The organism is Streptomyces sp. NPDC024687, from assembly GCF_055559055.1.
In genome coordinates this window covers 1-57,108 of the sequence record NZ_JBVHLJ010000007.1, presented here as the reverse complement: position 1 = coordinate 57,108, position 57,108 = coordinate 1, and the positions used below count along the sequence as shown (strand labels likewise).

The 57,108-nt window shown below is 71.5% G+C and carries 49 protein-coding genes, 1 rRNA gene and 3 pseudogenes (1 of these 53 only partly in view); 16 read left to right on the top strand and 37 right to left on the bottom strand.

The genetic code is table 11. The features are described 5' to 3' along the window. Both ACZ39I_RS26715 and ACZ39I_RS26710 read right to left on the bottom strand, forming a co-directional pair. Nucleotides 1-847 carry the 5' portion of an acyl-CoA dehydrogenase family protein gene (locus ACZ39I_RS26715; protein WP_467247039.1) on the bottom strand. 326 nt of this gene lie to the left of the window's left edge, so the window shows 847 of its 1,173 coding nt (coding positions 1-847); the start codon lies at nt 845-847; the stop codon falls past the left edge of the window. A 153-nt stretch (nt 848-1,000) separates the two neighbouring features. Continuing rightward, nucleotides 1,001-2,602, bottom strand: a complete 1,602-nt coding sequence (locus ACZ39I_RS26710) for an MFS transporter (protein WP_467247037.1) — start codon at nt 2,600-2,602, stop codon at nt 1,001-1,003. Between the two features lie 257 nt (nt 2,603-2,859). Between ACZ39I_RS26710 and ACZ39I_RS26705 the strand changes: the two genes are divergently transcribed. Beyond that, nucleotides 2,860-4,590 carry a mannosyltransferase family protein gene (locus tag ACZ39I_RS26705; protein ID WP_467247035.1) on the top strand — a complete coding sequence of 577 codons (1,731 nt, stop codon included), beginning with the start codon at nt 2,860-2,862 and terminating at the stop codon, nt 4,588-4,590. Between the two features lie 237 nt (nt 4,591-4,827). Next, complete coding sequence (locus ACZ39I_RS26700; protein WP_467247034.1) at nt 4,828-5,859, top strand: phosphatase PAP2 family protein; 1,032 nt, start codon at nt 4,828-4,830, stop codon at nt 5,857-5,859. Between the two features lie 99 nt (nt 5,860-5,958). Here the strand turns inward: ACZ39I_RS26700 and ACZ39I_RS26695 are convergent, their stop codons facing one another. Further along, nucleotides 5,959-6,174 (bottom strand): I78 family peptidase inhibitor, encoded by a 216-nt coding sequence (locus ACZ39I_RS26695; protein WP_467247032.1) that lies wholly within the window; start codon nt 6,172-6,174, stop codon nt 5,959-5,961. 317 nt (nt 6,175-6,491) lie between these two features. Here ACZ39I_RS26695 and ctaD point away from each other — a divergent pair. Beyond that, nucleotides 6,492-8,114 (top strand): annotated as a pseudogene (gene ctaD / locus ACZ39I_RS26690) (aa3-type cytochrome oxidase subunit I); the annotation flags it as partial. Here ctaD and ACZ39I_RS26685 read toward each other — a convergent pair. Beyond that, nucleotides 8,113-9,165, bottom strand: a complete 1,053-nt coding sequence (locus tag ACZ39I_RS26685) for a helix-turn-helix transcriptional regulator (RefSeq protein WP_467247030.1) — start codon at nt 9,163-9,165, stop codon at nt 8,113-8,115. The pseudogene ctaD and the gene ACZ39I_RS26685 overlap by 2 nt on opposite strands. 94 nt (nt 9,166-9,259) lie before the next feature. On the opposite strand from ACZ39I_RS26685, the pseudogene ACZ39I_RS26680 reads away from it, so the two are divergent. Then, a pseudogene (locus tag ACZ39I_RS26680) lies at nt 9,260-10,377 on the top strand (epoxide hydrolase family protein). Here the strand turns inward: ACZ39I_RS26680 and ACZ39I_RS26675 are convergent. From ACZ39I_RS26675 to ACZ39I_RS26665, 3 genes are all read right to left on the bottom strand, one after another. Then, the gene (locus tag ACZ39I_RS26675) at nt 10,366-11,169 is read right to left on the bottom strand and encodes a hypothetical protein (protein WP_467247028.1); all 804 of its coding nucleotides are present in this window, start codon (nt 11,167-11,169) and stop codon (nt 10,366-10,368) included. The pseudogene ACZ39I_RS26680 and the gene ACZ39I_RS26675 sit on opposite strands and share 12 nt — an antisense overlap. Nucleotides 11,170-11,239: 70 nt before the next feature. Continuing rightward, nucleotides 11,240-12,532, bottom strand: a complete 1,293-nt coding sequence (locus ACZ39I_RS26670) for an ABC transporter substrate-binding protein (protein WP_467247026.1) — start codon at nt 12,530-12,532, stop codon at nt 11,240-11,242. After that, nucleotides 12,501-13,049 carry an MTB12 C-terminal domain-containing protein gene (locus tag ACZ39I_RS26665; RefSeq protein ID WP_467247024.1) on the bottom strand — a complete coding sequence of 183 codons (549 nt, stop codon included), beginning with the start codon at nt 13,047-13,049 and terminating at the stop codon, nt 12,501-12,503. The genes ACZ39I_RS26670 and ACZ39I_RS26665 overlap by 32 nt, the downstream gene beginning before the upstream one ends. Nucleotides 13,050-13,172: 123 nt before the next feature. On the opposite strand from ACZ39I_RS26665, the gene ACZ39I_RS26660 reads away from it, so the two are divergent. The 5 genes from ACZ39I_RS26660 to ACZ39I_RS26640 all read left to right on the top strand — a co-directional run bounded on the left by ACZ39I_RS26660 (nt 13,173) and on the right by ACZ39I_RS26640 (nt 18,415). Then, a complete protein-coding gene (locus ACZ39I_RS26660) occupies nt 13,173-13,649 on the top strand; it encodes a hypothetical protein (protein ID WP_467247022.1) in 477 nt (158 codons plus the stop codon). Then, nucleotides 13,649-16,282, top strand: coding sequence for an ABC transporter permease subunit (locus ACZ39I_RS26655; protein ID WP_467247020.1), 2,634 nt, complete (start codon nt 13,649-13,651; stop codon nt 16,280-16,282). Before ACZ39I_RS26660 ends, ACZ39I_RS26655 begins: the two co-directional genes overlap by 1 nt. Continuing rightward, on the top strand, nt 16,279-16,938 hold the full coding sequence (locus tag ACZ39I_RS26650; protein ID WP_467247018.1) for an ABC transporter ATP-binding protein: 660 nt from the start codon (nt 16,279-16,281) through the stop codon (nt 16,936-16,938). Before ACZ39I_RS26655 ends, ACZ39I_RS26650 begins: the two co-directional genes overlap by 4 nt. Before the next feature lie 294 nt (nt 16,939-17,232). Then, nucleotides 17,233-18,015 (top strand): hypothetical protein, encoded by a 783-nt coding sequence (locus ACZ39I_RS26645; RefSeq protein ID WP_467247016.1) that lies wholly within the window; start codon nt 17,233-17,235, stop codon nt 18,013-18,015. A 46-nt stretch (nt 18,016-18,061) separates the two neighbouring features. Beyond that, the gene (locus ACZ39I_RS26640) at nt 18,062-18,415 is read left to right on the top strand and encodes a hypothetical protein (RefSeq protein WP_467247015.1); all 354 of its coding nucleotides are present in this window, start codon (nt 18,062-18,064) and stop codon (nt 18,413-18,415) included. 64 nt (nt 18,416-18,479) lie between these two features. Here the strand turns inward: ACZ39I_RS26640 and der are convergent, their stop codons facing one another. The 5 genes from der to aroH all read right to left on the bottom strand — a co-directional run bounded on the left by der (nt 18,480) and on the right by aroH (nt 22,946). Next, the gene (gene der, locus ACZ39I_RS26635) at nt 18,480-19,958 is read right to left on the bottom strand and encodes a ribosome biogenesis GTPase Der (protein WP_352390834.1); all 1,479 of its coding nucleotides are present in this window, start codon (nt 19,956-19,958) and stop codon (nt 18,480-18,482) included. Between the two features lie 78 nt (nt 19,959-20,036). Continuing rightward, the gene (locus tag ACZ39I_RS26630; protein ID WP_467247014.1) at nt 20,037-20,720 is read right to left on the bottom strand and encodes a lysophospholipid acyltransferase family protein; all 684 of its coding nucleotides are present in this window, start codon (nt 20,718-20,720) and stop codon (nt 20,037-20,039) included. Beyond that, complete coding sequence (gene cmk, locus ACZ39I_RS26625) at nt 20,678-21,364, bottom strand: (d)CMP kinase (RefSeq protein WP_451476442.1); 687 nt, start codon at nt 21,362-21,364, stop codon at nt 20,678-20,680. Before cmk ends, ACZ39I_RS26630 begins: the two co-directional genes overlap by 43 nt. Nucleotides 21,365-21,501: 137 nt before the next feature. Then, the gene (locus ACZ39I_RS26620) at nt 21,502-22,587 is read right to left on the bottom strand and encodes a prephenate dehydrogenase (protein WP_467247013.1); all 1,086 of its coding nucleotides are present in this window, start codon (nt 22,585-22,587) and stop codon (nt 21,502-21,504) included. Further along, the gene (gene aroH, locus ACZ39I_RS26615) at nt 22,584-22,946 is read right to left on the bottom strand and encodes a chorismate mutase (protein WP_007381029.1); all 363 of its coding nucleotides are present in this window, start codon (nt 22,944-22,946) and stop codon (nt 22,584-22,586) included. Before aroH ends, ACZ39I_RS26620 begins: the two co-directional genes overlap by 4 nt. Nucleotides 22,947-23,197: 251 nt before the next feature. Here aroH and ACZ39I_RS26610 point away from each other — a divergent pair, with 251 nt between their 5' ends. The 3 genes from ACZ39I_RS26610 to ACZ39I_RS26600 are packed head-to-tail and all read left to right on the top strand — an operon-like array spanning nt 23,198 to nt 24,887. Beyond that, nucleotides 23,198-23,878: a hypothetical protein gene (locus ACZ39I_RS26610; protein ID WP_467247012.1), complete on the top strand. Its 681-nt coding sequence runs from the start codon at nt 23,198-23,200 to the stop codon at nt 23,876-23,878. Nucleotides 23,879-23,901: 23 nt separating this feature from the next. Further along, on the top strand, nt 23,902-24,483 hold the full coding sequence (locus ACZ39I_RS26605) for a DUF6529 family protein (RefSeq protein ID WP_467247010.1): 582 nt from the start codon (nt 23,902-23,904) through the stop codon (nt 24,481-24,483). Continuing rightward, nucleotides 24,480-24,887, top strand: coding sequence for a Rieske (2Fe-2S) protein (locus ACZ39I_RS26600; protein ID WP_467247008.1), 408 nt, complete (start codon nt 24,480-24,482; stop codon nt 24,885-24,887). Before ACZ39I_RS26605 ends, ACZ39I_RS26600 begins: the two co-directional genes overlap by 4 nt. 14 nt (nt 24,888-24,901) lie before the next feature. Here ACZ39I_RS26600 and ACZ39I_RS26595 read toward each other — a convergent pair whose 3' ends face one another. The 12 genes from ACZ39I_RS26595 to ACZ39I_RS26540 all read right to left on the bottom strand — a co-directional run bounded on the left by ACZ39I_RS26595 (nt 24,902) and on the right by ACZ39I_RS26540 (nt 38,696). Next, nucleotides 24,902-25,921 carry an ADP-ribosylglycohydrolase family protein gene (locus ACZ39I_RS26595; RefSeq protein ID WP_467247006.1) on the bottom strand — a complete coding sequence of 340 codons (1,020 nt, stop codon included), beginning with the start codon at nt 25,919-25,921 and terminating at the stop codon, nt 24,902-24,904. Continuing rightward, nucleotides 25,918-26,634: an NUDIX hydrolase gene (locus tag ACZ39I_RS26590; RefSeq protein WP_467247004.1), complete on the bottom strand. Its 717-nt coding sequence runs from the start codon at nt 26,632-26,634 to the stop codon at nt 25,918-25,920. Before ACZ39I_RS26590 ends, ACZ39I_RS26595 begins: the two co-directional genes overlap by 4 nt. A 46-nt stretch (nt 26,635-26,680) precedes the next feature. Beyond that, nucleotides 26,681-27,247, bottom strand: a complete 567-nt coding sequence (locus tag ACZ39I_RS26585) for a TIGR03086 family metal-binding protein (RefSeq protein ID WP_467247002.1) — start codon at nt 27,245-27,247, stop codon at nt 26,681-26,683. A 290-nt stretch (nt 27,248-27,537) separates the two neighbouring features. Further along, nucleotides 27,538-28,680, bottom strand: a complete 1,143-nt coding sequence (locus ACZ39I_RS26580; protein ID WP_403659494.1) for a pseudouridine synthase — start codon at nt 28,678-28,680, stop codon at nt 27,538-27,540. Next, nucleotides 28,680-29,333: an SMC-Scp complex subunit ScpB gene (gene scpB, locus ACZ39I_RS26575; protein ID WP_451476433.1), complete on the bottom strand. Its 654-nt coding sequence runs from the start codon at nt 29,331-29,333 to the stop codon at nt 28,680-28,682. The genes ACZ39I_RS26580 and scpB overlap by 1 nt, the downstream gene beginning before the upstream one ends. Further along, nucleotides 29,330-30,382: a segregation and condensation protein A gene (locus ACZ39I_RS26570; RefSeq protein ID WP_467247001.1), complete on the bottom strand. Its 1,053-nt coding sequence runs from the start codon at nt 30,380-30,382 to the stop codon at nt 29,330-29,332. The genes scpB and ACZ39I_RS26570 overlap by 4 nt, the downstream gene beginning before the upstream one ends. Before the next feature lie 303 nt (nt 30,383-30,685). Next, the gene (locus ACZ39I_RS26565; protein ID WP_352390822.1) at nt 30,686-31,264 is read right to left on the bottom strand and encodes a hypothetical protein; all 579 of its coding nucleotides are present in this window, start codon (nt 31,262-31,264) and stop codon (nt 30,686-30,688) included. Then, the gene (locus ACZ39I_RS26560) at nt 31,249-32,376 is read right to left on the bottom strand and encodes a ParA family protein (protein ID WP_352390821.1); all 1,128 of its coding nucleotides are present in this window, start codon (nt 32,374-32,376) and stop codon (nt 31,249-31,251) included. Before ACZ39I_RS26560 ends, ACZ39I_RS26565 begins: the two co-directional genes overlap by 16 nt. 413 nt (nt 32,377-32,789) lie before the next feature. After that, on the bottom strand, nt 32,790-33,905 hold the full coding sequence (gene ald / locus ACZ39I_RS26555) for an alanine dehydrogenase (RefSeq protein WP_393604878.1): 1,116 nt from the start codon (nt 33,903-33,905) through the stop codon (nt 32,790-32,792). Nucleotides 33,906-34,049: 144 nt separating this feature from the next. Beyond that, a complete protein-coding gene (locus tag ACZ39I_RS26550; protein ID WP_467247000.1) occupies nt 34,050-36,113 on the bottom strand; it encodes a tetratricopeptide repeat protein in 2,064 nt (687 codons plus the stop codon). A 207-nt stretch (nt 36,114-36,320) separates the two neighbouring features. Continuing rightward, the gene (locus ACZ39I_RS26545; protein WP_352390819.1) at nt 36,321-36,947 is read right to left on the bottom strand and encodes an NUDIX hydrolase; all 627 of its coding nucleotides are present in this window, start codon (nt 36,945-36,947) and stop codon (nt 36,321-36,323) included. Between the two features lie 84 nt (nt 36,948-37,031). Further along, nucleotides 37,032-38,696, bottom strand: coding sequence for a CTP synthase (locus ACZ39I_RS26540; RefSeq protein WP_352390818.1), 1,665 nt, complete (start codon nt 38,694-38,696; stop codon nt 37,032-37,034). 468 nt (nt 38,697-39,164) lie between these two features. On the opposite strand from ACZ39I_RS26540, the gene ACZ39I_RS26535 reads away from it, so the two are divergent. Further along, nucleotides 39,165-40,967: a glycoside hydrolase family 15 protein gene (locus ACZ39I_RS26535; protein WP_467247592.1), complete on the top strand. Its 1,803-nt coding sequence runs from the start codon at nt 39,165-39,167 to the stop codon at nt 40,965-40,967. A 60-nt stretch (nt 40,968-41,027) separates the two neighbouring features. On the opposite strand, the gene ACZ39I_RS26530 is transcribed toward ACZ39I_RS26535, so the two are convergent. Continuing rightward, on the bottom strand, nt 41,028-41,984 hold the full coding sequence (locus ACZ39I_RS26530) for an LLM class F420-dependent oxidoreductase (RefSeq protein ID WP_467246999.1): 957 nt from the start codon (nt 41,982-41,984) through the stop codon (nt 41,028-41,030). Nucleotides 41,985-42,039: 55 nt separating this feature from the next. Here ACZ39I_RS26530 and ACZ39I_RS26525 point away from each other — a divergent pair, with 55 nt between their 5' ends. Then, nucleotides 42,040-43,680 carry a PucR family transcriptional regulator gene (locus ACZ39I_RS26525; RefSeq protein WP_467246997.1) on the top strand — a complete coding sequence of 547 codons (1,641 nt, stop codon included), beginning with the start codon at nt 42,040-42,042 and terminating at the stop codon, nt 43,678-43,680. Here ACZ39I_RS26525 and ACZ39I_RS26520 read toward each other — a convergent pair. The 5 genes from ACZ39I_RS26520 to ACZ39I_RS26500 form a co-directional block, all read right to left on the bottom strand. Then, entirely contained in the window at nt 43,677-44,813 is a 1,137-nt protein-coding gene (locus ACZ39I_RS26520; protein ID WP_467246996.1) for a glycosyltransferase family 4 protein, read from the bottom strand. The genes ACZ39I_RS26525 and ACZ39I_RS26520 overlap by 4 nt on opposite strands. A gap of 365 nt (nt 44,814-45,178) precedes the next feature. Further along, nucleotides 45,179-46,897 carry a DNA repair protein RecN gene (recN, locus tag ACZ39I_RS26515; RefSeq protein WP_467247590.1) on the bottom strand — a complete coding sequence of 573 codons (1,719 nt, stop codon included), beginning with the start codon at nt 46,895-46,897 and terminating at the stop codon, nt 45,179-45,181. Between the two features lie 90 nt (nt 46,898-46,987). After that, the gene (locus ACZ39I_RS26510; protein ID WP_352390814.1) at nt 46,988-47,893 is read right to left on the bottom strand and encodes an NAD kinase; all 906 of its coding nucleotides are present in this window, start codon (nt 47,891-47,893) and stop codon (nt 46,988-46,990) included. Then, nucleotides 47,890-48,705, bottom strand: a complete 816-nt coding sequence (locus ACZ39I_RS26505; RefSeq protein WP_467246995.1) for a TlyA family RNA methyltransferase — start codon at nt 48,703-48,705, stop codon at nt 47,890-47,892. Before ACZ39I_RS26505 ends, ACZ39I_RS26510 begins: the two co-directional genes overlap by 4 nt. Before the next feature lie 7 nt (nt 48,706-48,712). Further along, on the bottom strand, nt 48,713-49,018 hold the full coding sequence (locus tag ACZ39I_RS26500) for a hypothetical protein (protein ID WP_467246994.1): 306 nt from the start codon (nt 49,016-49,018) through the stop codon (nt 48,713-48,715). A gap of 42 nt (nt 49,019-49,060) precedes the next feature. Here ACZ39I_RS26500 and ACZ39I_RS26495 point away from each other — a divergent pair, with 42 nt between their 5' ends. Then, nucleotides 49,061-49,408 carry an SCP2 sterol-binding domain-containing protein gene (locus tag ACZ39I_RS26495; RefSeq protein WP_467246993.1) on the top strand — a complete coding sequence of 116 codons (348 nt, stop codon included), beginning with the start codon at nt 49,061-49,063 and terminating at the stop codon, nt 49,406-49,408. A gap of 8 nt (nt 49,409-49,416) precedes the next feature. Here ACZ39I_RS26495 and ACZ39I_RS26490 read toward each other — a convergent pair whose 3' ends face one another. The 4 genes from ACZ39I_RS26490 to ACZ39I_RS26475 form a co-directional block, all read right to left on the bottom strand. Further along, nucleotides 49,417-50,286, bottom strand: a complete 870-nt coding sequence (locus tag ACZ39I_RS26490) for an ABC transporter ATP-binding protein (RefSeq protein ID WP_467246991.1) — start codon at nt 50,284-50,286, stop codon at nt 49,417-49,419. Continuing rightward, nucleotides 50,283-51,320: a FecCD family ABC transporter permease gene (locus ACZ39I_RS26485; RefSeq protein ID WP_467246989.1), complete on the bottom strand. Its 1,038-nt coding sequence runs from the start codon at nt 51,318-51,320 to the stop codon at nt 50,283-50,285. The genes ACZ39I_RS26490 and ACZ39I_RS26485 overlap by 4 nt, the downstream gene beginning before the upstream one ends. Continuing rightward, on the bottom strand, nt 51,317-52,360 hold the full coding sequence (locus ACZ39I_RS26480; protein WP_467246987.1) for a FecCD family ABC transporter permease: 1,044 nt from the start codon (nt 52,358-52,360) through the stop codon (nt 51,317-51,319). The genes ACZ39I_RS26485 and ACZ39I_RS26480 overlap by 4 nt, the downstream gene beginning before the upstream one ends. A 90-nt stretch (nt 52,361-52,450) precedes the next feature. Then, nucleotides 52,451-53,479, bottom strand: coding sequence for an HAD-IIA family hydrolase (locus ACZ39I_RS26475; protein WP_467246985.1), 1,029 nt, complete (start codon nt 53,477-53,479; stop codon nt 52,451-52,453). A 72-nt stretch (nt 53,480-53,551) separates the two neighbouring features. Here ACZ39I_RS26475 and ACZ39I_RS26470 point away from each other — a divergent pair, with 72 nt between their 5' ends. Continuing rightward, complete coding sequence (locus ACZ39I_RS26470) at nt 53,552-54,844, top strand: DUF1015 family protein (protein ID WP_467246983.1); 1,293 nt, start codon at nt 53,552-53,554, stop codon at nt 54,842-54,844. 55 nt (nt 54,845-54,899) lie between these two features. Here the strand turns inward: ACZ39I_RS26470 and ACZ39I_RS26465 are convergent, their stop codons facing one another. The 3 genes and pseudogenes from ACZ39I_RS26465 to rrf form a co-directional block, all read right to left on the bottom strand. Next, nucleotides 54,900-55,682, bottom strand: a complete 783-nt coding sequence (locus ACZ39I_RS26465; RefSeq protein ID WP_467247589.1) for a tetratricopeptide repeat protein — start codon at nt 55,680-55,682, stop codon at nt 54,900-54,902. Between the two features lie 315 nt (nt 55,683-55,997). Continuing rightward, nucleotides 55,998-56,507 (bottom strand): annotated as a pseudogene (locus ACZ39I_RS26460) (tetratricopeptide repeat protein); the annotation flags it as partial. 509 nt (nt 56,508-57,016) lie between these two features. Next, nucleotides 57,017-57,108, bottom strand: a 5S ribosomal RNA gene (rrf, locus tag ACZ39I_RS26455); the annotation flags it as partial.

Below are 57,108 nucleotides of genomic sequence, written 5' to 3'. Positions count from 1 at the left end.
CCCCGATCGGCCGCCCGAACTGCTCCCGCGTCTTCGCGTAGTCCACGGCGGTCTCGAAACACGACCGCGCCGCCCCCATCGCCCCCCACACGATCCCGTACCGGGCGTGCGAGAGACAGCTCAGCGGCCCCTTCAGTCCCACGACCTCCGGCAGCACCGCGTCGGCGGGCAGACGTACGTCGTCGAGGACGAGTTCGCTGGTGACGCTGGCCCGCAGCGACCACTTGTGCTTGATCTCCGGCGCCGAGAAACCCGGCGTGTCCGTCGGCACCACGAAACCGCGGATCCCGTCGTCGGTCTGCGCCCACACCACGGCGACCCCGGCGACCGACCCGTTGGTGATCCACATCTTGCGCCCGTTCAGGACCCAGTCCGTGCCGTCCTTCTTGGCGTACGTCCGCATGCCGGCGGGGTCGGAGCCGTGGTCGGGTTCGGTGAGCCCGAAGCAGCCGATCACCTCGCCGGCGGCCATGCGGGGCAGCCAGGTCTGCTTCTGCTCCTCGCTGCCGAAGCGGTGGATCGCGTACATGGCGAGCGAGCCCTGCACCGAGACGAGGGACCGGATCCCGGAGTCGGCGGCCTCCAGCTCCAGACAGGCGAGCCCGTACTGCACGGCGGAGGCGCCGGCACACCCGTATCCGCTGAGCGACATCCCGAGGGCGCCGATCTGTCCGAGTTCCCGGGCGAGTTCCCTGATCCCCGGCAGCTCGCCCTTCTCGTACCAGTCGGCGACATGGGGCAGGACGCGGTCGGCGGCCCAGGTCCGCACGGTCTCGCGGATCGCGAGGTCCTCCGGTTCCAGGAGGTCGTCGATGCCGAGGGGGTCGGCGGGGTCGAACGGGGGCATGGCACATCCTCCGGCAGAAGGGGTCCAGCGGGTGGGCGACGGGAAACAGTGGGTGGCGACTGGGCGGTGACTGTGCAGTGACAGAAACTAGCACCGCTAATTTAGCTCCGTCGCCGACGTTACAGCGCGCCGTGCCGCACATCCAGACGCCGGTCAGGCGGAGACGCGCGACTCCGCGATGTCCCTGGGCGCCGGAAGCCCGACCGCCGCCGGGGCCTCACCGCACTGCATCGTGCGCGGCAGCCGCAGCGCCATCACCGCGCCCAGCAGCAACAACCCCGCACTCACCAGCAAGGTCACGTGCAGTCCGTGCACGAAGGAGTCCTGGGCGGCCCGGCGCAAGGCGACCCCGGCGGGACCGCCGAGGCGTCCGGCGACCTCGTAGGCCTCGCCCAGGGAGTGCCCGGCCGACCTGGACGCCGAGTCCGGGACACCGGGCACGCCCGACAGGCCGGGCGTGTACGCCGCGTTCATCACGCTGCCGAGCAGCGCGATCCCGATGCCCGCCCCGAGCTGGTACGAGGTCTCGCCGATCGCCGCGGCCCCGCCCGCCTGCTCCGGCGGGGCCTCGCTGAGCATCGACTCGTACGCCCCGAAGAGCGTCGTCTCCAGACCGAACCCGAGCAGTACGAACCCGAACACCAGCAGGCCCGTGTTGTCCGCGTCGCCCATCGCGGTGAGCAACAGCACGGCCACCGCCGTGAGGCAGAACCCGGCACACACCATCAGGCGCGGCCCGAACCGCCGCAGCAGACGCGCCCCGGCCAGCCCCGCCGTCATCGCGGCGATCGTCAGCGGCAGCAACCGCAGACCGGTCTCCAGCGGGGACAGGCCGAGAACCAGCTGCAGGTACTGTGCCGCGATCAGTTCGAGTCCGACCAGAGCGAGCATCGCCAGGACGATGCAGCCGACCGAGGTGCTGAACGCCGGACGCGCGAACATCCGCAGGTCGACCAGAGGATGCGCGAGCCGCCGCTGCCGCCGTACGAAGAGGAAGAGCAGTGCCGCGCCCACGACCAGCGGGATCGCGGTGAACACGTCGAGCTCTCCCCCGCCGAGCCGCTTCACGCCGAGCACGAGAGCGAACAGGCCGCCCGCGGCCATCAGGGCGCCCACGACGTCCCAGGGACCATCCGCGCTGCCCTTCGACTCGGGCAGCAGAAGACGGCCCACCGGCAGACTGACCAGCATCAACGGGATGTTGATGAGGAAGACCGAGCCCCACCAGAAGTGCTCCAGGAGGAAGCCGCCGAGCAGTGGTCCGACCGCGGCACCGACCGCGGCGACGGCGCTCCAGATGCCGATCGCGAGCGCCCGCTCACGCCGGTCGGGGAAGACCTGGCGGAGGATCGACAGCGTCGCGGGCATGATCATCGCGCCGCCGACGCCGAGCAGCGCCCGCGCGAGGATCAGCACCTGGGCGGTGTCCGCGACGGCGGCGACACCGGAGGCGACGCCGAAGAGGGCGTAGCCGAGGAGGAGGACTCTTCTGCGGCCCACGCGGTCGCCGAGCGTGCCGAAGAGGATCAGCAGCGAGGCGCAGACGAGCGGATAGACGTCGACGATCCAGAGCAGCTGTATCGCGCCGGGCTTGAGGTCCTCGGTGACGGCGGGTACCGCCACGTGCAGCACGGTCGCGTCGAGGGCGACCAGGAGCAGGCTCGTGCAGAGGACCACGAGGACGACCCAGCGGTTTGCACCGGCCCCGGCCGCCCGACGGCGCAGCAACGCGGCGGCCGTGGTCGTCCCGGACATGTACGTACCTCCCAGAAGTTCCCTGGCGTTCGGCGGGCACACGGGGTGGGGATCCCCATGATCTCGGCCGGAGAGGAGCGGTGGTCTCCGGCCCGCGCAGCGAACGGCGGGTGACACGTCAGCGTACGCGAGTTCGCGCGTCGGCCCAGTGGCGGACCTCTCAGACTTCCGGCAGAACACGTGTGGCGTACGCCACTTTCGCCGCCGGTCGTCACGCCCCGGCGGGCGGCCTCGGCGACCGGTCGATAATCGGACCCGTGACCGATCTTGGAACGCGCACCGAACCGACCCTGCGCCGAGCCGCCCCGGCGCTGCTCGGCTATGCGGCCGTACGCGCCCTGGGCCTCCTCACGCTGGCCCTGTGGAGCGGGGCGCGCGACAAGAGCGCGTACACCCTCCTGACCGCCCGCTGGGACGCCCTCTGGTACACGAGGGTCGCCGAACTCGGTTACGGCTACGAGGTGCGGCTGCCGAACGGCGACGTGCACTCGAACCTGGCGTTCTTCCCGCTCCTGCCCTGGCTGGAACGGCTGCTGTCCGCGGTGACCCCGCTGTCGTCCGCCGACGCGGGCTTCGCGGTGGCCCTGCTCGCGTCCCTGGCCGCGGCCTGGGGCGTCTTCGCGGTGACGGATCTTGTGTACGGCCGCCGGGCGGGCGTCTGCGCGGTCCTGCTGTGGGCCGTCCTGCCCGTCGGCATCGTCCAGTCGATGGCGTACAGCGAGTCGCTGTTCACGGCTCTGGCGGCCTGGTCGCTGTACACGGTACTGACCGGCCGCTGGGTGACGGCGGGCCTCCTGGCCTCGCTGGCGGGCCTGACCCGCCCGGTGGGCCTGGCGGTGGTCGCGGCGGTATGGGTGGCGGGAATCGCGGCGCACCTGGGCGATCGCCGAGACCGGACCCGAGCACAGGGTGCCTCCGGTATCGCCGCGCCCGCCCTGCGGGGGCCCGCAACGACTCCGCGCCGGGGCGCCGCCGAGCACACCCGGCACTTCGCGGGTCACCTGGAGCTCGACGAGGGGTCCGCCCCGAATGTGGTGGAGACGGACCCGGCCGCACCAGGAACCGGTCCACGCGGGAACAGCCCGTCCGCACCGGGAGCGGACACGCCCAGAACCGAGCCGGCGGCACCCGGTGCGTCCTCGCCCCTCGACACCCCCGGCACATCCGAAATCACCCCCGCCCTTCAGGCCCCCGGCAACCCCGCCGACAGCTCTTTCGAGCGGAGCCGAAGCGCGGCCGGGGCGAGCGGCGCCCCCGACACCGAATACGCCCCCATCGGCCGGACCCCGTCGTCCACGACCGAGCGCATCGCGGACGCGGACAGCGCACCCGACCCGACACGCGCCTCCGGGGTCGGGCCGTCACGCGCTCCCGACCCCGGCCCGTCACCATCCGCCTCCGGCAGCGACCCCGCCGTCCCGTCCGGAGCGGGCTCCTCACCCGCCCACACCCCCCGCACCGGCCCCGCAACGGCCCCCGCCGACCACCCCACCCCCCGCCGCGCCCTCGGCATGGCTCTCGCACCCCTCGGTGCCGCCGCCTACGTCCTGTGGGTCGGTCACCGCACCGGGAAGGGCCCGCTCGGGTATCTCGACGTACAGGCGGGCTGGCGGAACGGATTCGACGGCGGGTACGCCTTCGCCCGTTTCACCGCCGACAAGTTCACGTCGTTCCCGTCGGCCCTGGCCGGGGCCGGGCTGATCGTCGGCGTCGGGCTGGTGGTGTGGCTGTACGTCGTCTGCGCACGGCAGGGCCAGCCGCTGCCCCTCCTGGTGTACTCCGGCGTCGTCACCGCGCTCGCCCTGTGCGCGTCGAGCTACTTCGGCTCGAAACCCCGTCTGCTGATGCCCGCCTTCCCCCTGTTGCTCCCCCTCGCCCTGGCCCTGGCCCGCTCGAGGACCCGCAGGTCAGCCGTGATCATCACCCTGATCGCCACCGCGTCCGCCCTGTACGGCGCCTTCTGGCTGAACGGTTCCGGTCCACCATGATCGACTCGGGAGCGCCGATGAGCGCCCGGAGAATTCCACCCCATGATTCGGTGAACGAATTCATAAGGGCCATAAAACCGTGAGCCGGAATGATCAAAACAATTGCGGAGCGCAGCCGCCGCCTTTGCGGAATCCCTGGAAATAAGCACCCGGCTGAGAGGAATCCCACATCACATCGTCATCACAAAGCCGCTGATTCGCCAGGGATCAGAGCTCACTCGCTGTAACGTCGATTGGGTGCGTACCGAACGAAACCCCACCCGTCTGGACCGGGTGTTCGCCAGGCTGGACCGTGAGCCGGAACGGCCGGCCCACCTCAGCGTGCCGCGGACGAGCCGCCACCGGACCGTCCTCGTGGTCGCCGCCCTGGCCATCTACCTGGCGATCGTGTGGCTCGTGGTGACCACGTCGTGGCTGGTCCGCCTCGACTGGCAGGTCATGTTCTTCCGGCCGTACCAGCAGTGGGCGTCCATCCACTGGTTCGTCGACTACTACGTGGTGCTGGGCCAGCGCGGCCCCACCGCGGTGATGGTGGCGGCCTGGCTGGGCTGGCGTTCCTGGCGCCAGCACACCCTGCGCCCGCTGCTGACCCTGGGTGCCTCACTGCTGCTGCTGAACATCACGGTCGGCGCCGCCAAGTACGGCATGGGAAGGCTCGGACCGCACTACGCGACCGTGATCGGCTCGAACGAGATGGGCCTGGGCGGCGATATATTTCCCAGCGGCCACACGGCCAACGCCGTGGTGACCTGGGGAATCCTGGCGTATCTGGCCTCCACCCCGAGAGCCCGCCGCTGGCTGTCCGCGATCTCCGCGGTGACGTCGCTGGGCGTCGGCATGGCCACCGTCTACCTCGGTACGCACTGGCTGAGCGACGTCGTGCTGGGCTGGGTCGCGGGTCTGCTGATCCTGCTGGCGCTGCCCTGGTTCGAACCGCTGATCGCCCGCACCGAGGCCTACGCCTTCGACCTGCGCGACCGCTGGCGGGCCCGCGGCGGCGCGAAGGCCCCGGCCCCGGTCACCCCCGTCGCGGCCCCCGCGCCCGCCCGACTCAAGCCGCTCACCGCCCCGCAGAACGAGACGGCGGCCCGCGAGGCCGCCGTTCCGGCGCGTGGTCCCAGGTCGCCCCTCCATGTGGCGCCGGGCCCGCACACCAGCCGTTCGGAGCGCACTCCGGTCACCCCGCTCGGCAGCCGCCGACCGCCGCACCCGGACCGAATCGTGCGCGGCACGCCGTCCGCGGCCACCCGGCCGGTGGCCGGCGGCTGATCCGGCGCCTCGCGGCCGACGGGGCCGGTACGCACCACCACCCCGGGCATGACGTGGGCCCCGGTTCCCTTCACGGAACCGGGGCCCACGTCATGCGGTTCAGCCCTTCCAGGCCCGCGCCACGCGGCCGTCCTTCACCTCGAAGTTCAGCCGGCCCGCGCGGTACTCCATCGTGATGATCGCCCCCGGCGGCAGCGACCGGACCGTCGACCAACCCCGCTCACGCGCGGTCCGCTCGGCGGAGTCGGAGTCGAGGCCGACGTAGGTGTCCGGGCTGTCCTGGGGTTCGGTGGGCGGTGTCGGAATGGGTGCCATACCGCCACGCTAGGCCCTGCCCGGCGGTCGCGGAAGTCCGGATCCCGCACGCCTCCTGTCACGCTTCTGTCACAGGATGCCGCCACCCGTTCCCCTCGCGCTCCGTCACACGGACGGGCGTTTCCCCGGCCTTACCGCGGGTATTCGAACGTAATTTCCGTGTGTCGTACGACTTCCCCGAATGGCCTGCGAGAAGGCCTGTCCGAAAACCGGTCCGGTGCCTCTTTGCCGACCGATTCCGGACACGGCCTCACCAGCTGACGCCGCATAGGAAATACACGGTTCCAGCACAGAACTCCCTTACGCCCCCTGTCGCCATGTACGACGGCGCGAGCATCATGGCGTCAGCCGAGCGGAAGGGGCGAGCGATGGGGACGCAGACCGTGCAGGCGACGGCACGACCCGTGCGGACCAAGCGGCACGGGCGGCTGGTCGTGGACTGGCTGACCACCACCGACCACAAGAAGATCGGTCACCTCTATCTGATCACGTCATTCGTGTTCTTCCTGGTCGGCGGGGTCATGGCGCTGCTGATGCGCGCGGAACTCGCCCGGCCGGGACTGCAGATCGTGGACAACCAGCAGTTCAACCAGTTGTTCACGATGCACGGCACGATCATGCTGCTGCTGTTCGCGACCCCGAGCTTCGCGGGCTTCGCCAACGAGCTGATGCCGCTGCAGATCGGCGCCCCGGACGTGGCGTTCCCGCGGCTGAACATGCTGTCGTACTGGTTCTTCCTGTTCGGCGGCCTGATCGTGCTGGGGTCGCTGCTGGTGCCGTCCGGCCCGGCCGCCTTCGGCTGGTTCGCCTACGCGCCGCTGAACAACTCCGCGCACTCCCCCGGCGTCGGCCCCGACCTGTGGATCATGGGTCTCGCGCTGGCCGGCTTCGGCACGATCCTCGGCGCGGTCAACTTCATCACCACGATCATCGGGATGCGCGCGCCCGGCATGACCATGTTCCGGATGCCGATCTTCACCTGGAACACGCTGTTCACGTCGATCCTGATCCTGCTGGCGTTCCCGGTGCTGGCGGCCGCGCTGCTGGTCCTGGAGGCCGACCGGCGCTTCGGCTCACAGGTCTTCGAGGCGGACAACGGCGGGGCGCTGCTGTGGCAGCACCTGTTCTGGTTCTTCGGCCATCCCGAGGTGTACATCATCGCGCTGCCGTTCTTCGGCATCATCACGGAGATCATCCCGGTCTTCAGCCGCAAGCCGATCTTCGGCTATCTGACGCTGATCGCGGCGACGATGTCGATCACCGGTCTGTCGATCGTGGTGTGGGCGCACCACATGTTCGTCACCGGCGCGGTGCTGCTGCCGTTCTTCTCCTTCATGAGCTTCCTGATCGCCGTGCCGACGGGCGTGAAGTTCTTCAACTGGACCGGGACCATGATCAAGGGCTCGCTGTCCTTCGAGACGCCGATGCTGTGGGCGACCGGCTTCCTGGTGACGTTCCTGTTCGGCGGTCTGACCGGGGTGCTGTTGGCCTCGCCACCGCTGGACTTCCACGTCTCGGACACCTATTTCGTGGTGGCGCACTTCCACTACGTCGTGTTCGGCACGGTCGTCTTCGCGGTCTTCGGCGGGCTGTACTTCTGGTGGCCGAAGTTCACCGGGAAGATGCTCGACGAGCGGCTCGGCAAGATCCAGTTCTGGACGCTGTTCGTCGGCTTCCACACCACGTTCCTGGTCCAGCACTGGCTGGGTGCCGAGGGCATGCCCCGCCGGTACGCCGACTACCTCGCGGCGGACGGCTTCACGGCCCTGAACACCATCTCGACGATCGGCGCGTTCCTGCTCGGCGCCTCGACGCTGCCGTTCCTCTACAACGTCTGGAAGACCGCCAGGTACGGCGTGAAGGTGGACACGGACGACCCCTGGGGCTTCGGCCGCTCCCTGGAGTGGGCGACCTCCTGCCCGCCGCCGCGGCACAACTTCACGACCCTGCCCCGGATCCGCTCCGAGTCCCCGGCGTTCGACCTGCACCATCCGGAGTACGCGGCCCTGGCTCCGCAGCCCGAGCCGAAGAGCGAGCAAGCGAGCGGGCAAGCCGGCCGTGAGCCGTCCTGATCGCCTCGGTCAGCTCCGCAGGCTCCAGCACCTCGAACTCGAAGCCCGTCATCATCACGTGGATCACCATCACGTCGAGACTCGAGGCCCCGGTGTGCAGGAGGCAGCTGTCGGGTCCCTCCGCCTCCAGCACCCCGGCGCTCGGTGAGAGCCGCTCGGCGGCCTGTTCCTTGGGCACGAGCAGCCGTACGACCGCCTGCGAGGCGTACACGCGCGTGGAGACGCCTCGCGAGACGTAGGCGGCGAGATCCTCGGCGGGCGGAGTGCGGGGAGGGAACCGCGGGCCGTGCGGCGGCTTCGGGGTGATCCGGTCGGCGCGGAAGGTCCGCCAGTCGTCGCGGTCCAGGTCCCAGGCGACCAGGTACCAGCGCCGCTCGCTGCACACCAGGCGGTGCGGTTCGACGGTACGGCGGCTGGCGGCGCCACCGTGGTCGCTGTACTCGAAGCGCAGGCGCTCGGCGTCCCGGCAGAGGTTGGCGAGCTCGGTGAGGACACCCGGGTCCACGGCGGAGGGCTGGGGGCCGCGCAGCATCGGCACGGTGAAGGCGTTCAGGGCGCCCACCCGGCGGCGCAGCCGGCCCGGCAGGACCTGCTCCAGCTTGGCGAGGGCCCGTACCGAGGTCTCGCCGATCCCCTCGATCCCCTGCCCCGCGGCGGTGCGCAGGCCGACGGCGACCGCCACGGCCTCGTCGTCGTCCAGGAGCAGCGGCGGCAGCTCGGCGCCCGCGCCCAACTGGTAGCCGCCGCCGGTGCCGGGGCTGGCGTTGACGGGGTAGCCCAGCTCGCGCAGCCGGTCCACGTCCCGGCGCACGGTGCGCGAGGTGACGCCGAGGCGGTCGGCCAGGTCGGCGCCGGACCATTCGCGGTGGGCCTGCAGGAGTGAGAGCAGGCGCAGGAGTCGTGCCGAGGTCTCCAACATGGTGCCGAGTCTGCCAGCGCTTGCGGACAGAAGCTGTCCGCAAGCCCTCCTAGCTTGGAGTCATGGCAGACAACAGACCGCAGAGAACCGTGACATCCGACCGTTCCGGATCGACATCCTCCAGGCGCAGCTCGACGATCTGCACACCCGACTGGACCTCACCCGCTGGCCGGACGAGCTCCCGGACGCCGGCTGGGAGTACGGCGCCTCGCTGCCGTATGTCCGGGAGCTCGCCGCGTACTGGCGCGGTGCCTACGACTGGCGCAAGCACGAGGCCGCCCTCAATCAGCTCCCGCAGTTCGTCACCGAGATCGACGGTGCCCAGGTGCACTTCCTGCACATCCGCTCGTCCCGGCCGGACGCGCTCCCGCTGATCCTGACGCACGGCTGGCCGGGATCGGTCGTCGAGTTCCTCGGCGTGATCGGCTCGCTGAGCGAGGACTTCCATCTGGTGATCCCGTCCATCCCGGGCTTCGGGTTCTCCGGGCCGACACGCGCCAAGGGCTGGAACGTCAACCGGGTCGCCCGCGCGTGGGCGAAGCTGATGCACAGGCTCGGCTACGAGCGCTACGGCGCCCAGGGCGGCGACCTCGGCGCGCTGATCTCCCCCGCGCTGGCCCGGGTCGCGCCCCAGTCCGTCGTCGGTGTCCATGTGAACGCGGCTTCGGTCGGGTTCATCCCGCTCGGCCCGGTCGACGAGGAGGCGCGCAAGGGGCTGACCGACCGCGAGCGGCGCAGCCTCACGAGCATCGCCGAGTTCACCACGGACGGCTTCGGCTACAACGCCCTCCAGTCGACCCGCCCGCAGACCCTGTCCTACGCGCTCACCGACTCGCCGGTCGGCCAGCTGGCCTGGATCATGGAGAAGTTCCAGGCGTGGACGCACTCCTCGGCAGCGCTGCCGGAGGACGCGATCGACCGGGACACCCTGCTGACGAACGTGATGCTGTACTGGCTGACCGGCACCGCCGGTTCCGCGGCCCGCATGTACTACGAGAACAGCCATGTGCCGACTGGTTCCCGACGGCGAGCTCCCAAGTGCCGACCGCGGTGGCCAACTTCGGCGAGGACGTGGCGATCCGCCGCTGGGCCGAGCAGGTCAACACCGTCGTCCGCTGGACGGAGTTCGACCGCGGCGGCCACTTCGCGGCCCTGGAGGTGCCCGAGCTGCTGGCCGGTGACGTCAGGGAGTTCTTCGGCTCACTGCGGTGACGGGCACGCGGTGACCGACACCGACAGATCGTTGTCCCGCGTGTAGTACGGCCCGGCCTCCACCGGGCCGTACGCCGTCTCCACGCGTGCGCGTGGGTAGGTGAACACGGGCTTCTTGTCGGCGACGTCGTCGAGCAGCCGCGCGATCCGTACCCGCGGCCCGCTCTCGCCGTGCGGCCGCAGCCACAGGTCCCAGACCCCGGGTCCGAGTGCCGCGTACCCGACAGAGCAGCCGAACCGGGCCTCGTCCACGGCGACGTCGATGCGGCGGGCGGGACCCGGGGAGTGCCGGGGGCGCACCTCGGCGTGGGCGCCGGGGGCGAAGGCGGTGCCGTACAGCCGCCCGCGCACGGTCAGTCCGGCGCTGTCGACGCGCAGTTCGCCCGCCTCGGCGTGCGGGGCGCGCAGCCAGCTGCGGACGGTGAGGTTGCCCTGCCGGGTCGCGTAGGGGATGCGGACGGCGACGTGGCCGCGGGAGCCGCTCGGGGTGCGGGCGCCGAGCGCGCGCAGGTCGGTGGCGCCGGGCGCGAGGCGCAGCGGCTCGTCGTCGGCCACGCATACGTACGCGTCCCAGCGGCCCTCGGGCAGGGCAACGGTGCTGGGCAGGGCGGCGCGCAGCCGCCCGGCCGCGGCCGGGGCCAGGGGCAGTCCCACTTCCTCGTGGCCGTCGCGCCGGCGCAGCACCAGATGGGCCGTACGGCTCGCTCCGCCGGCGGTGACGTCGAAGGTCAGTCCGCCCGCGGAGTCGGCGACACAGTCGGCGCGCAGTTGTACGCCCTGCCCGGCGGGCATGGTCCTCCCGTGGTTCATGGTGCTCTGTCAGACCCTCGGGCACCTCCCTTGGTTGCGTGCGTCCGGTGACTCACTGCTGATACGGCAGTTGCGGAACGTCGAAGCACGTGCGGTCCATGTCGCCCTGGGAGACCCAGCCCCGGCCGTCCTGCCAGCGGGCCACCGAGAGACAGGTTCTGCGGGACTTCGGCGGCTCGGCCAGCCGCTCGAAGCGGACGGGGAGAAGCAGGCCGTCCGCGGTGTAGTCCTGGCTGTGGTTCATGTAGGCGTCGACGCACGCGCGCGTGACGCCTTGCGGCGTACACGACTTGGCGGCGTCCGTGAACCACTTCGCGGCCGCCCAGCCCTCCAACTGCCACTGGGAATGCGTTTCCAGGCTCTCGGTGGCGTCCCTGAACTCGCGCACGGCCGCAATGCCGCCGTCCTCGAAGCTCCGGCTGGACCCGGTCGCCCACAGGGCGTTGCGGCAGCGCGGGGCGTCCTTGTAGTCGTCCCGGACGGTGGACGTCCAGTTCTGCACGTTGGTGACCTTGGCGGTGACCTCGACGCCCGCCTTGTCCATCGCCTCGCACAGCTGCGCGTTGCCATGGCTGTCGACGGCGTCGAAGACCAGGTCGGCGCCCTGCTCCTTCAGGTCGGCCGCCACGGCACGGAAATTGGGCAGCGCGAAGTCGACCTGCTCGGTGACGACCTTGTACCCCTCGGCTTTCAGACCCTGCTCGACGAGCCGGGCGTAGGCGGCGGACGCGGCCTGGTTGTACGACACGACAGCCGCCGTACGGGCTCCGTGCTCACGCTTGAAATAGCGGTAGACCTCGGTGCCGCCGTACTGCTTCCCGCCCCAGCCGGTCGAGCCGGACCGGGGCGCGAGGCTGCCGTAGATGCCGTAGAGGTGCGGCCAGGTGTCGTAGGCGGCGCCGATGGGCTGGCCGCCGATGTCGGGCACGCGCGCGTGGGAGACGCGGGAGGCGCCGGCGTAGTCGAGGGCGGTGGTCGCGACCAGGGCAACCACCTTGTCCTCGTCGATCAGCCGGTGCACACAGGTGTTGTTGCCGACCCCGCTGCCGCCGTCGTCGCACTCGCGCACCTCGATCCGGCGGCCGTCGAGGCCCCCGCGCGCGTTGAGGCGCTCGAAGTACGCCTTGGCGCCGTCGCGCGGGCCGGTGAAGGCGCTGCCGCCGACCGGGCTGGTCGCGCTGGTGACGATGCCGACCCGGATCGGGGTGTCGTCCCGGGCGGGGGTCGCCCGCTCCCGGTCCTCGAAGTCGCTCTCCGGCAGCCGGCTGCCGCACGCCGTTCCCACCGTGAGCAGCAGGACCGCGAGGGCGGCCTCAGCAGCCCGGAAGAGCCGACGCCGTGGCATTGCCGCTCAACTGGACCAGCGCGCACAGGGTGTTGACGGACACCTTCCAGGTGCCGTCCTGTTCGACCGCCGTTCCGGAGGCGTCCGGCAGGGCGGTGGCGCCGTTCAGCATCAGGGTGTACGTCACGTCGGCCGCGGTCGGCTCGGTGAACCCGACCTTGGTGACCTTCGCCTGCACCTGTCCGCCGCGCTGGTCACCGCTGAAGGCCTGGAGCACCGGGCCCATCTCGTCACCGTTCTCCAGGACGGCCTGTTTGTCCTTGGTGGAGGTCTTCGGGTCGAAGAACTTCTCCCAGTTCGTCTTGATCTCCTGCCGGGCGGCGGCCGCGTCGGCGGGGCCGCTCGGCGACGGGGCCGCCGACGGTGTGGTCCGCTCCACGGAAGGCGTCGGCGGCGGGCTCTCGCTGCCGCCGCCGCTGTCGTCGCTGCACGCCGTGAGGGCCGCGGCGAGGACGAACCCCACCGTCATCAGCCCCCGGCTGCCGTTCCCCCACGTGCGGTCGCTCCCGAGAACCATCTGGCTCACCACCGGGTGTCGGTCCGGGCCGTGCGCGCCCGGTGCTTTCAGGGTCAGCTTGCAGAAGGCATAGTGCAAGCCATCGGCTGACATGGACAGACACACGACGTGTGGAGGCCAGAGATGCGGACAGCCCGACTGCGGACCGCTCACCCCGTCCTGTGGGCCGGCTGGGCCGCGCTCGCCGCGGGTGCGGTGCTGTGCGTCCTCGGCTGGTACGGCGTCTCGGGCGAGCGGTACGCCGAGCGGCAGCTGCCCTACCTCGCCTCCTGCACGGTGCCCGGCGCCGCGCTGATCGTCGCCGGGGCGGTGCTCCTCGCCCACGGCCGGGGCGCGCTCGCCGCCGCGCGCGTGGAGGAGCTGTACGGCCTCCTGGTCGCCGCCGAGCCCGCCGAAGCCGAGGAGTCCGCCGCGGCGGCCGGCGCGCCCCTGGCGGTCAGCGGGGACCTGCTGATGGTGCCCGGCGGCACCCTGTGGCATCGCGCGGACTGCCCGCTGGTCGCCGGGAAGGTGGAGTCGGTCCCGGTGGACGCCAAGCTCCTGGCGAGCGGCGAGCTGGGCCCCTGCCCGATCTGCGAGCCCGTCGAGGAAACCGACTGATGTCGTCGCTGACCTACGACCTCACCCTGGCCGGGTTGTCGGTCGGCAGCGCGGCCGCGCTCACCGGAGTCGGCCTGATCGTGACGTACCGCGCGACCGGGGTGCTGAACTTCGCGCACGGGGCGATCGCGATGGTGTGCGCGTACGTGCTGCGGCAGTGCGTGGTGGAGTGGGGCTGGCCGCTGTGGGCCGGGGCGGTGGTGACCCTGCTGATCCTCGCGCCGGCCCTGGGTGTGCTGCTGGAGCGTTTCGTCTTCCGGCCCCTGTCCGTCCTGGGCGGCGACCCGGCCCAGACGCTGGTCGCCTCCATCGGCGTCTTCGTGCTCCTGGTGGGCGGGGCCGCGCTGCTGTGGGGCCAGGGCGCCCGCGACGACGCTCCGGAGCTGCTGTCCGCGGATCCCTGGGGGCAGCTGGCGGTCGTCCTGGCCCTGGCGGCCGGGGTGGGCGCGATGATCCGCTGGACGCGCTTCGGACGGGAACTGCGGGCCGTCGTGGACGACCGCGGGCTGGCCGTGCTCGGCGGGATCGACGCCGACCGGGTGGCGGCGGCCGGCTGGGCGTTCGGGTCGTTCACGGCGGGCCTCACGGGCGTCCTGCTGGCCCCGTACGTCCGCCTGGACCCGTACGGGCTGCCGCTGCTCGTCATGGAGGTGGTGGCGGTCGCGGTGGCCGCGCGGATGCGCAGTCTGCCGGTGGCGGTGGTGGTGGCGCTGGCCATCGGGGTGGGGCAGAGCCAGCTGACCCGGCTGCACCCGTCGGGCCGGGGCGAGCCGTTGCTCCAGGCGGTGGGGGCGAACCTGTTCGTGGTGGCCCTGCTGATCGCTTCGTCGGTGCTCCCCCGCATCGGCACCCGGGACGTGCTCCCGCGCACGGCCACCGCGCGCGTGCCCACGCCCCAGGGCGCGTGGATCGTCGCGGTGGTGCTGTTCCTGCTCCCGCTGGGCTTCGCGGGCCCGGACCTGCACACGTCGGTCCAGGTCCCGGCGCTGGGCGTGGTGCTGCTCTCCCTGGTGGTCGTGACGGGCAGGGGCGGACAGATCTCCCTCGGACAGGCGGCCTACGCGGGCCTGGGTGCCCTGTTCACGGCCCTGCTGGCGGCGGGCCGCTTCCCGGGCCTGCCCCGCCTGCCGGAACTGGCCGCACTGGCGCTGGCGGTGGTCCTGGTGGCTCCCCTGGGCCTCCTGACCGGCTGGCCGGCGATCACCCGGCGGGGCCTGGCGCTGGCCCTGGCGACCTTCGCGGTCGGCGTCGGCGTGAGCCGCTTCGTCTTCGCCCAGCCGTACGCCACGTCCGGCCTGTCCCTGGGCCGCCCCGAGGGCTTCGACGGCGACCGCACGTACTACGTCCTGGAGCTGGTCCTGCTCGCGCTCGCCCTGCTGGCGACCCACGCGCTGCGCAGAGGCCGCACGGGCCGGGCCCTGGCCGCCCTGCGCGACCACGAGTCCGGCGCCTCGGCAGCAGGCGTCCGCGTCCCCGCCCTGAAGCTCCTCGCCTTCGTGGCGGGCGCCGCGTTGGCCGCCCTGGGCGGCGGAATGCTCGGCATGGGCCTGCGCGCCTTCGATCCCACCGCCTACGACCCCGTCCGCGGCCTCCTCTGGTTCGCCGCGGTGGTCGTCCTGGGCGCCGACAGCACCCTGGGCGCCCTGGGTGCGGCGGCCCTGTTGGTCGGCCTGGACGCGGGGGCACGGGGAGGGGTGGCGGCGGCTCTGATCGGAGTGCTGGCGGTCCTGGTGGGCCGCTTTCCCGGGGGGCCGTACGAGGCGGTGCGGGCGGTGGCGGGAAGACTGCGGCCGCCCCGGTCGACAGCCCTGACCCCACTCGGAGCGCGGGTGAGACGGCGCCTGTGCCCACCTGGCCTCGCACAGCCCCAGGCACCGGCTCCGCCCCGGGCACCCGCACCCGCCCACCGACCCCGCGCGGGTGGTACCGCAGGCCGGGCAGTCCTCACCACCCACGACCTCCAGGCCCGCTACGACGGTTTCACCGCCCTCGACGGAGTCGACCTCACCGTCCCACCCGGCCGGATCACCGCGATCATCGGCCCCAACGGTGCGGGCAAGAGCACCCTGTTCCACTGCCTGGCAGGCACGATCCGGCCCAGCCGAGGCCAAGTCCGCTACGGCGACCGCGACATCACCCGCCTGTCCCCCCACGCCCGCACCCGCCTCGGCATCGCCCGCACCTTCCAACGACTCGCCGTGTTCCCGACGTTGACGGTGGCCGAGAACATCCAGGTGGGCGCGGAACAGGGCCATGTCCCGGACCCGGCCGCGGTGGACCGCGCTCTGAGGCTGTTCCAGCTGGACGGCCCGCTGCGCGACGCCCCCGCCGCCCACCTCCCCACCGGCACCCTCCGCCGGGTGGAACTCGCCAGAGCCCTCGCCGGCTCCCCGAACGTCCTGCTCCTCGACGAACCCGCCGCCGGCCTGGACACCGCCGAGGTGAGCGCCCTGGCCCGCGTCCTCAGGGCCCTCGCGGCGGACGGCACCGCCCTCCTCGTGGTCGAGCACGACCTCGACCTGGTCGCCGGCCTCGCGGACGTCGTGCACGTGATGACCGCGGGCCGCATCGTCGCCTCCGGCCCCCCGGCCCGCGTACTGGAGACGCTCGAGGCCCGGGAAACCGCCGTATGACCGCCAGGACGGCCGTCTCCCTGCGCCACGCGCGCGTGCGCTACGGCCCCCTGGAGGCCCTGCACGGCGTCACCCTCACCGCCCCCGGCCTCACCGTCCTGCTGGGCCGCAACGGCTCCGGCCGTACGACGGTCTTGCGCGCCCTGGCCGGGACGGTACCGCTCACCGACGGCAGCGTGGTGTGGGACGGCACCGACGTGACCCGCGTACCGGCGTACGAGCGGGCCCGGCGCGGTCTGTGCCTGGTCCCCGAGCGCCGGGCGGTGTTCGGCTCCCTCACCGTGCGCGAGAACCTCGAACTCGCCGCTGCCACGCCCGACCCGGCCCTGGACGCCTACCCGGAACTGGCCCCGCTGCTCCCCCGTCGCGCCGGCACCCTCTCCGGCGGCGAGCAGCGCATGCTGGCCCTGTCCCGTGCCCTGCTGGGACGCGCGCGCGTGGTCCTCGTCGACGAGCCCGCGCAGGGCATGTCCCCCACGGTCGCGGCCCGCACGTACGAACTCCTCGCCGCACTGGACGCGTGCGTGGTCGTGGCCGAGCAACGGCTCCCACCCGCGCTGCACGGCCGGACGGCGATCGTGTACGAACTGCGGCGGGGCTCGGTCGTGTTCAGCGGGGAGGCGGCGGAGCTGCGGCACGGGCGAGAGCGACGGTGATTTTCGGCCACCCACTTCATTCCGTGATTTCCTGATTTGTCGACCAGTGGTCATAGCGATCCACGACCCACTTCCCGTGACCAACTTCCCTGAATTTCCCGGGGAATTGACGTTGAGTGCGCGAATCCATACGTCCTGTGACCCTGAGCTGTGGTTGGTTCGATTCCGTTCGCCGTGGGGCGTGACTCCCGCCACAGATCGCCCGTTGTCTCCTTCATGAGCCCGGGACCCGCCCGGTTCACGGGCCGGGAGCCACCCGGCCCCACCACGCACCACTTCCCGAGGGAGCCACCCGTGCCGCGCATGCTCGACGTCAGCGACGAGGTACGCGCTGAGATCGGCGACGAAGAAGCCGACCGGCTGCTCGCCGGAGACAACGCCCCCGGCAGCTACGACTGCACGTCCTGCCGCACCCAGGGCGACTCCGAACAGGAGCGCACCAGCACCGTCCTGTTCATCGGCGACGAGACCGCCGTCCTGGCCTTCGCCCACGCCTCCTGCCTGCCCTCCCAGATCGTCCAGGTCACCGAGGAGCAGCTCCAGGGCGCGGTGAAGTCCATCACCGGCGACACCGTCGACCTGGACCCGGAGAAGGTCGTACCCGAGCAGGCCGTACTCGGTGTGACCAGCGGACTCGTCCTGATCGCCGGGGAGCTGCACCCGGCGCTGGTCGTGGAGCCGACCGGGCCGATCGCGCGGCCGGGCGCGACGGGAGGCGGCGACGACTTCCTGCCGCTGCTGATCGAGCAGGGCTTCATGCCGCTGACGTCGATCGAGTCGGTGCCGTCCGTGCTGCACGGGTGGTCGGTGCTGCTGGCGGTGGGGCAGCTGCACGCGGTGCTCCAGCCTTCGGCGAACGGCGGGCAGCCGGTGGCCTGGTGGCAGGCGCACCAGCCGCTCCAGGTGACGGAGAGCTGGCGGGCCGCCGCCAACAAGCACCAGCAGGTGCTGATGTTCGCCGCGCCGGTGGGCTCCATCGGACGGCAGCCTCGCGAGGACCTGCTGCGGGACGCACTCGACAAGGCCGCGGCGAACGGCAAGTTGGTCGCGGCCGCGATGCCGCTCGCGGGGACGTGAGGACGCCGGACCGCATCCCCGAGCTCCCGGTGTCGTTTGGACATACGTGCACCCATACGACGCTCCGCGCCGGTTTCCCGGCGGACCATCGGCCACGCCGATCTACGACGCGCTCTACTCCGAGTACGTCAAGGCCTTCCGTTCGCTGCCGGGCGACCGCAGCGGCGAGGAGGAGCTGGGCTTCACCGCGTTCGGGAACACCCTGCACACCTCGGGCTCGTTCAGCAGCTCGTACAGCGCCTACAGCGCGGGGGCGTTCAGCGCCCGCCAGCAGTCGCAGTGGCAGCGGGTGGGACACATCGGACAGCAGCAGACCGGGACGCAACAGACCGGGACGCAGCACACCGGGATGCAGCACGTCCCGGCGGCGCTGCCACCCGGCCGGCGCAGAGGGATCTGACACATGAGGAAGGGCGGCCCCCAGCGGGGCCGCCCTTCCTCATGTGTACGTCACTGCCGGTACGTCACTTCTTCTTCGCGCCGCGCTTCTCGCGCACCCGCACCGAGATGTGGATCGGGGTGCCGTCGAAGCCGAACTCCTCGCGCAGCCGGCGCTCGATGAAGCGCCGGTAGCCCGCCTCGATGAACCCGGAGGCGAACAGCACGAACCGCGGCGGCTTGGTGCCGGCCTGGGTGCCGAAGAGGATGCGCGGCTGCTTGCCGCCCCGGATCGGGTGCGGGTGGGCGGCGACCAGCTCGCCGAGGAAGGCGTTCAGGCGGCCCGTCGGGACCCGTGTCTCCCAGCCCGCCAGCGCCGTCTCGATCGCGGGGACCAGCTTCTCCATGTGACGGCCGGTCTTCGCCGAGACGTTGACCCGCGGCGCCCAGGCGACCTGGCCGAGCTCGGTCTCGATCTCCCGCTCCAGGTAGTAGCGGCGCTCCTCGTCGAGGGTGTCCCACTTGTTGTAGGCGAGGACGATCGCGCGGCCCGCCTCGACGGCCATCGTGACGATCCGCTGGTCCTGCACCGAGATGGACTCGGAGCCGTCGATCAGGATGACCGCCACCTCGGCCTTCTCGACGGCGGCGGCGGTGCGCAGCGAGGCGTAGTAGTCGGCGCCCTGCTGGAGGTGGACCCGCTTGCGGATACCCGCGGTGTCGACGAACTTCCAGATGACACCGCCGAGTTCGATCAGCTCGTCGACCGGGTCGCGGGTGGTGCCGGCGATCTCGTTGACCACGACCCGCTCCTCGCCGGCCACCTTGTTCAGCAGCGAGGACTTGCCGACGTTCGGGCGGCCGATCAGCGCGATCCGGCGGGGGCCGCCGACTCCGGTGCCGAACGTCTGCTCGGGCGCCTCCGGCAGCGCCTCCAGAACGGCGTCGAGCATGTCGCCGGTGCCCCGGCCGTGCAGCGCGGAGACGGGGTGCGGCTCGCCCAGGCCCAGGGACCACAGGTACGCCGCGTCGGACTCGCCGCTCAGGCCGTCGACCTTGTTGGCCGCCAGCACGACCGGCTTGCCGGCCTTGCGCAGCAGCCGTACGACCGCCTCGTCGGTGTCGGTGGCACCCACCTTGGCGTCCACGACGAACACGACGGCGTCGGCGGCCTCGATCGCGTACTCGGCCTGCGCGGCCACGGAGGCGTCGATGCCGAGGACGTCCTGCTCCCAGCCGCCGGTGTCGACGACCTTGAAGCGGCGCCCCGCCCACTCGGCCTCGTAGGTGACGCGGTCGCGGGTGACGCCGGGCTTGTCCTCCACGACGGCCTCACGGCGCCCGATGATGCGGTTCACCAGAGTCGACTTGCCGACATTCGGGCGCCCGACGACGGCGAGCACCGGCAGCGGGCCGTGGCCGGCCGCCTCGATGGCACCCTCGATGTCCTCGGGGTCGAAGCCCTCTTCCGCGGCGAGCTCCATGAACTCCGCGTACTCGGCATCGCCAAGCGCCCCGTGGTCGTGCTCCTCGCCCGAGCCCTCGGAGTGGATGTGGTCGTTCATGAAGTGCGTACCTCGTTCATCGTGGTGATCGGTGGACCGCCGGCCCTTTCGCCGGATCGGTCCACTACTCAGTGTCGCCTAGCGCCCGGTCAGGCGCCTGGCGTTTTGCAGGTGGGTGCTGAGCTGCTTCTGGATGCGCTCGGTCGCCTCGTCGAGCGCCTTGCGGGTGCGCCGTCCGCTGCCGTCGCCCGCCTCGAAGGGGTCGCCGTAGACGACGTCGACGCGGCTGCGCAGCGGAGGCAGCCCCTTTATCAACCGTCCGGGCTTCTCGGAGCTTCCCAGAACCGCGACCGGGACGACCGGCACCCCGCTGCGCACCGCGAAATACGCGAGCCCGGCCCGCAGGGAGGCGAAGTCGCCCTCGCCCCGGGTGCCCTCCGGGAAGATACCGAGGACCCCGCCGGTCTTGAGGACGTCGAGCGCCTGGGTGATCGCCCCGCGGTCGGCGCCCGAGCGGTCCACCTTTACCTGCCCGATGCCGATCAGGAAGGGGTCCAGCGGTCCGATGAACGCCTCCTTCTTGATCAGGAAGTGCGTCGGCCTGGGTGACACGCCCATGACCATCGGGCCGTCGAGGATGTTGGAGTGGTTCACGGCGAGGATCACGGGCCCGGCCGCGGGCATCCGCCAGGCGCCGAGCACCCGCGGCTTCCACAGCCCGTACATCAGCCCGACGCCGATGCGCCGGCCGACCTCGGCACCCTTCTCGGAAGGAACGGTCACTTCCCGGCCCGCTTCTCCTCGACGAGGGTGACGACGCACTCGATGACCTGCGCGAGGCTGAGCTCGGTGGTGTCCACCTCGACCGCGTCGTCCGCCTTGGCGAGCGGCGAGGTCTTCCGGCTGGAGTCGGCCGCGTCCCGCTTGATCAGGGCCTCGCGGGTGGCGAGTACGTCGGCGCCCTTCAGCTCGCCGCTGCGGCGGGCCGCGCGGGCCTCCGGCGAGGCGGTGAGGAAGACCTTGAGGTCGGCGTCGGGCAGCACGGTCGTACCGATGTCCCGGCCCTCGACGACGATGCCCTTCTCCGCGGAGGTGGCGAGCGAGCGCTGCAGCTCGGTGATCCGGGCCCGCACCTCGGGTACGGCGCTCACGGCGCTGACCTTGGAGGTGACCTCCTGGCTCCGGATGGGACCGGCCACATCGGTTCCGTCGACCGTGATCGTCGGGTTCTCCGGATCAGTGCCGGAGACGATCTCCGCCTTGCCCGCCACGGCGGCGATGGCGGACGGGTCGTCGATGTCGATCCCGTTGGTCACCATCCACCAGGTGATCGCCCGGTACTGGGCCCCGGTGTCCAGGTAGCTCAGCCCCAGCTGCGCGGCGACAGCCTTCGAGGTGCTCGACTTACCCGTGCCGGAGGGGCCGTCGATGGCGACAATCACGGGCTGGGCGGCGCCGTTTTCCACGGGGGGACACCTTTCGGGTGCGGTCTGGCGAGTGGTGTGGGGGCGCGACTGTGCCCCGCACAAGGTTACTGGGTGCGCGTCACTCGTCCGGACGCGTGCCCGACCGACGCCGGCCGGGCGCTCCCGGCCCGTCCGCCCTACTGCCGGATGGCCCAGCCCCGCTCCCGCAACGACGCCGACAGCACCGGTCCGGCCGACGGCTCCACCATCAGCTGCACCAGACCGGCCTGCTGCCCTGTCGCGTGCTCGATCCGCACGTCCTCGATGTTGACCCCGGCCCGCCCCGCGTCCGCGAAGATCCGGGCCAGCTGCCCCGGCTGGTCGTCGATGAGCACGGCCACGACCTCGTACACCCGAGGAGCGGACCCGTGCTTCCCGGGCACCCGCACCTGCCCGGCGTTCCCCCGCCGCAGCATGTCCTCGATCCCCGACACGCCCTCGTCCCGCTTGGCCTCGTCGGCGGACTGGAGCGCCCGCAGCGCCCGCACCGTCTCCTCGAGGTCCCCGGCCACATCGGTGAGCAGATCGGCCACCGGCCCCGGATTCGCGGAGAGGATGTCGATCCACATGTCGGGGTCGGACGCGGCGATCCGGGTCACATCACGGATCCCCTGGCCACACAGCCGTACGGCGGCCTCCTCGGCGTGCTCGAGCCGCGCGGCGACCATGCTGGAGACCAGATGCGGCATGTGCGAGACGAGCGCCACGGCACGGTCGTGGGCGTCGGCGTCCATGACCACCGGCACCGCGCGGCAGTGCGAGACCAGCTCCAGTGCGAGGTTCAACACCTCGGTGTCGGTGTCCCGGGTCGGGGTCAGCACCCAGGGCCGCCCCTCGAAGAGGTCCCCGGAGGCGGCCAGCGGCCCGGACTTCTCCCGCCCGGACATCGGATGCGTACCGATGTACGCGGAGAGGTCGAGTCCCAGTCCTTCCAGCTCCCGACGCGGCCCGCCCTTCACGCTGGCCACGTCGATGTACCCGCGGGCCACGCCCCGTCGCATGGCGTCGGCGAGCACTGCGGCCACATGCGCGGGCGGCGCGGCGACGATCGCGAGGTCGACGGGCCCCTCCGGCGCCTCGTCCGTGCCGGCGCCGAGCGCGGCGGCCGTGCGGGCCTGCTCGGGGTCGTGGTCGGCGAGATGGACGGTGACGCCCCGTCCCGCCAGCGCCAGCGCGGCGGACGTCCCGATGAGCCCGGTCCCGATGACGAGTGCGGTCCTCACTGGGCGATGTCCTTGCGCAGGGCGGCCGCGGCGCCGAGGTAGACGTGCGCGATGTCGGCGCGGGGCCGGTCGGACTCGATATGGGCGAGCACCCGGACGACCCGGGGCATGGCGCCCTCGATGTCCAGCTCCTGCGCGCAGATCAGCGGTACGTCGACGATGCCGAGCTTGCGGGCCGCGGCGGCCGGGAAGTCGCTGTGCAGGTCTGGCGTGGCCGTGAACCAGATGCTGATCAGGTCGTCGGCGGTCAGCTCGTTCCGCTCCATGATGGCGGTGAGCAGCGCCCCGACCTGCTCGTCCATGTGGCCGGCCTCGTCCTGTTCGAGTTGGACGGCGCCCCGGACCGCTCGTACCGCCACGGCATTGCTCCTCGCTGATGCTTGCTGGTGTTGCTGATGCACAACCCGGCTCTTCGTACGACCAGCCTAGTCAGCCCGTGCGGCACGGGTCCGCGGCGCCCGCGTCCTGAGATGGCCTCCCGGACCGTGGCAATGTCACCCGAACGTCGCAGTTCCGCTACTTGGGGTGAAAACACACCCGTGCGCCCCTGGACTCGGGACCCCGGGTCCGCTCTGATGGCAGGACACTCGCCTCGGGGGAGGCCCCTCACATGAAGCGTTCCGGACCGCTGCTGACACTGCTCGCGGGATTGCTGCTCGGCCTGTTCATGCTCTCGCTCAACGCCACCACGGGGGAGAAGCCCACGTCGTCGTACGTCAAGCCGCCGGGCTCCGGGAAGTCGTCGCCCAGCACCAAGGCGTCACCGAGCACCGCACCGGCCCGGACGTCCGCGCCACCCGGCAAGTCCCCGACCCGGACCCCGGTGCCCGGGGGCGTCTACACGGGCCGTACCGACGACGACTCCTCCGCGGTCGCGATCACCGTGCGCGACGACAAGGCGATCGCGTACGTCTGCGACGGCCACAACGTCGAGTCGTGGCTCCAGGGCGACGTGAAGGACGACGGCAGCCTGCGGCTCACCGGCAAGGGCGGCGCGAGCCTGGACGGCAGGGTGAAGGGCACCAAGGAGATCCGCGGCACGGCCGAGGTCGGCAACGGGAGCTACGCCTTCACCATCGGCAGGACGAAGAAGTCGTCCGGGCTCTACCGGGCGAACAGCACGGTGGCCGGCGCGAAGATCGAAGGCGGCTGGATCGTCCTTCCGGACGGCGAACAGGTCGGCATCCTGAGGCGCGACGGCAAGCCCTCCCCGGCGCCGGAGATCGACCCGAAGACCGGTGCGGTGACGGTCGACGGACAGCGGCTCACGGCCCGCCCGGCAACCCCCTGACCCAGGGCCCTTAGGAGCCGATCATGACCGTCGACCCGAACGCGGCCACCCAGAGCTGGCCCTCGCCCGAACCCGAGCGCGGCCCCGGTGCGGCCCGCTATCTGATCCCGGCCCTGGTCGCCGCCGCGGTGGTGGTCGCCCTGGGCGCCTACGGCAAGGTCCACGACCCGACGGGCACGGCCTTCAACCTCGCCGGCTTCAGCAGCACCGGTGCGGTGAAGTCATGGCTCGCCACTGTCGCGTTCTTCTTCGCGCTCGTGCAGCTCGTCTCGGCCCTGATGGTGTACGGCAAGCTGCCGGGCCCGAGCTGGTCCGCCACCCTGCACCGCTGGTCCGGCCGAGCGGCGTTCCTCGTCGCGGTGCCGGTCGCGGTGCACTGCCTGTACGCGCTGGGCTTCCAGTCGTACGAATCACGCGTTCTGTGGCACTCCCTCTTCGGTTGCTTCTTCTTCGGTGTCTTCAGTGCCAAGATGCTGCTGCTCCGCTGGGAGCGACTTCCCGGATGGCTCCTGCCGATCGTCGGCGGGCTCGTCTTCACCGCGCTCACGATCCTCTGGCTGACGTCCGCCCTCTGGTTCTTCCGCACCTTCGGAGTCACGACATGACGCACAGCCCGACGCGGCGCACGGTCCTTCTCACGACGGGCGCGGCCGCGCTGACCGTCAGCTGCGGCGAGTACGGCAACGAGAACGGCGACTCCGGGTCCAGTTCGGTGCAGGCCGGCACCGAACTGGCGAAGACGAGCGAGATCCCGGTCGGCGGCGGGAAGATCTTCAAGGACGAGAAGGTCGTCGTCACCCAGCCGAAAAAGGGCGAGTTCAAGGCCTTCTCGGACATCTGCACCCACCAGGGCTGCCAGGTGACCAGCGTGTCCGACGGCACCATCAACTGCCCCTGCCACGGCAGCAAGTTCAACATCACGGACGGCTCGGTGGCCAACCCGCCGGCCGACAAGCCGCTGCCCGAGAAGCAGATCAAGGTCAGCGGCGACTCGATCCAGCTCGCCTAGGACGCAGAAGGGCTCTAGGCGTCCCAGAGCGCGCCGAGCGTCACCAGTTCACTGCCGTACTCGATCCGGTCGGCCCATTCCACCGGCCAGGCGTCCGCTCCCAGATGGGCGCCCGCAAAGGCGCCCGTCAGGCAGGCGATCGAGTCGGAGTCGCCGGAGCTGCACGCGGCCCGCCGCAGGGCCGTCAGCGGCTCCTCGGGGAACTGGAGGAAGCACAACAGCCCGGTGGCCAGGGCCTCTTCGGCGGTCCAGCCCGCTCCGGTGGCCAGGCAGGGGTCCTCCTCCGGCGAGGCGGTGCGCACGGCGTGGTCGAGCCGGTCGAGGACCGCCAGGCACTCGTCCCAGCCGCGCGCGATGAACTGCCCCGGCGTCGGGTCCTGGCTCCTCGCCCACAGGTCGCCGAGCCAGCGCTCGTGGTACTGGCCCCGGTTCGCCAGGGCGTACGACCGCAGCAACTCGACGAGTTCGTCAGGCCCGGTGCCCAGTGCGAGCAGCCGTACGGCACGCGCGGTGAGGTCCGACGCGGCGAGCCCCGTCGGGTGCCCGTGGGTGAGCGCGGCCTGCAACTGGGCGGCGCCCGCCCGCTGTTCGTCACTGAGCCCGGGAACGAGTCCGACGGGCGCCACGCGCATGTTGGCGCCACAGCCCTTGGAGTTGATCTGACTGGCTTCCTGCCAGGGCAGTTGCTCGTTCTTGAGCAGGTAGCAGGCCCGCAGACAGGTGTTTCCCGGCGCCCTGTTGTTCTCCGGTGACTGGTACCAGTCGACGAACTCCTCCCGCAGGGGCCGCGCCAGCCTCTTGGGCTCGAGCACACCCCGGTCCATCGCCGTCCGCAGCCCCCTGCCCACCGCCAGCGTCATCTGGGTGTCGTCGCTGACGACGGCCGGCGTGCGCAGCTCCATCTCCCGCCACGGCCCGCACTTGGCGAGGATCGACGGCACGTCGTTGAACTCGGTCGGGAAACCGAGGGCGTCCCCGAGGGCGAGGCCGACGAGGGTGCCGGTGGCGGCGCGTTTGGTCAGGATCGTGGTCATGCGGGGCGTCCTTCCGGGGACGGGCGGAGGAGAGGGGGGTGCAAGGAGGTGGCCGGTCCCGCGCGGTAGAGCGCGGCCGGTTTGCCGCGGCCGCCGGTCAGCCGCGCGGCGCCGGGGACGGCCTCGACGAAGCCGGGCGTGGCGAGCACCTTGCGGCGGAAGTTGGGCCGGTCGAGCGTGGTTCCCCACACCGTCTCGTACACCTGCTGGAGCTCCCCGAGGGTGAACTCGGGCGGGCAGAAGGCGGTGGCGAGGCAGGTGTACTCGAGCTTGGCGCCGACGCGTTCGTGGGCGTCGGCCAGGATGCGGTCGTGGTCGAAGGCGAGCGGTCCCGCCTTGTCGTACGGCACCCAGCGGGCCTCGGCCGCGTCACTGCCGCCGTGCGGCTCGGGAGGGTCGGGCAGCAGCGCGGCGAAGGCGACGGAGACGACCCGCATCCGGGGGTCACGGTCGGGCTCGCTGTAGGTCCGCAACTGCTCCAGATGCAGTCCGGAGAGGTCCGACAGCCCGGTCTCCTCGGCGAGTTCACGCCGGGCCGCCGTCTCCGCGGACTCGTCCGGGTGCACGAACCCGCCGGGCAGCGCCCAGTGTCCGGCGTACGGCTCCTGCCCCCGCTCCACGAGCAGCGCGTGCAGGGCGCCTTCGGCGACGGTGAGGACGGCGAGGTCGACGGTGACGGCGAAGGGTTCGTAGGCGTACTTGTCGTAGTCCACTCGCGCTCGCCCCCTCTATGGTCAGGATGACTAATAGTCATTACGACTATAAAGAAGCGCGAGGGTGTTCCACAAGCCCCTGGAAGTGCCGCCCCAGAAAGGCGAGAAGCCGCGTCTCAGGCCGCGCACCGGAAGGAACGGGGACCGGTTCGGCGAACCGCACACCCCGGTCCTCCTCCCCCACCACGCACTGGGCGACGGACAGGAGTTCGGCGGCGAGGCCCTCCGGAATGGGCCGCGGCTGTCCGCAGGACCGGGCCACGTCCCACCCGTGGACGGTGATCTCGACAGCACCGACGGCGGCCATCACCCGTACGTCCAGCGGGCGTTCACCCACCAGCACGTCCTCGGGCGGCCCGGCGGCCCAGGCGCCGAGCACGGCACACGCGCGTGTGCGGAAGCCGCAGACCCGGTCGGCCTGCGGGAGCAGTCCGATCCGCCCGCCGCTCAGCCCCTCGTACAGCGCGTCCAGCGAGTCGTCGAGATGCCCCAGCAGCTCGCCCAGATCCCACTCGGCGCACGGCGTACCCGTGCCGAGATCCACGCACCGCGACGCCGCCACGCTCCCCAGCGCGTACGCGAGCGAACGCTCCAACAACTCCCCCGCGCTCATGACAGCACCTCCGTCAGGCCGCCACAGCAGCCCCTCAGCGATCTCACGGGCGACTCCTGCTCCCCTGGCGCCCGACAAGGCCACGAAGGCCGCACAGGGCCCTCCAGCGCTGCAGGACCCGTCTCGTCACGGTGAGCGTTCCTCACGTCCATCCCCACTCCCTCCATCCCCACTCCCTCCATCCCGACTCCCTCCATCACCGATACAGACCGGCAGGAGGGCGAAAACGCATCGGCCGGTCCCGGAGAACTCCGGAACCGGCCGCACTTGCACGCGTGGGAGACGCGGGACTACAGATCGACTTCCTTCAGCAGCATGCCGACCTCGGTGTTGGACAGCCGCCGCAGCCAGCCCGACTTCTGGTCGCCCAGGGTGATGGGGCCGAAGGCGACCCGCACCAGCTTGTCGACCGGGAAGCCCGCCTCGGCGAGCATCCGGCGCACGATGTGCTTGCGACCCTCGTGGAGGGTGACCTCGACGAGGTAGTTCTTGCCGGTCTGCTCGACGACCCGGAAGTGGTCCGCCTTCGCGTACCCGTCCTCCAGCTGGATGCCGTCCTTGAGCTGCTTGCCCAGGTCCCGCGGGATCGGGCCCACGATGTGCGCGAGGTAGACCTTCTTCACGCCGTACTTGGGGTGGGTCAGCCGGTGGGCCAGCTCACCGTGGTTGGTGAGCAGGATGACGCCCTCGGTCTCGGTGTCGAGCCGCCCCACGTGGAAGAGCCGCGTCTCACGGTTGGTGACGTAGTCCCCGAGGCACTGCCGGCCCTCGTTGTCCTCCATCGTCGAGACGACACCGGCGGGCTTGTTCAGCGAGAAGAACTGGTACGACTGCGTCGCCACGGTCAGGCCGTCGACCCTGACCTCGTCCTTCTCCGGGTCCACCCGCTTGCCCTGCTCCAGGACGATCTCGCCGTTGACCTCGACCCGCGCCTGCTCGATGAGTTCCTCGCAGGCCCGGCGCGAGCCGTAGCCCGCGCGCGCGAGGATCTTCTGGAGCCGCTCGCCCTCCTGCTCGGCACCCGGGAAGGTCTTCGGCGGCTTCACGTCCTTCTTGCCTGCGTACCGCTCCCGGTTGCGCTCCTCGGCCCGCGCCTCGTACTCCCGCGAGGTCGCCGGCACCGAACGGCCGCGCCCGGTGCCCTGGCCCTGCTTCGGCCCGCCCTTGGCGCCGCCGCGCGCGGAGGCACCGCGCCCGGTCTTCGGTCCGTCGTGGGTCCCGCCGGGGCCCACGTCGTAGCGCCGCTCCTCGGGGCGCGGGTTCTTCGGCCGGCCGCCCTGCTTGTCGTCGCGGTCGTTCCCGGCCCCGCGGAAGTTACCGCGGCCACCGCCGCTCCCCCCGCGGCCACCGCTGCTCCCGCCGCGGCCGCCGCTGTTGCCACCACGGCTCCCGCCGTTGTTTCCGCTGCTGTTCCTGCCGCTGCTGCTTCGCATCAAAGTTCCGTCTTGTCGTCTGCGCCCTCGGAATCCGGGGCGTCCGGATCGAACGACGGTACGCCTTCCTGGGTCTCGGCCTCGATCGCCTCCGCCTCAGGGAGGAAGGGCGCGAGCTCCGGGAGCTCGTCCAGACCGCGCAGGCCCATCCGCTCCAGGAAGTAGTTCGTCGTCACGTACAGGATCGCACCTGTTTCGGGTTCCGTGCCCGCCTCCGCGACCAGACCCCGCTGGAGAAGGGTGCGCATCACACCGTCACAGTTGACTCCGCGCACCGCGGAGACCCGGCTGCGGCTGACCGGCTGGCGGTAGGCGACCACCGCCAGCGTCTCCAGCGCGGCCTGGGTGAGCCGGGCCTGCTGGCCGTCCAGGACGAACCGTTCCACGGCCGGGGCGTACGCGGCCCGGGTGTAGAACCGCCACCCGTTCGCGACGTGCCGCAGTTCGAAACCGCGCCCCTGTGCGGCGTACTCGCCCGCCAGTTCCCGCAGCGCCCTGGTGATCTGCCGCTTCGGCCGCTCCAGGATCTTCGACAGGTGCTCCTCCGTCGCGGGCTCGTCCACGACCATCAGGACGGCCTCCAGCGCCGGCTTCAGGTCGAGGTCGGCGACACCCGGCAGTCCCGCCGGGGCCTCGGTGGTCTCCTCGCTCACGTCTTGTCCTCCTTGGGCGGCTCGGGCGGCCGGTCGAACTCGTCGGTCACCGTCGGCTCCGCCTCGCCATCACCGCCGGTCCACCGCACGAGCAGCTCTCCGAGCGCGGTCTCCTGGTCCAGCGCCACGGCCTTCTCCCGGTACAGCTCCAGCAGCGCCAGGAAGCGCGCCACGACGGTCAGGGTGCCGTCGGCGTCCTCCACCAGCAGGCGGAAGCTGGCCTCGCCGAGCTCCCTGAGCCGTGCGACCACGATCCCCGCCTGCTCCTGGACGCTCACCAGGGGCGCGTGGATGTGGTCGACGTACACCTGCGGCTTGGGCTTCGGCTGCATCGCCTTCACGGCGAGCTTCGCGAATCCCTCGGGCCCGATGCTGATCACGACCTCGGGCAGCAGATCGGCGTGGTGCGGTTCGAGTCCGACGGTACGGGGGTAACGCCGGGCCTCCTCGTCGAGCCGCCGGTTGAAGATGTCGGCGATCTGCTTGTACGCGCGGTACTGGAGCAGCCGCGCGAAGAGCAGGTCCCGGGCTTCGAGGAGCGCCAGGTCGGCCTCGTCCTCCACCTGCGCGGCGGGCAGCAGCCGGGCCGCCTTCAGGTCGAGGAGGGTGGCGGCGACGACGAGGAACTCGGTCGTCTCGTCCAGATCCCAGTCCGGCCCCATGGCCCGGATGTACGTCATGAACTCGTCGGTGACCTTGGAGAGCGCGACCTCGGTGACGTCCAGCTTGTGCTTGGAGATCAGCTGGAGGAGGAGATCGAAGGGCCCCTCGAAGTTGGCGAGCCGGACCTTGAAGACACCGCCGGAGTCGCCCTCGCCCCCCTCTTGAGGCACAGACTGGGGAACGGTCTCCGCCTCGGCCTCGGGAAGCGTCGCGAGCTCGGGGACCGGCTTGAGCTCGAATCCCGCCTCGGGCCCGGGAGCCCCAACCTCCGGCCCCTCGGAAACCGGCACCGCCTCCGCGGCCATCCCGCCCACGGAGACCACCTCGGCCTCGAAGCCCGCCTCGGCCTGCGGAACCCCGGCCACCGGCCCCTCGTAAACCGGCACCGCCTCCGCAACCGGCTCAGGCTCCTCGCCCACCCCGGCCGGAGAAACCAACCCGGACTCCGGAACCTCAACCTCCGGCCCCCCGGAAACCGACACCGGTTCGGGCTCCCCGACCACCCCGGCCGGAGGAACCGCCTCGGACTCCGGAACCTCGGACTCCAGCTCCTCAGGAGCCGGCACCGCCTCCGCGCCCTGCTCGCCCCGCGGAGCGCCCGGCCCCCGGCCCAGCACACGCCGACGACCGGCCGTTGCGCCGGAGCCGAGGGGAACGTCGTTCGAGGTCATAGCCCTCGCAGGCTACCGCTACCGCCCACGCAGCCGGCGGACGAGAATGCTCGCGTCCCCGCGGGACTCCAGATCAGCCAGCACCACGGCGACCGCCTCGCGCACAATGCGCCCACGGTCCACCGCCAGCCCGTGCTCACCCCGGAGCACAAGACGGGCGTGCTCCAGATCCATGAGCTCCTCGGCCGACACGTACACGGTGATCTTCTCGTCGTGCCGCTCGCGCCCGCTGGGCCGCCGGGCGGGCGACCGGCCGCGCTTGCCGCGCGGCTGCGCCCCGCCGGAGGCCTGGGCAGAACCTTCCTGCGCCTCCTGACGTCGCGCGGTGCGCTCCGCGGCGGCCGCCCGGAGACGGGACTCGCCCGCCTCCACGGACTCGGCATCGGCCGCCACATGCTCGGCCCCGTCGCCGTCCCCGCCCTGTGCGGGCACGGACTGCGGCGCGTCCTCGGCTCCGGCCCCGTCGGACTCCCCCGCGGGAGCCGGCACCCGGGCCTCGCCGTTGGTCCCCCGCCGGGGAGTGGACGCCTGGAGCGCCATCCCCCCTGTCGTACGGAACAGTTCGTCGGCCCCCGGCAGACTCACTCGGCGTGACACCGGGCGAGCACCTCCCTGGCGAGCTGGCGATAGGCGGCGGCACCGACGGAGTTGGAGGCGTACGTGGTGATCGGCTCACCGGCGACCGTGGTCTCCGGGAAGCGCACCGTGCGCCCGATGACCGTGTGGTAGACGTGGTCGTCGAACGCCTCGACCACACGGGCCAGGACCTCACGGCTGTGGACCGTGCGCGAGTCGTACATCGTGGCGAGGATCCCGTCGAGCTCCAGCTCCGGGTTGAGCCGCTCTTGGACCTTCTCGATGGTCTCCGTCAGCAGTGCGACACCACGCAGGGCGAAGAACTCGCACTCCAGCGGCACTATCACCTTGTGCGCGGCCGTCAGGGCGTTGACCGTGAGGAGGCCGAGCGAGGGCTGACAGTCGATCACGATGTAGTCGTAGTCGGCCATGAGCGGCTTCAGTGCCCGCTGCAATGTCGACTCGCGGGCGACCTCGGAGACCAGCTGGACCTCCGCCGCCGACAAGTCGATATTGCTCGGCAGCAGGTCCATGTTGGGGACCGCGGTCTTGAGCAGGACCTCGTCCGCCGCCATGCCCCGCTCCATGAGCAGGTTGTAGACGGTGAGGTCGAGCTCCATCGGGTTGACACCGAGACCCACCGACAGCGCGCCCTGCGGGTCGAAGTCCACGAGCAGCACGCGCCGGCCGTACTCCGCGAGCGCGGCACCCAGGTTGATGGTCGACGTCGTCTTGCCCACGCCGCCCTTCTGGTTGCACATCGCGATGATCTTCGCGGGGCCGTGGTCGGTCAGCGGGCCCGGGATCGGGAAGTACGGCAGCGGCCGCCCGGTCGGACCCACGCGCTCACGGCGCTGGCGGGCCGCGTCGGGCGCGAGCGTCGCCGCGTACTCCGGATCCGGCTCGTACTCGGCGTCGGGGTCGTAGAAGTGCCCCTCGGGCAGTTCGTCGTAGTCGGCGAAGTGGTTGTGGGGCGCGCCACTTCCGTCGCCGGCCATGGCGTTCACGTGATGGCCATCCATGCTCTGGTGTGCTGTCCGCACGGTCGGCGGACTCTGACGGGCTGCGAAGGTGCGCACCGCGACGGAGCCGACAGCCTCGAACCCCGCGGGGCTCTGGGCCCCGGCGGGCATTCCTGGTTGACCACCCCCGGGAGAAAATGTCGACTCATTCACAAGTCGTCTTACCTCCTTGGAGACCAGGAAACTTCTAGACAAGGTCAGCGTGGCACCATGCCGACGGTTGGCGACTCTATGGCGTGTCGGGTGTTCACAGCAACACAATCCGCCGGACCCGGCAGGATGTGTCGGCAATGAAACATCACGCTGTCAAGGGCGTACGGCAGTCGCACGGCAGGTTTCGCCGGTGTACGAATCGGTTCAAGGGTTACGTTCGACGCGAGTTGACCGAGAGTCGCAAAGTGACCATACACACATCCGGCCGGACCTTGTGGGGCAAGGTCCGGCCGCCTGTGCATCGTTGACGCGTCTTGTTGACGTATCGCCTTTACGAAAAGGTGACTTAGCTGTCGGAGCAGGTCACCGGCTCAGCCGAGCAGTGTCTCGAGCTCCAGGTGCTCCAGGCCGTGGGCCTCCGCGACCTCCCGGTAAACGACCTTGCCGTCATGGGTGTTGAGACCCCTGGCGAGCGCGGGATCGCGGCGCAGCGCCTCCACCCAGCCCCGGTCGGCCAGTTCGATGATGTAGGGCAGCGTGGCGTTGGTGAGCGCGTAGGTGGAGGTGTTGGGAACCGCGCCGGGCATGTTGGCGACGCAGTAGAAGACCGAGTCGTGGACCTGGAAGGTCGGCTCGGCGTGAGTGGTGGGACGGGAGTCCTCGAAGCAGCCGCCCTGGTCGATCGCGATGTCGACAAGGACACTTCCGGGCTTCATCCGCGCCACGAGTTCGTTGGTGACCAGCTTCGGAGCCTTGGCGCCAGGGATGAGCACCGCGCCGATGACGAGGTCGGCGTCCAGGACGGCCTTCTCCAGCTCGAAGGCGTTGGACATGATCGCCCGGACCTTGGTGCCGAAGACCTTGTCGGCCTCGCGCAGCTTGTTGATGTCGCGGTCGAGCAGCGTGACGTGGAAGCCCATGCCGACGGCGATCTGCGTGGCGTTCCAGCCGGAGACACCGCCGCCGATGACGACGGCCCGCGCGGGCTGGGTGCCGGGGACACCGCCGGGCAGGACACCGCGGCCGCCGACCGAGCGCATCAGGTGGTAGGCGCCGACCTGCGGGGCCAGCCGGCCCGCGACCTCGGACATCGGGGCGAGCAGCGGGAGCGCGCGGGAGGGCAGCTCGACGGTCTCGTAGGCGATCGCGGTGGTGCCGGACTCGATGAGCGCGTCGGTGCACGCCTTGGAGGCGGCCAGGTGCAGGTAGGTGAAGAGCGTCTGGTCCTTGCGCAGGCGGTGGTACTCCTCGGCGACGGGCTCCTTGACCTTCAGCAGCAGGTCGGCGGTGGCCCACACCTCGTCGGCGGTGTCCAGGATCCGGGCGCCCTCGGCGACGTACTCCTCGTCCGGGATGGAGGAGCCGACGCCGGCGCCGCGCTCGATGACGACCTGGTGGCCGTGGCGTACCAGCTCGTGCACACCGGCGGGGGTGATGGCCACCCGGAACTCGTTGTTCTTGACCTCGCGGGGGATGCCGACCTTCACGTGGATCACGGTCCTTGGCTCAGAGTGTGTGGGGCAATACAACACATACCCGGGCATGCATGAGCACACCAGGAGACACCGCAGGAGAAGGTGCGGCAGAGCCAGTCTAATGAAGGTGTTCCCGCTGTCTAGCCTTCCATTGCATCAATCTTCTGCGGATGTACTACGGATTTCGCAGGCATCAGCGTCGTGTTTCGGTTCCTCGGCCTGCTGGGACCCGGGTTCCCCCTGGGAAAGCTCCTCATCCAGCAGACGTTCTGCGGCGCCGCGGTGCAGGTGGGCGGCGGCGGGATCGCCGAGGCGGTCCAGGGTGTCCGCGAGCCGCAGCTGGAGCGCGGCCTGCAGCCGGACGTCCTCGGCGCGCCGCGCCCACTCCACGGCCTCCTGACAGGTGCGCAGCGACTCCTCGGGGTGTCCGGCGTACTCCTGGACCCGGGCGAGTTCGCTCAACGCGCGTGCGTGGGCGGCGACATCGCCGTTCTTGCGGTGCCCGGCAAGCGCGGCCCGCCAGTTCCTGGCCGCCTCGCCGTAGCGGCCGGCGTAGGTGTGCGCGGCAGCGATACGGCCGTACAGCCGGGCGGCCTCCGCGCGTTCGCCCCGGGCCTGCCGCTGGGCCAGGGCCCGGCCGAACCAGTCGGCGGCCCGGTCGTAGTCCCCGAGCTCCAGATGCGCGCCGCCTACGGATTCCATCGCGCGGCCGGTCGCATACGGGTCGTTCGCCTCCCGTCCGGCGTCCAGGGCCGCCCGATAACGCGCGAGTGCCTCCCGGGTACGCCCGGTCCGGGCGTCCAGGTCGGCGAGGTTCAGCAGGGCGGCGGCCTTCTCGCGGGGCAGGGCACGCCGCTCGGCCACATCGAGCACAAGGCCGTGGATGTCGTAGAGGTCGGAGGCGGCGGCCTGCATCCCGAAGTGGGCCACCATCGCGCGCACGAGCTGCGACATCAGGCGCCGGGCCAGGGTGTCCAGCTCCCCGTCGGCGACCGCGAGGCGGGCCGCGGCGAGCAGCGCCGGCCGGCGGACGCGCAGCCAGTCCTCGGCGGCCCTGGGGGTCGGGAAGCGCACCGAGGGCGGCATGCCCTGGAGCTTCTCCCGGGCCTCGGCGCTGTCGGTCTCGGTGATCGCGCGGGAGGACTGGAGCAGCCGTACGGTCCGCTCCAGCATGCGGGCGCGGGCCAGCTTGAGCTCGGCCGGGCGGTCCTGGGAGTCGGCGAGTGCCTTGAGCAGGGGGTACAGGCAGCCGGGTACCTCGTACTGCGGCAGCGGTGAGTCCACGGCGTGCAGCAGTCCGAGTGCGACGAAGTCGTCCAGGGTGGAGCGGGCGCCGGCCACCGAGCAGCCGGCGAGCGCGGAGGCGGTGTGCGGGTCGAGGAGGCCGGCCGGGGCGAGCGAGAGCAGTCGCAGGGTCCGGGCAGCCGCGGCGGGCAAGGAGGTGTAGACGAGTTTGAAGACCCGGCTGAGCGGACCGGCCTCGTCACTCTCCGCATGCAGCTGCTTGGCCAGATCGGCGACGGCCGCCTTGGGGCGGGTGGCGAGCCAGCCCCCGGCCAGCATCAGCGCGGCGGGGTGGCCCTGGCACTCCTCGACGAGTCCCTCGGCGGCACGGGGGTCCACGGTGATGCGCACCGCCCCGGTGTGCCGGGACAGCAGATCCAGCGCGGACTTGGTGTCGAGCCCGCCGAGCGTGCACGGACGGACGTCCGCGATCCCGGTCAGCGGACCTCCCGACACGGCCACAACCAGGCACTCCGGGGTATCCGGAAGCAGGGCGTCCACCTGTTCCGGGGCCACCGCGTCATCGAGCAGCACCAGCGCGCGACGGTCGGCGAGAGCCTCGCGCAGCACTGCCGTGAGGTCCTCCTCGGCGGCTCCGGCGGGTGCCTGGACGTCGAGCGCGGTGAGCAGTTCCCGGGCGGCGTTCCCGACCGGTACGGGGGTGCCGTCGGGCTCGCTCAGCCGGACCCGCAGCACCCCGTCGTCGTAACGGTCAGCGACCGCCCGGACAAGTTCCTCAGCGAGTGCGGTACGGCCTGACCCGGGTCGCCCCGCGATGAGCAGTACGCGCGCGCGGGGTGCCTTCCGGCCGGAGAGCGTGTCGAGTCCCGCGCGCTCGATGTCGGCGCGCAGCTCCTTCAACTCCCGCGTCCGCCCCAGGAATTGGCCTTCGCCGGACAGCCGTACGCCGCCTGCGTCCACCGCCTGATCCGTCACGGGCCACACTCCCGTCCCACCGCACGCGCAAAGCCCGCCGGTGACCCCGGTTCGGGCTTTTCAGAGCCTAGTTCACCCTGTGCAACGTTCCTGGTGGAGCACGACGGTAGAGGCCGAAGAGTCCCCTGATCGGATCAACGGATCATAGGAACTACGGCACGGTGGTGCCCCGAAGTCGGGGGGACACGGCGCGTCCCGGAACAACCGTCACGCCTCGAAAGGCCGCGCAGGCCACTCCGCCTCAGCCGGCCGCAACCCGTCCAACCCGCCGGAGGCTCGCGCGGCGACCAGCGACAGCACACCCACGACGAGGCAGTTGTTGTGCAGCTCCCCCGCCAGTACCCCCCGCACCAGCTCGGCGACCGGCACGCGCGCGTACTCCAGGTCGATCTCCTCGTGCTCGACCTCGAAGCGCTCGCCGTCGGCCTCGGACAGCCCCCGGGCCAGGAAGATCCGGATCGCCTCGTCACAGCCTCCCGGCGAGGTGTAGACGTCCGTCAGCACCCGCCAGTCCTCCGCCTTGACGTGTGCCTCCTCGTACAGCTCCCGCTGGGCCGCGTGCAGCGGATTCTCACCCGGCACGTCGAGGAGCCCCGCCGGGATCTCCCACAGCTTCTGCCGTACGGGATGCCGGTACTGCCGGATGAGCAGGACCCGGTCCTCGTCGTCGAGGGCGAGGACGGCCACGGAACCGGGGTGGACCTGGTAGTCACGACCGGCCACCGATCCGTCGGGCATGACCACCTCGTCCGTGCGGACGGAGGTCTTGTTGCCCACGAAGGGGGTCTTCGTCGCCCGGATCTCCCACTCCTCCGGGGCGTCCTTGATCGTCATCGCCTGTCCTTCCCCACGTGCGCAAAAGAAGCCGGGGCACTCGCCTTTGAATGCGTGTGCCCCGGCCACCGTACAACTGTCGTGCTACTTGGAACTCTGCCGCTCCACCGCGGCCTTCACCAGGCCGGCGAACAGCGGGTGCGGCCTGGTCGGACGCGAGCGCAGCTCGGGGTGGGCCTGCGTGGCCACCAGATACGGGTGGACCTCGCGCGGGTACTCGATGTACTCGACGAGCTTGCCGTCCGGCGAGGTGCCGGAAAACAGGATGCCCGCCTTCTTCTCGAGCTCGGCGCGGTAGGCGTTGTTCACCTCGTAACGGTGACGGTGCCGCTCCTCGACGTACTCCTTGCCGTCGTACACCTCGCGGACGATGGAGCCCTCGGCCAGCTTGGCCGGGTACATGCCCAGCCGCATGGTGCCGCCCATGTCGCCCTCACCGGCGACGATGTCGAGCTGTTCGGCCATCGTGGAGATGACCGGGTGGCCGGTGGCCGAGTCGAACTCGGTCGAGTTGGCGTCCGGGATGTCGGCGAGGTTGCGGGCGGCCTCGATCACGATGCACTGCAGGCCCAGGCACAGGCCCAGCAGCGGAATCCGGTTCTCGCGGGCGTACTTGATCGCGCCGACCTTGCCGAGCACACCGCGGTCACCGAAGCCGCCCGGGATGCAGATGCCGTCCACGTCGGCGAGCTGTGCCGCGGCGCCGGCCGGGGTCTTGCAGTCGTCGGAGGTGACCCACTTGATCTTGACGCGGGCCTTGTTGGCGAAACCTCCGGCGCGCAGCGCCTCGGTGACCGAGAGGTAGGCGTCGGGCAGGTCGATGTACTTGCCGACCAGGGCGAGGGTGATCTCGTGGTCGGGGTTGTGAACGCGGTCGAGCAGGTCGTCCCAGGTCGTCCAGTCCACGTCCCGGAACGGCAGGTCCAGCTTGCGGACGACATAGGCGTCCAGGCCCTCGCTGTGCACGGTCTTCGGGATGTCGTAGATCGAGCGGGCGTCGGGGCAGGCGACCACGGCGGCTTCGTCGACGTCGCACATCAGCGAGATCTTGCGCTTGATCGCGGTCGGCACCTCGCGGTCGGACCGCAGCACGATGGCGTCCGGCTGGATACCGATGTTGCGAAGAGCCGCAACCGAGTGCTGGGTCGGCTTCGTCTTCAGCTCCCCCGAGGGGCCGATGTACGGCAGGAGCGAGATGTGCACCACAAACACGTTGTCCCGGCCGACCTCGTGACGGACCTGGCGGACCGTCTCCAGGAACGGCAGCGACTCGATGTCGCCGACCGTGCCACCGACCTCGGTGATCACGACGTCGACCTCGTCCGTCGCCATGCGGCGGATGCGGTGCTTGATCTCGTTGGTGATGTGCGGGATGACCTGCACGGTGTCGCCCAGGTACTCACCGCGCCGCTCCTTGGCGATCACCGTGTTGTACACCTGGCCGGTGGTGACGTTGGCGGAGCCGTCGAGGTCCCGGTCGAGGAAACGCTCGTAGTGGCCGATGTCCAGGTCGGTCTCGGCGCCGTCGTTGGTGACGAACACCTCACCGTGCTGGAAGGGGTTCATCGTGCCCGGGTCGACGTTGAGGTACGGGTCGAGCTTCTGCATCACGACGCGCAGGCCCCGCGCCTTGAGCAGCATGCCGAGGCTGGAGGCCGTCAGGCCCTTGCCGAGCGAGGAAGCGACACCCCCAGTGACGAAGATGTGCTTGGTCGTCGTGGCTGTGCTGTTTCGAAAAGCAGCGGTCATGGCCAAGAGGGGGCTCCCGTGGTCGCGATCTGGAGGTGCGGTTCGGGGGTCAAGCGCCCACCGGTCCACGGGCTACCAGGGTATCAGCGCCGCGGGGAGATGGCTTCCGGCCACGCTCCGCACACACGCCGACACGGACCCGCACGAACGCACCTGTTTCTCACCCGTTGCTCACCCGTTCGGCCCAGCCGCGTTGCCCGGAGCGGCACACAGATCATCTACGTGCGTCGTATCCTGCTCGGACACTCACTGCCGAGCCCGGCCGAAAACTCGGGACCACCCCACCCGTGAGCGCCGGAACAACGAGAGCTCGTCAGTTCGTTGAGCAGCAGTTGTCGTTTTGCCTCACAGCGGCAGGCCTGTTTTGCTTCACCGCTCAACGACTCAGTACAACCACCCCCTTGACCGCACCAAGCGACAGCCCCCTTTCCTACCGGGGGCGACGTGGCCGTTCGACTGGAGTTGCACGTGGCCGGGCGCATCGAAGACTACGCACTCATCGGAGACATGCAGACCGCAGCCCTGGTCTGCCGGGACGGCACGGTGGACTGGCTGTGCCTGCCCCGCTTCGACTCGCATGCCATCTTCGCCGGCCTGCTGGGCACAGAGGAACACGGCTTCTGGCGCCTGGGCCCCGCCCATGGGGCCGACGCCGAGCCCCCCACCGCCGCCCGGCGCACCTACCGCGGCGACTCCCTGATCCTGGAATCGGAGTGGGACACATCACGCGGCACGGTCAGAGTGACCGATTTCATGCCCCCGCGTGACGGCGCCCCGCAGCTGATCCGGATCGTGGAGGGCATCTCGGGCCGCGTGCCCATGCGCTCGGCCCTGCGGATGCGGTTCTCCTACGGCCGGGTCGTCCCGTGGGTCCACAAGCACGAGGGGCGCACGGTCGCCGTGGCGGGCCCGGACTCGGTGTGGTTCGACACCGACTGCGAGACCTACGGCAAGTCGCTGACCACGTACTCGGACTTCACGGTCGCCCCGGGTGACCGGATCGCGTTCACCATCTCCTGGGAGCCCTCGCACAAGCAGCCGCCGCCGCTGCCGGAACCGGAGCAGTCCCTTGAGGCCACCGAGGACTTCTGGCGCGAGTGGGTCGAGCACTGTACGTACCACGGCCCCTACCGCGAGGCCGTCATCCGCTCGCTGATCACCCTCAAGGCGCTGACGTACGCTCCCACCGGCGGCATCGTCGCGGCCCCGACGACCTCGCTGCCCGAGGACATCGGCGGTGTCCGCAACTGGGACTACCGCTACACCTGGCTGCGCGACGCGGCCATCACCCTGTCCTCGCTGCTGCGCACCGGCTACCGCGAGGAGGCCCGCGCCTGGCGCGAGTGGCTCCTGCGGGCCGTCGCCGGCGACCCGGAGAACCTCCAGATCATGTACGGCATCGCGGGCGAGCGTGAGCTGGGCGAGGCCGAGCTGGACTGGCTGCCGGGATACGAGGGCTCCGGGCCGGTGCGGGTCGGCAACGGCGCGGCCCACCAGCTCCAGCTCGACGTGTACGGCGAGGTCACCGAGGCCCTGCACCTGGCCCACATGACGGGCCTGTCCCGCAACGACTACGCCTCCCTGCTCCAGCTCAAGCTGATCCGCTACCTCGAGGACCACTGGGACGAGCCGGACGAGGGCATCTGGGAGGTGCGCGGGCCGCGCCGGCACTTCGTGCACTCCAAGGTGATGGCCTGGGTCGCCGTGGACCGCACCATCAAGCTCATCGAGTCCGGTGACGCGGACGGCCCGCTGGACAAGTGGCGCGAGCTGCGCGACGACATCCACCGGGACGTGTGCGAGAAGGGCTACGACAAGGAGCGCAACACCTTCACGCAGTCCTACGGCTCGAAGGAGCTGGACGCCTCCCTGCTGCTGATTCCGCAGATGGGCTTCCTGCCTCCGGACGACAAGCGCGTGATCGGCACCATCGAGGCGATCCAGCGGGAGCTCTCGACCTCGGACGGCTTCATCCTGCGCTACCCGACCTCCGGCGGCGAGGAGAACCTCGACGGCCTCCCCGGCGACGAGGGAGCCTTCCTGGCCTGCTCGTTCTGGATGGCGGACGACCTCGCGATGATCGGCCGCGTGGACGAGGCGAGAAGGCTCTTCGAGAAGCTCCTCTCGCTCCGCAACGACCTCGGACTGCTCGCCGAGGAGTGGGACCCGCGTCTCAAGCGCCAGGTCGGCAACTTCCCGCAGGCCTTCAGCCACGTCCCGCTGATCGACACGGCCCTGCGTCTGACGGCGTCGGGGGCGTACGGGGGCTGAACAGCACCTGTGCGGAAGGGGGGTGCCCCATGGGGTGCCCCCCTTCCGGCGTCAGGAACCTCAGGCCGGCCCGAGCGCCGTCAGCGTGCGTTCGCCGCCCGGGTCCCCGGCCGTGGCCGGCACGAGGGCGATCTCGTCGAGCCCGGCCTCCCGGTAGGCGTCGATCCGCGCCCGTACGGTGTCCAGGTCGCCCACCAGCCCGACCGTGCCCGCGGCCGCCTCGGGCAGGGCCCGCATCAGGGTCTCCCGGTCCGCCCCGCTCGCGGCGAGCTCCACCGCCTCTCCGAACCCGGCCTCTACGAAGACTTCGCTGTAGCCCGGCACGGTCAGGTATCCGGCGATGCTGCCCAGTACCTGCGCCAGCGACAGCGGGTCGGGGTCGACGGCCGCCGGCAGCCAGGCGGCGAGCGTGGGCGGCGTACGGCCCGCCTTCCGAGCCGCCGCGTCCAGCTGTGCGCGCAACGCCCGCACCTGCTCCGGGGAGACCACGTCCAGCAGCATGCGGTCGGCGTGCGCGGCGGCCGTGGCGATCGCGCGGGGCCCGAAAGCGGCCACCGTGAGGGGCCCTCCGGGCGGGGGCAGACGGCGGCGGAAGGGGCTGCCGGGCACGACCGGTTCGCCCGCAGTGGCGTGCAGAAACCGCCGTAGGGCTGCCGCCTGCTCCTCCAGTACGGCGGCGGGCCGTGCCCGGGGCCGGCCGTGCACGGCCTCGACCACGCGCTTGCTGGACGTGCCCAGCGCCACCCCGACCGGCCGGCCGACGAGGGCCGCGACCGAGGCGGCACCGCGGGCCGTGGTGTACGCGTCGCGTACGTTCACCGGCACGGGCCCCGCGGTCAGTGCGACCCGCTCGGTGGCCCGCCCGATCGCGGTGGCGAGGACGAAGGAGTCCCACGTCGGGCCCTCCCCGGCCCACACCTCCCGGTACCCGAGCCGGTCGGCGGCCACCGCCACCCGCAGCGGCTCCTCGACCGCACTGTCGTCCTCCCGTGCCACGGCCACCACGCTGAAGTCCATGCACCGGCCGCTACCCCGCCGCGGCTCCGGGCACGCCTCGGGTAGCGTCCGGCTCATGGACAGCGGCACGAACAGCGGTTTCGACACCCAGGGCGCCGGGATCACCGTGCAGCGCGCGCTGGAGCTGCCCGGTCTGCGCAGCGGGCTCCCGGAGATCCTCGCGGGCGCGGACCGGCTGCAGCGGACCGTGCGCTGGGTGCACGCGGGCGAGGTGCCGAACATCGCCTCGCTGCTGAAGGGCGGGGAGCTGCTGCTGACCACCGGTTACGGTCTCGGCACCCGTCCGGCCGAACAGCGCGCGTTCGTGCGCACCCTGGCCGAGCGCGGGATCGCGGCCCTGGTCGTCGAGCTCGGCCCGCGCTTCGCCCGGCTGCCCGCGGCCCTCGTCGACACGGCCCGCGCGACCGGCCTGCCGCTCGTCCAGCTGCACCGCGAGGTGCCGTTCGTGGCGGTCACCGAGGAGATCCACACCGAGATCGTCAACGGCCACTACGCGCTGCTCCAGCGGGCCGAGGAGGTGCACCGCCGCTGTACCGAGGCCCTGCTGGGCGGCGGCGGTATCCCGCAGGTCCTCGGCATCCTGGCCGACTTCAGCGGCAACCCGGTCTTCCTGGAGACGACGGACGGGCAGCTCCTGTACGCCGCCGGGGAGGGCCCCGAGGGCGCGGACCCGCTCCAGGTCTGGGAGGGACTGCGCGGCCAGCACAAGGACGCTCCGCCGTCCGGCTCGGCTCTCGTGGACGTGCCCGGGGGCGGGCCCGGCACGGGGTCGGTACGGGCGCGGCTGGTCCTGCTTCCGGTACGGGCCCCGCTGGCCCCGGTGCACCGCATGGCGGCCGAGCGCGCGGCGGGCATCCTGGCCGTCGTCCTGATGCAGGCCCGTCAGGAGGAGGAGCTCGCGGCACGCGGCCGCGGCGACTTCCTGACCGACCTCGCGGAGGGCCGTATCACCCCGGAGGACGCGCCGGCGCAGGCGCGCGTGCTGGGCTTCAGGCCGGGCACCGGCCCGCTGCTGCCCGTGGTGATGCGGCTCGGTGACGCTCTCGCTCCCGGCGGTGGCTGGGCGGTGCTGGCCCGGGCGGTCTCCGAGGAGCTGGCCGCGGTCGGCGTGCCGGTCCTGCTGGGCGTACGGCCGGTCGAGGGCCGGGTGCCGGTCCTGCTCGGTCTGCGCTCGGAGTCGGAGCGGCCGGCGGTCGCGGACCGGGTCGCGGCGGCGCTGCGGGCGGGCGTGGAGCGGGCCGGGATGCAACGGCCGGGCGCCCAGCCGCCGGTCGTGGTCGTCGGGGTCGCCGGCAGCTGGGCGGCGGCCTCGGCGGGCCTGCGCCACGCGGCCGAGACGGCGACGGCGGCGCAGGGCCTGTCGGACCGCCCCTGGTACGACGCCCGCCGCCTCGACATCGACCTGCTCCTGTGGCGGCTGCGCGAGCACCCTGACCTCGCTGCCTTCGTGGACCGCGCCATCGGCCCGCTGCGCGCCCACGACCACCGCTCCAAGCCGCCACTGCTGCCGACCCTGGAGACCTACCTGGCCCACGCCGGCCGCAAGGCGGAGACGGCCCGCGAACTCCATCTCAACCGGCAGACGCTCTACAACCGCCTCGCCCGGATCGGCGAGTTGCTGGGCACGGACCTCGACGACCCGCAGACGGTGCTGGCGTTGAGCCTGGCGCTGCGGGCGCGCAGACACGTGCCCTAGATGAGGGGCCGGGGCTGGGTCAACTCGTCGTAGACGCTCAGCACTTGCGCGACGGTCTCGTCCTCCGTGGGCCACGTGGCCGCCTGCCGGATGCCCCGCTCCCTCAGCAGCTCCCGGCGCTCGGGATCGCCGAGCAACCGCAGGACGGCCTCGGCAAGGGCCTCCGGGTCGCCGTACGGGACGAGTTCGGCCGCGTCGCCGACGAGTTCGGGGATCCCGCCGACCGCGGTCGCGACGAGCGGCACCCGCGCGTGGAAGGCTTCCTGGGCGAGCACCGAACGCGCCTCCCAACGGCTGGGCAGGAGTGCGAGATCGGCGGCCGAGAGCAGCTCGGAGAGGTCGTCACGCCGCCCGATCAGCCGGACCGGCAGCCCTTCCTCCTCGATACGGCTCTGCAGGACCGGCCGCAGCGGACCCTCGCCCGCGACGGCGACCAGCGGCACGGGGTCGAGAAGGCGCCACGCGCGTGTGGCGTCCAGCAGGGTCTCGTAGCCCTTGTGCCGCTCCAGGGCGCCGACCGCAAGCAGCAACGGACGCCCGATGGCCCCGAGTTCCGCCCGCACCTTGGGCCGCAGCCGGTCGGGGTCCTCCTGCTCGACGGCTGCGCGCGGCCCGGGCAGTGCAACGGCGGCGAGCCGCGCGTCCCGGGCACCGGTCCTGCGGGCCCGGTCCACGAGTACCGACGTGGACCCGAGCACCACGGAAGCGGCCTTCACGACCCGGCGTTCCAGGAGGCGCACGAAATGGGCCCGCGCTCCCTCGGCGTACGCCCGGTCGTGCCAGGTGACGACGAGCGGGGTCCGCCGCCCGCTGAGCGCCAGCACCGCACGGAACGAGGCGTGCAGTCCGTGCGCGTGCACCAGATCGGCGTCCGCGCAGGCCGCCCGCAGCACGGCCACGGAGGTCGGATCGCTGCTGCGCGGCACGTGCACGTGGTCGGCACCGGCCCCGGTGAAGTCGTAGGCGCGGTCCGCCTCGGCGGGGGCGCACACCGTGACCCGCACACCCCGCGCGACGAGCCCCGAGGTCAGGGAGCGCACATGCGCGCTGCTGCCGGCATTGCCTCCGCCCAGCACCTGCACGGTGCGCAGCGGCGACTGGCCGTGCGGTGAGTGGCTGCTCACGGGGGTCACGTGGCCGGGCTCCTGGTTCGGGTCGGACGGTCACGAGGAAACGTACAGAAGGTGTCGAGCGGAGGGGTGTACCGCGCGCTTCCTACGCGTGATGGGTTCTCTGCCAAGGATGCCAGGACGTACGGGTGTTCCGTGCATGCGGAGAACGGGGGACGGGCGTGTGCGGCGAGTCGGTGTCACTCACACGAGTGACGGAACTGGTTCCGACCTGACGAAGCCCGACCTGAAGGGGCACGGGGAACTGCGCGACAAACCCCCCGCGCTGGTCACTTCACCGTCCGCAGCGCGGCCAGATGCGCCCGGAACCCTGACCGTGCAGCCATGCCGGCGACGTCAGGCCGGAGGTGAGTCCCAGGGACGTACCCTCACGCGTCCGCCCGGGCCGTGGCCAGCAGCTCCTCCGCGTGTGCCCGGGCCGTCTCCGAGTCCTCCTGCCCGGCGAGCATCCGGGACAGCTCCCGAATCCGCTCCTCACCCTCCAGCACCTTCACACCGGAGCGGGTGACGGACCCGTCGTTCGTCTTCTCGACCAGCAACTGCCGGTCGGCGAAGGCCGCGACCTGCGGCAGGTGGGTCACCACCACGACCTGCGCGGTCTTCGCGAGCCGCGCGAGGCGCCGCCCGATCTCGACCGCCGCCTTGCCGCCGACACCGGCGTCGACCTCGTCGAAGAGGTACGTCGGCACCGGGTCCGTCCCGGCGAACACGACCTCGACGGCCAGCATCACGCGCGAGAGCTCACCACCGGACGCACCCTTGGCGATGGGCCGCGGCGGGGCGCCCGGGTGCGGGGCGAGCAGCAGCTCGACCTCGTCGACACCGGCCGGGCCGTACGCGACCGCGCGCCCGCCGACCTCCACGCCCTCCGGGTCCTCCGTCTGCCGGATGGCGAAGGACACACGCGCGTGGGGCATCGCCAGCGACGCCAGCTCTGCCGTCACCGCCGCCGCAAACCTCTCCGCGGCCTCGGTACGCGCATCCGTCAGCGCCTGCGCCAGCCCGCCCAGTTCGGCCCTGAGCGCGTCCCGTTCGGCGGTCAGCTCGTGGATCCGCTCGTCGTCGCCGTCCAGTTCGGTGAGCCGCGCGGCACTGCGCTCGGCCCACGTGAGCACGGCGGCCACGTCGTCGCCGTACTTACGGGTCAGCGCGGTGAGCGCGGCCCGCCGCTCCTCGACGGCGGAAAGGCGCAGCGGATCGGCGTCCAGGTCGTCGGCGTATCCCGCGAGCTCCCCGGCCACGTCGCCCAGCAGGATGCCGATCTCCCCGATCCGGTCGGCGAGCGCGGACAGGGCCGGATCGTGCGACCGTACGGCTTCCAGAGCCCGCTGAGCGCCCGCCACGAGCGTCGCGGCGTCGATGCCCTCGGGATCCTCGGGGTTCCCGGCGAGGGCGGCATGGGCGGCCGTGGCCGCGGACGACAGCGCCTCGGCATGGCCCAGCCGCTCGGCCTCCTCCGCCAGCTCGACGTCCTCACCGGCCCGCGGTTCCACACCCGCGATCTCGTCGAGCCCGTACCGCAGCATGTCGGCTTCCTGGGCCCGCTCACGCGCGCGCGTGACGATCTCGTCCAGCTCGCCGGAGACGGCCCGCAGCCGCCGGTAGGCCTCGGTGTACTTGGCCAGCGGCACGGCGACGGCGTCACCCGCGTACCGGTCGAGCGCCTGCCGCTGCCGGTTCAGCTTGAGCAGCCCCTGCTGATCGGTCTGTCCGTGCACGGCGACCAGCTCGTCCGCGAGCTCGGCGAGCACTCCGACGGGCACCGACCGCCCGCCCAGATGCGCCCGGGACCGCCCTTCGGCGGAAACGGTACGGCTGATCAACAGCGCCCCGTCGTCGAGCTCGGCCCCGGCCTCCTCGGCGCGTACGACGACGGAGTCGCCCGGGGACACGGTGATCCGCCCCTCCACCACCGCCTTCTCCGCACCGATCCGCACGAGCGCCGCATCGGCCCGCCCACCGAGCAGCAGCCCCAGGCTGGTGACCACCATGGTCTTGCCCGCACCCGTCTCACCGGTGACCGCGGTGAACCCGGGCGACAGCTCGACGACGGCGTCATCGATGACTCCGAGCGACCGTATCCGCATCTCTTCCAGCACGGTGAAGACCTTACGAGGTCCGGGTGGCTCTGTGCGAGGCACCCTGTCACCCAGGGGAGGGAAGCGCCCCACGGAGCGCTAGTGCGGCGCCCCCCGCCACCCGGAAACCGGCAGCGCGAACTTCGCCACCAGCCGGTCCGTGAACGAGGCGTGATGCAGTCGGGCGAGCCGCACCGGCACCGCCCCCCGCCGCACCTCCACCCGCGCACCCGGCGGCAACTCGAAGGTCCGCCGCCCGTCGCACCACAACACACCCGGCGGAATATGCGGCAGCAGCTCCACGGCCAGCACGGAATTCGGCGAGGTCACCAGCGGCTTCGCGAACAGCGCGTGGGCGGAGATCGGCACCATCAGCAGCGCCTCCACCTCGGGCCACACCACGGGCCCGCCCGCCGAGAACGCGTACGCCGTGGACCCGGTGGGCGTGGACAGCACGATCCCGTCGCACCCGAAGCCCGTCACCGGCCGCCCGTCGATCTCCAGCACGACCTCGAGCAGCTTCTCGGCACCGGCCTTCTGCACGGCGGCCTCGTTGAGCGCCCAGTCGGTGTGGACGATGTCCCCGTTCCGGTGAACGACGACATCGACGGTCATCCGCTCCTCGACCTCGTACGCCTTGGTCACCACCCGGTCGACAACCTTGTCGAGATCGTCCCGCTCGGCCTCGGCGAGGAAGCCGACACTGCCGAGGTTGACGCCCAGCATCGGCACCCCGGAGGCGCGGGCGAACTCGGCGCCGCGCAGCAGCGTCCCGTCACCGCCGAGCACGATGAGCAGCTCGCACCCTTCGAGGCACTGCGGAGTCGCCTCCTTGACGAGCTGCACCTCGGGCGGCAGCGGCAGGTCGGCCGCCTCGTACTCCAGGACGCGCACGCCGATCCCGGAGCGCATCAGCCCCTTGACGACCAGCTCGGCACTGCGGATGGCCGCGGGCCGCCCGGTGTGGGCGAGCAGGAAAACAGTACGAGCTCGGTTCTGGCTCAACGGGGCCCCTCCGCCACTGCACGGTCGACATCGGCCGGGTCCAGGGCCGGCGCCCCGGCACGCAGCCACAGAAAGTATTCGACATTGCCCGAGGGACCGGGCAACGGACTGGCCGTGACCCCGTTCACCCCGAGCCCGAGTTCCCCCGCCTTCTCGGCCACTCCCCGCACGGCCTCCGCCCGCAGCTGCGTGCTCCGTACGACTCCCCCGCTGCCCAGCCGTTCCTTCCCCACCTCGAACTGCGGCTTCACCATCATCACCAGATCGGCGTCCGGCTTCACGCACCGCACCAGGGCGGGCAGTACCAGTCCGAGCGGGATGAAGGACAGATCCCCCACGACAAGATCCACTGGTTCCCCATCGATCGCTTCGAGCGTCAACTCGCGTACGTTCGTACGGTCCTTGACGGTGACGCGTTCATCGCTCTGGAGAGACCACGCGAGTTGTCCGTAGCCGACGTCGACGGCGACCACGTGCGCCGCCCCGGCCCGCAGCAGCACATCGGTGAAACCGCCGGTGGATGCCCCGGCGTCCAGCGCCCGCCGCGCCTCGACGACGAGTCCCCGCGGCCCGAACACCTGGAGGGCGCCCGCGAGCTTGTGCCCACCCCGGGACACGTAGCCGGGATCGCTGTCGTCGCTCTGCACGACGATCGCGGCCGCGGTCTCCACCTGGGTGGCGGACTTGGTCGCGACGGTCTTGCCGACGGTGACCCGCCCGGCCGCGATCAGCTGCCCGGCATGCTCGCGCGAGCGCGCCAGCTTCCGGCGGACCAGCTCCGCGTCCAGACGGTTGCGTGCGACTCCTGCCACGTTCGGTTCAGCTCCTAGTGCCATACGAGGGTGAGGGCGCCCTCTGGTCATACGACGGTGAGGGCGCCGGAGGTCCCGGGCGGGCGTCGAGCGCGGTGAGCTCGTCGCGCAACCCCCGGTGTACATCCTCGTACACCTCGATGTGGCCGTCGGTGGCGAGGTGGTCGGCGTCACCGAGCCGCTCCAGCTGGGCGTCGACCTCGACGTTGCCGGTGGGGATGCGAGGAACGTTCAGAGGGGCGGGGGCAGCCGGGTCGTACCCGGCGGGTTCGACCGGGCCCTCTTGTGAAGGCTCTGGAACTGCGTCGCTCATGCCCAGACGCTACCCCGAACCGCTGGGGTACCGTCGAGCGCGATGGCCACGATCGAGGAGTGCCGCGCCGCACTCGAAAAGCTCTCCGGCAACATGCGCAACGCCGAGGGGGACGCCGCCACGGCGGCGTCCATGGACCGCTCGGTGAGCTGCCGCATCACCGATCTCGACGTCACCTTCGTCGGCCGGATGACGGGTGGCCGGATCGTGGTGCACGACACCCTTGAGGGCCCTCCGAAGGAGAAGGCCCAGATCAGACTGGCCATGTCCGGTGACGACCTGGTGGCCCTGGTGAACGGCGAGCTGAACTTCGCCAAGGCCTGGGGCTCGGGCCGGGTGAAGCTGGAGGCGGGCCTCAGGGACCTGTTCCAGCTCAGGAAGCTGCTGTAGATCCCTGGTCAGGAAGCTTCCGTGGCGGCCTCCACGCGCACGCGTGCCTTGCGCGCGGCCGGCACCACCAGCGGTGCCCCCGTCTCCGGGTCGTCGATCACCTGGCAGCGCAGCCCGAAGACCTCCTCGACCAGGTCGGCCGTGACGATGTCGTTCGGGGCACCCTCGGCGATGATCTTCCCGCTCTTCAGCGCGATGAGATGCGTGGCATACCGGGCCGCGTGGTTGAGGTCGTGCAGGACGGCGACCAGGGTGCGGCCCTGCTCCTCGTGCAGTTCGGCGCAGAGGTCGAGGACGTCGATCTGGTGCTGGATGTCTAGGTAGGTCGTCGGCTCGTCGAGGAGCAGCAGCGGGGTCTGCTGGGCGAGCGCCATCGCGATCCACACGCGCTGCCGTTGGCCGCCGGACAGCTCGTCGACGTACCGCTCGGCGAGTTCCGCGACCCCGGTCTGCCGCATGGACTCCTGTACGACCCGCTCGTCCTCGGTGGACCACTGGCGCAGGATGCCCTGGTGGGGGTAGCGGCCGCGGCCGACCAGGTCGGCGACGGTGATCCCGTCCGGCGCGATCGACGACTGCGGGAGCAGACCCAGGGTGCGGGCGACCTTCTTCGCCGGCAGCGACTGGATGACCTGCCCGTCGAGCAGCACCTTGCCCTGGCTGGGCTTGAGCATCCGCGAGAGGGCCCGCAGGAGCGTGGACTTGCCGCACGCGTTGGGGCCGACGATCACCGTGAAGGAGTGGTCGGGTATCTCCACCGACAGCTGCTCGGCGATGACCCGCTGGTCGTAGGCGAGGGTGACGGTGTCGGCGGACAGGCGGTTCACGGTGCTCCTTGGGTTGTTCAGTCCGCTGGTGAGGACGGTCTCGGCACTCATATCCGGCCCGCTTTGCGCTCGGTGACCAGGAGCCACAGCAGATAGACGCCGCCGAGGACTCCGGTGACCACGCCGACGGGCAGCTGGTCCGCGCCGAAGACCTTCTGCGAGATCCAGTCGGCGGTGACCAGGAGGGTGGCGCCCATGCACAGGGACGGCAGCAGATTGGGGCCGGGCGAGCGGGTGAGGCGGCGGGCCAGCTGCGGTGCGGTGAGCGCGACGAAGCTGACCGGCCCGGCGGCCGCGGTGGCGGCGGCGGTGAGCAGGACGGCGGCGACCAGCAGCAACAGTCGTACGCGCTCGACCCGCACCCCGAGGGCGTGGGACACGTCGTCGCCCATCTCCATCATCCTCAGGCCCCGCGCGTTGGCGAGGACGAGCGGGACGAGGACGGCGCACAGCCACAGCAGCGGCCAGACCTGCGTCCAGTCCCGGCCGCTGAGGGAGCCGGTCATCCAGACGACGGCCTGGGCCGCCTCGGTGAGGGTGGACCTGGTCAGCAGATAGCCGTTGACCGCCGTGACGATCGCGGAGACACCGATGCCGACCAGGACCAGTCGGTATCCGTGCACGCCCTGCTTCCAGGCGAGCAGGTAGATGGCGAACCCGGTCACCAGTCCGCCCACGAGTGCGCCCAGGGTGACCTGGGTCGCGCTTCCGGAGAACAGCACGATCATCGTCAGTGCCCCGGCCGTCGCCCCCTGGCTGAGCCCGAGCACGTCCGGACTGCCCAGCGGATTGCGGGAGATGGCCTGGAACAGCGCGCCCCCGAGCCCGAGCGAGGCGCCGACCAGCAGTCCTACGAGGACTCTCGGCAGCCGCAGTTCGTTGATGATGAACTCCTGCCCGGCGTTGCCGTTCCCGAGCAGCGTCTTGAGCACGTCCCCGGCGGGGATCGGGAAGTCGCCGGTCCCGATCAGCACCACGCTCGCGGTGAGGGCGGCAAGCAGGATCAGGGCGACGACGACAGCGGCCCGGACGTCCAGCCGCAGGGAGAGCCCGCCGGGGGTCCTGATGGCACGGTTGGTCCTCACAGCTGCGCCGTCCTCCGCCGTCGTACGAGATAGATGAAGACCGGCCCGCCGATGAGCGCGGTGACGATGCCGACCTGGAGCTCCGCGGGCCGGGCCACGATCCGGCCGATCACGTCGGAGCCCAGCAGCAGCACGGGCGACAGGACGGTCGCGTACGGCAGGATCCAGCGCAGGTCGGGGCCGGTGAAGGAGCGCACGATGTGCGGCACCATAAGGCCGACGAACACGATCGGTCCGCAGGCGGCGGTCGCGGCCCCGCACAGCACGGTCGCGGAGAGCATGGCCAGCGCCCGGGTGCGGTTGAGATTGGCGCCGAGGGCCTTGGCGGTGTCGTCGCCCATCTCCATCGCGTTGAGCGGCCGCGCGAGCGCGAGGGCGAGGAGTGAGCCGGTCGCGAGGAACGGCAGCACCTGCCAGATGGTCGAGTTGCTCGCCGAGGACAGCGAACCGACCGTCCAGAAGCGCATCTTGTTGAGCGCCTGGTCGTCGGTGATCATCACGGCCTGGAGATAGCCGTACAGTGCCGCGCTGATCGCCGTACCGGCCAGCGCGAGCCGCACCGGGGTGGCGCCCCGGCTGCCGCCGAGGAACCAGACCAGGGCGCCCACCGCGACCGCGCCGAGAAAGGCGAACCACACATAGCCGCTGAGCGAGGTGACGCCGAAGAAGGTGATGGCGGTGACGACCGCGGCGGACGCGCCCGCGTTGATGCCGAGCAGCCCGGGGTCGGCCAGCGGATTGCGGGTGAGCGCCTGGAGCACCGCCCCGGACAGACCGAGCGCGGCACCCGCGAGCAGCCCGAGGACGGTCCGCGACAGCCGGTCGGCGACCACGACGTCGCCGTAGGTCCCCGTGTCCTGGAACAGTCCGTGCCAGACCTGTGCCACGGACAGCCCTTTCGCCCCGACCGCGATGCTCGCCACCGCGACGAGCACCAGGATCACGACGGAGACGAGGAGCCCAAGGACTCGTATCGCCCGACGGGTTGGGGGCGCGGGGGCGGTCTCCGCGCGCTGTTCGGGAGGACTGTCGACCAACACGCAGTTAGGTTAGCCTACCCTGCCAAACGGCCACGATCCCTGGCACCGACCGTGCGTGGACTCACACGGAGACCTGCCCGCCCCGATGGCTCACAACCCCAGCTTGGCCAGCGCCTTGCCCCCGTCCAGCTCGCACGCCTTCTCCCCCGCCGCCGTCCAGGCCGCTGCGCACAGCGCCCGCAGCCCGTCCAGGGCCTCGCCGTCACCGTCCAGTTCCAGCCGCGCCTCCCCGGCCGTCGCCGTCCATCCCCCGCACCGGAAGCCCTCTCCCGCCTCGGTGACCTCGGGCTGCCCGGTGAGCATCCCCCGCAGATCGGCGTCCACATAGGTCGGCCGGTGCTGCGGCGGCGCGGCCAGCAGCTGGGCGCCGTCGGTGACACCGGTGAGCACGAGCAGCGAGTCCACCTCGCCGTTGAACGCGCCCTCGATGTCCGTGTCCAGCCGGTCCCCGACCACCAACGGCCGCTTCGCGCCGGTCCGCAGGATCGTCTCCCGGTGCATGGGAGGCAACGGCTTGCCCGCGACCTGCGGCTCGGCGCCGGTCGCGATCCGCACGACCTCCACCGCGGCGCCGTTGCCCGGCGCGATCCCCCGCCCGCTCGGAATCGTCAGGTCGGTGTTGGACGCGAACCAGGGCACCCCGCGCGCGACGGCGTAACTGGCCTCCGCGAACCGCCCCCAGGGCAGGTCCGGCCCACCGAAGCCCTGCACGACCGCCGCCGGCTCGTCCTCCGCCGACTCCACCGGCTCGAGCCCCCGCTCGCGCAGGGCCACCCGCAGCCCCTCGCCACCGATGACAAGGACCCGGGAACCGGCCGGCACCTGCTCGCTGATCAGCCGCGCCACCGCCTGGGCGGAGGTGATGACGTCATCGGGCCCCGTCGGTATGCCCAGCTCGGTGAGGTGCTCGGCCACGGCGTCGGGCGTCCGCAGCGCGTTGTTGGTGACGTAGGCGAGGTGCATACCGCCCTCACGCGCGGTGGCCAGCGACTCGACCGCGTGCGCGATCGCGTTGCCGCCCGCGTACACCACCCCGTCGAGGTCGAGCAGCGCGGTGTCGTACGCCTCGCTCAGGGCCTGCCCACTGCCCTCAGGCCTCGTCCTCACGCGCTGGCTCATTCCGCATCGCTCCTCGTTCGACGGCTTTCCCCCGATCATCCCCCATGCCACTGACACCCGTACGATGCCGGGATGAACACAGCAGGTCACCCGGAAGCAACAGCGCGCCGAGGCCTGGAACTCACCCCGTTCCGAGGCCTGCGCTACGACCCCGACCGGGTCGGCAGCCTGGCCGCCGTGACATCCCCGCCGTACGACGTCGTGGTCCGCCCCGACGGCCTTCACCAGCTCCAGTCCAACGACCCGTACAACATCGTCCGGCTGATCCTCCCGCAGGCGACGACCCCGGCCGAACGCAACGAGCAGGCCGCCCGCACCCTGCGCGGCTGGCTCTCCGAGGGCATCCTGACTGCCGATCCGGAGCCCGGCCTGTACGTCTACGAACAGCAGGACGGCGCCGGCCTGCTCCAGCGCGGAATCATCGGCACCCTGCGCCTGTCGGAGCCGTCGGAGGGCGTGGTCCTGCCCCACGAGGACGTCATGCCGCACGTCGTCGCCGACCGCGCGGCCCTCATGCGCGCCACCTCCGCGAACCTGGAACCCCTGCTGCTGACCTACCGCGGCAACGGCACGGAGTCCGTCACGACGACCGCGATCGAGCGCACGGCCGAGCAGCCCCCGCTCCTCGCCACCACCACGGAGGACGGCTACAGCCACCGCCTGTGGTCGATCACCGACCCCGCCGAAGTGGCCCGCATCCAGTCCGACCTGACCCGGCACCAGGCCCTCATCGCGGACGGCCACCACCGCTGGGCGACCTACCGCCGTCTCCGCGCGGAGCACCCCTCCCCCAGCCCCTGGGACCACGGTCTGGTCCTCCTGGTCGACACGGCCCGCTACCCCCTGCGCGTCCGGGCCATCCACCGCCTCCTGCACGACATCCCGGTGTCCCGGTCCCTGGCGCTCCTCGACGGCCTCTTCCGTGTACGACACCTCGACATGCCCCTGGCCGAGGCCCTGGACGCCCTCGCCGACGCGGCCTGCGCGGGCAACGCCTTCCTCCTCGCCGGCGACGGCGTCTTCCACCTCGTGGACCGCCCGGACCCGGATCTCCTGTCCCGCACGATCCCCACGGACCGCCCCACCGCCTGGCGCACCCTGGACGCCACGGTCCTGCACGCCACACTCCTCGCCCACGTCTGGCACATCCCCGAGGACGACCCCGCCCGCATCGCCTACATCCACGACACGGCCGCCACGGTCGAGAAGGCGGAACGCGACGGCGGCACGGCGGTCCTGATGCACCCGATCCGTGAGGACGTCGTCCGCGAGCTCGCCCGCCAAGGCGTCACGATGCCCCGCAAGTCGACGTCGTTCGGCCCGAAACCGGCTTCGGGCCTGGTCCTGCGCGCACTGGACGTATGACGCACAAAGGGGCGGGATCCCGGGATCCCGCCCCTTTGCTCACCGACAACACACGTCAGTCCTTGAGGTCGCCGTCCTCGACGTCCTCGACATCTTCCACGTCCTCTACGACCTTCTCGGCAGCCTCGCCGTCAGGCTCGACCTCGTCGACCTCGTCCTCAGCGAAGGCGTCGACGAACTCGACCCCGTCCAGCTCGGCGAGCCGGTCGGACGCGTCGGTGCTGCCGTCCTTGTCGGACTCCACGGCCTTGGCGAACCACTCCCGCGCCTCGCCCTCCCGACCGGCCGCGAGCAGCGCGTCGGCGTACGCGTACCGCAGTCGCGCGGTCCACGGCTGCACCGAGTTGGAGGCCAGCTCGGGGCTCTGCAACGTCACAATGGCCGCGTCCAGCTGCCCCATGTCACGCCGGGCACCGGCGGCGACGAGCCGCATCTCCACCTGCCCGGCCTTGTCGAGCTTGTGCACCTCGGGCGCCCCGGCCATGTCCAGCGCCTTCTCCGGCCGCCCGAGCCCACGCTCGCAGTCGGCCATGACCGGCCACAGCTCCACGTTCCCGGTCATCCGCCGCGCGGCCCGGAACTCGGCGAGCGCCTCGCTGTACTTCTGGTTGGCGTACGCCGCGAACCCGGCCGCCTCTCGCACGGCCGCGACACGCGACGCGAGCCGCAGGGCCACCTTGGAGTAGCCATAGGCACCCTCGGGGTCCTCGTCGATGAGCCGTGCGACCATCACCAGGTTCTTGGCGACATCCTCCGCGAGCCCCTTGGGCAGGCTCTGGAGCTCCTGCCGTACGTCCTTGTCGATCTCGTCGCCCGTGACGTCCTCGGGGATCGGCAGCCGCTTGATCGGCTCACGGTCGCGGTCCCGCTCATCACGGAAACGCCCGCCACCGCCACGCCGGTCATCGCCACCGTGCCGGTCGTCCCGACCACGGAACCCGCCGGGCCGCGCCCCACGGTCATCCCTACGGGGCCCACCGCGGCCGGCGCCCTGGTCGTCCCGCCGTTCGTCACGACGGAAGCCACCGCGCTCGCCCCGGTTGTCGTCACGTCGGGCATAGCCACCGCCACGGCTGTCGTCTCGCCGGGTGTAGCCACCGCCGCGGTTGTCACCACCACGACTGTCGCCGGCACGGTTGTCGTCACGACGGAAACCACCACGGTCCCCACGGTCATCGCCGCGCCGGTCGTCACGCCGGTCATCCCGGCGGTCGTCACGGCGGTCGTCACGGCGCTCGAAGCTGCCGCGGTTGTCGTCACGACGGAAACCACCGCGATCCCCACGGTCTCCCCGGTCGTCGCGACGGGGCCCGGTCGGACGGTCGTCACGGCGGAAGGCAGGCCGGTCTCCGCGGTCGTCGCGACGGGGCCCGGTCGGACGGTCGTCGCGACGGAACGCGGGGCGAGCTCCGCGGTCGTCCCCACGGGGACCACGGTCGCGGTCATCCCGCCGACCGTAACCACCGCCACGGTTGTCACCACCACGACTGTCGCCGGCACGGTTGTCGTCACGACGGAAACCACCGCGATCCCCACGGTTGTCATCCCGCCGGACGTACCCACCGCCACGGTTGTCGTCACGGCGGAAGCCGCCACGGTCGCTGTCCCGGCGCTCTACGCGCTCGCCGCGGTCGTCACGGCGGAAGGCAGGCCGGTCTCCCCGGTCGTCACGGCGGGGCCCGGTCGGACGGTCGTCGCGACGGAACGCGGGGCGAGCTCCGCGGTCGTCCCCACGGGGACCACGGTCGCGGTCATCCCGCCGGCCATAACCACCGCCACGGTTGTCACCACCACGACTGTCGCCGGCACGGTTGTCGTCACGACGGAAACCACCACGGTCGCCTCGGTCGTCCCCACGGGGTCCACGGTCGCGGTCATCCCGCCGGGCAAAGCCACCGCCGCGGTTGTCGCTGGGACGGTCGTCACGGCGGACGTAGCCGCCACCCCGATTGGCACCACGGTCATTGCCGCCACGACCACTGGTACCGCGGTCGTTGTCGCGGCGGAAGCCGCCACGGTCACCACTGTCCCGTCGCCGCTGGTCGCGCTCCGGTCGGTCGTCGGGAGAGTTGGTGGACATGGTGACTCCTGTCTTCGGTACTGCAAGCATTCTAAAAACAAAAGGACCCCTGGTCCCAGCTGAACGCTGGGACCAGGGGTCCTCCAAAGATTGTTCGGCGGTGTCCTACTCTCCCACAGGGTCCCCCCTGCAGTACCATCGGCGCTGTAAGGCTTAGCTTCCGGGTTCGAAATGTAACCGGGCG

Bases quoted from the DNA above. Each gene is read 5' to 3' on its own strand.
- ACZ39I_RS26470 (WP_467246983.1), top strand. From the start codon at position 53,552: ATGAACACAGCAGGTCACCCGGAAGCAACAGCGCGCCGAGGCCTGGAA.
- ACZ39I_RS26670 (WP_467247026.1), bottom strand. From the start codon at position 12,532: ATGCCACGGCGTCGGCTCTTCCGGGCTGCTGAGGCCGCCCTCGCGGTC.
- ACZ39I_RS26475 (WP_467246985.1), bottom strand. From the start codon at position 53,479: ATGAGCCAGCGCGTGAGGACGAGGCCTGAGGGCAGTGGGCAGGCCCTG.
- ACZ39I_RS26655 (WP_467247020.1), top strand. From the start codon at position 13,649: ATGTCGTCGCTGACCTACGACCTCACCCTGGCCGGGTTGTCGGTCGGC.
- ACZ39I_RS26530 (WP_467246999.1), bottom strand. From the start codon at position 41,984: ATGGACTTCAGCGTGGTGGCCGTGGCACGGGAGGACGACAGTGCGGTC.
- ACZ39I_RS26545 (WP_352390819.1), bottom strand. From the start codon at position 36,947: ATGACGATCAAGGACGCCCCGGAGGAGTGGGAGATCCGGGCGACGAAG.
- ACZ39I_RS26560 (WP_352390821.1), bottom strand. From the start codon at position 32,376: ATGCCCGCCGGGGCCCAGAGCCCCGCGGGGTTCGAGGCTGTCGGCTCC.
- ACZ39I_RS26675 (WP_467247028.1), bottom strand. From the start codon at position 11,169: ATGCCCGCCGGGCAGGGCGTACAACTGCGCGCCGACTGTGTCGCCGAC.
- ACZ39I_RS26600 (WP_467247008.1), top strand. From the start codon at position 24,480: ATGACGCACAGCCCGACGCGGCGCACGGTCCTTCTCACGACGGGCGCG.
- ACZ39I_RS26580 (WP_403659494.1), bottom strand. From the start codon at position 28,680: ATGCGAAGCAGCAGCGGCAGGAACAGCAGCGGAAACAACGGCGGGAGC.
- ACZ39I_RS26710 (WP_467247037.1), bottom strand. From the start codon at position 2,602: ATGTCCGGGACGACCACGGCCGCCGCGTTGCTGCGCCGTCGGGCGGCC.
- ACZ39I_RS26525 (WP_467246997.1), top strand. From the start codon at position 42,040: ATGGACAGCGGCACGAACAGCGGTTTCGACACCCAGGGCGCCGGGATC.
- ACZ39I_RS26595 (WP_467247006.1), bottom strand. From the start codon at position 25,921: ATGACCACGATCCTGACCAAACGCGCCGCCACCGGCACCCTCGTCGGC.
- ACZ39I_RS26490 (WP_467246991.1), bottom strand. From the start codon at position 50,286: ATGAGTGCCGAGACCGTCCTCACCAGCGGACTGAACAACCCAAGGAGC.
- ACZ39I_RS26540 (WP_352390818.1), bottom strand. From the start codon at position 38,696: ATGACCGCTGCTTTTCGAAACAGCACAGCCACGACGACCAAGCACATC.
- ACZ39I_RS26650 (WP_467247018.1), top strand. From the start codon at position 16,279: ATGACCGCCAGGACGGCCGTCTCCCTGCGCCACGCGCGCGTGCGCTAC.
- ACZ39I_RS26500 (WP_467246994.1), bottom strand. From the start codon at position 49,018: ATGAGCGACGCAGTTCCAGAGCCTTCACAAGAGGGCCCGGTCGAACCC.
- ACZ39I_RS26665 (WP_467247024.1), bottom strand. From the start codon at position 13,049: ATGGTTCTCGGGAGCGACCGCACGTGGGGGAACGGCAGCCGGGGGCTG.
- ACZ39I_RS26605 (WP_467247010.1), top strand. From the start codon at position 23,902: ATGACCGTCGACCCGAACGCGGCCACCCAGAGCTGGCCCTCGCCCGAA.
- ACZ39I_RS26610 (WP_467247012.1), top strand. From the start codon at position 23,198: ATGAAGCGTTCCGGACCGCTGCTGACACTGCTCGCGGGATTGCTGCTC.
- ACZ39I_RS26585 (WP_467247002.1), bottom strand. From the start codon at position 27,247: ATGAGCGCGGGGGAGTTGTTGGAGCGTTCGCTCGCGTACGCGCTGGGG.
- ACZ39I_RS26685 (WP_467247030.1), bottom strand. From the start codon at position 9,165: ATGTTGGAGACCTCGGCACGACTCCTGCGCCTGCTCTCACTCCTGCAG.
- recN (WP_467247590.1), bottom strand. From the start codon at position 46,897: ATGCGGATACGGTCGCTCGGAGTCATCGATGACGCCGTCGTCGAGCTG.
- ACZ39I_RS26660 (WP_467247022.1), top strand. From the start codon at position 13,173: ATGCGGACAGCCCGACTGCGGACCGCTCACCCCGTCCTGTGGGCCGGC.
- ACZ39I_RS26495 (WP_467246993.1), top strand. From the start codon at position 49,061: ATGGCCACGATCGAGGAGTGCCGCGCCGCACTCGAAAAGCTCTCCGGC.
- der (WP_352390834.1), bottom strand. From the start codon at position 19,958: ATGAACGACCACATCCACTCCGAGGGCTCGGGCGAGGAGCACGACCAC.
- ACZ39I_RS26695 (WP_467247032.1), bottom strand. From the start codon at position 6,174: ATGGCACCCATTCCGACACCGCCCACCGAACCCCAGGACAGCCCGGAC.